Below are 57,671 nucleotides of genomic sequence, written 5' to 3' on the forward strand. Positions count from 1 at the left end.
GGAAGTAGGGCACGAACTGGTTCATCCCGGCGTTGGTGAACAGCAGGTTGGGCGCCGTCGGCATGAGCGACGAGGACGGCACGACGGCGTGCTGCTTCGAGGCAAAGAAATCGAGGAACGACTGGCGGATCTCAGCGGAGTTCATGGCAAAATTGTGAGGGTAAAAGACAGTGGGGCGGGGGCGGGTTGGCAAGAGGTGAATTTGTCCGGCAGCCGGTCGGCGCGGCCCAGAGCGGGAGCGCGGGTCCGGCGGCCCACCGCATCGTCCCATTGCTCCCCAGGGATAGTGGATGCGAGGAGAACCTGTTGATCGAGGATGACGCCACCGATGCCGAGCGGGCGTTCGTGGCCACGACTCGCTGGGACCTGGCGGATCGCATCGCATCGCGGAAGTCGAAGCCCTCGGAGTCCGGCACATCCTGCACAAACCCTGCACCAACGGGGAGTTGTTGTGGGCCGTGGGCCGCGCCTTGGAAGACGCCGCCCGCTGCCGGTGAATTGACGGTTGCCTGACCGTCCCCGGGTCGTAGCGTGGCCCCACCCCTCCGCTCGTTTCGCCCCGGTTGCCACGATTCCGGTCCCCGAGCTATGCAGCCCGTCATCGTCCAGATGATCATCATGCTGCATGCCGCCTTTGGCTGCATGTTCCTGTTCATGCACTGGCAGCATCCGACGCGGTTTGCGCGGCTGTTTGCGCAAAGCTGGCTGTTGGAGGCGGTGCGGGTGGGCATCATCTATTCGCAGCTCAACCATCCGGGTGGTTTCAGTCACTGGCACAGCCTGTCGGACTGCCTGAACCTGGTGGTCACCTGGTGGCTGCTGGCCGGGGCGGCGGATCTGGCGGGAGTCCGGCTCCCGCCGTGGTTGGGTCGATGGATCCTCGGGGGTGGCATCCCGGTGATCCTGGGCCTGCGCTACGTGGCGCCGGCGGCCTTGGAGTCGTTCGGGCTGGCCGGACCCCGGGCCGTCTTCTGGAGCGTGTTCGTGGAGCTGACTTTCATCCACCTCCTGATCACGCTGGCCCGGGCGGCGATGCTGTTTTGGTTCATCCGGATGTGGCGGGCAACCCGGCTGCCGGGAACGATCCTGGCGATCATCTTCATCGGGCCATACATCGTCTTCGCGCTGGCGGTCCCGGTGCAATATTACCTGACCTATTACCCGGAGTGGATCTACGGCGTGTGGGCGGCGCGGGTGTTGGGTTTCTCACTGGGGCTGGTGATGCTGCTGTTTGACCGGCAGCTGCGGGAGCAGCGCGAGCGCGAGCGGGCCTATCGCCGGATCGTGGAGACCACCCATGACCTGATCTGGACGGTCGATGCGGCCGGGTGCTGGAGCTCGGTGAACCCGGCGGCCCGGGGCATCTATGGGTGCGCCCCGGCGCAGCTGCTGGGCCGGCCCTTCCTGGACTGGGTGATCCCGGCGCAGCGGGCGGCGGATGCCCAGGTCTTTGAGCGGATCAAGGCGGGGCAGCCGGTCTTCGACCATGAGACCATCCACCGGCGTCAGGACGGCTCGCTGGTCAACCTGACCTTCGATGCCGCGGTGCTGCGGGATGAGCAAGGCAGGGTGATCGGGGCGACCGGTACGGCCCGGGACATCACCGAGCAGAAGCAGGCCGAGGCCCGAGTCCGGCGTCTCGCGAACTTCCCGGAGCTCAATCCCAACCCGGTGTTGGAATTCACGGCGGAGGGGATGCTGGCTTACCAGAATCCGGCGGCCCTGGCGATGGTCGCCAAGATGGGATTGGAGCGGCTGGACCAGTTGTGGCCGGCGGAAACGGCGGCGATTGTCGGGGAATGCCTGAAGAGCGGGCAGCCGCGGCTGCGGCTCGTGACCGAGCAGGGCCGGACCACGCTGTCATGGTCCTTCTATCCCATCGTGCCGGAGGGCGTGGTGCACTGTTACATCGGGGACATCACGGAGCGGACGCAGTTGGAGGGGCGGTTGCGGCAGGCGCAGAAGATGGAGGCAGTCGGTCAGCTGGCCGGCGGGGTGGCGCACGATTTCAACAACCTGCTGACCGCGATCATCGGGCATCTGGGGCTGCTGCAAACCGGTCGCACGCTGCCGCCGGACATGGCGGAGTCCCTAGCGGAAATTTCGCTCGCGGCGAACCGGGCCGCGAATCTCACCGGCCAGCTGCTGGCGTTCAGCCGCCTGCAGGTCGTCAGCATGCGTTCCCTCGACCTGAACGAGGCGGTGTCGCAGCTGGCCAAGCTGCTGCGGCGGCTGCTGGGCGAAGACATCGCGATGCAGCTGGATTTCGCGCCCGAACGGCTGGGGTTCCGCGGCGATGCCAGCATGATTGACCAGGTGGTGATCAACCTGGCCGTGAACGCGCGGGACGCGATGCCCGGGGGCGGGGTGTTGCGCATCACAACGGGGCACGAGACACGGACGGCGCGGACAGGGAACGAGCCGGCGCGCGGGCCGGCACCGGGCGAGTATGTCCGGCTGACGGTCAGTGACAGCGGACAGGGCATACCCCCGGAGGTGCTGCCGAAAATCTTTGAGCCCTTCTTCACCACCAAGGAGGTGGGGAAGGGAACGGGGCTGGGTCTGGCCACGGCCTTTGGCATCATCCAGCAGCATGACGGCTGGATCGAGGTGGACAGTGAACCGGGTCGGGGCACGACCTTCCGGGTGTACCTGCCCCGCCTGGCGGATCTACCCGCCGGGGCCCAGGCGAGCCGTCCCGCCGCGGCGAGGCGGGGGCAGGGGGAGTTGATCCTCCTCGTCGAGGACGAGCCGGCGGTGCGGGAAATCGGGGTGCGGGCCCTGACCGGCCAAGGGTATCGCGTGCTCTCGGCCGCCCACAGTCAGGCCGCGTTGGAATTGTGGCGGGAGCATCAGGCGGACATCACCCTGCTGCTGACGGACCTGATCATGCCCGGGGGCATGTCGGGGCTGCAGCTGTCGCGTCTGCTTCTGGCGGAGCGGCCGGACCTGCGCGTAATCTACAGCAGTGGTTACAGCCGGGAGATTGCGGGCAAGGAGCTGGCGATGGAGGACGGGGTCAACTACCTGGCCAAGCCGTATGAGCTGGAGGATCTTTACCGGATCGTGCGGGATGCGATCGACGGCGGACGCAGCCGACCGCCCTTTCCGGAGGCATGAGGCGTTGCGCGCCTTTGGCGTTGCGCGCAAACCGTCCGGTGCGCGACTCTGATCCCGTGAAAATCCATGTGCTGCCTTCGGGCCCGATCCAGACCATCGGTTACCTGCTGACCGAGCCCGCGCTCGGGGCGGCGGTGCTGGTGGACGCCCCCGGCGGCATCATGGCCAAGATCCGTCCCCTGTTGGAAAAGGAAAATTGCCGGCTGACGGAGCTGTGGCTCACGCACGGCCACTGGGACCACATGCAGGACGGGGCGGCCGTGAAGCGGGAGACCGGCTGTTTGGTGCGAGCGCACCGGGCCGACCAGCCGCTGATCGAGACCCCCGAGATCATGGAAGGATTCATGGGGCAGCGGCTGGGCCTGGAAGGCGTGAAGGTTGACGCGTGGGTGGAGGCGGGCGAGCGGATCGAGGCGCTGGGCCGCGCCTTTGAGGTGCGGCATGTGCCGGGGCACTGTCCGGGCAACGTCCTCTTTTATCAGGCCGAGGCGAAGGTCGCGCTGGTGGGGGATGCCCTGTTCAACAGCGGCGTGGGTCGCTGGGATCTGCCCGGGGGCAGTTTTGAGATTTTGGAGCAATCGATCCGTGGGCAGATCTACACGCTGCCGGACGAGACGGTCGTGCTGCCCGGTCACGGCGAACGGACCACGGTGGGCGCGGAGAAAGAAACCAACCCGTACGTCGCGGCGGTCGTACCATGAGCCAGGACGAGACATTCATGCGCCGGGCGATCGCCGGGGCGCGGCGGGGCTGGGGGGCCACCCATCCCAATCCGTTGGTGGGTGCCGTCATCGTGGAGGCCGGCGAGATCGTGGCCGAGGGATATCACGCGAAGGCGGGAGAACCGCATGCCGAGATCATGGCCTTGCGGGCCCTCGGGCGCAGACCGCAGGCCGGGGCGACCCTGTATGTGACGCTCGAGCCGTGCTGTACGCATGGGCGCACACCGCCCTGCACGGCGGCGATCATCGAGGCGGGGATCCGCCATGTGGTCGTCGGGGCCACCGACCCGAACCCGGAACATGCTGGCAAGGGTTACGGGTTGCTGCGGGCGGCCGGGGTCGAGGTGACCGAGGGGGTGCTGGCCCGGGAATGCGCGGATCTGAACCTGATTTTCAATCACTGGATCACGACCGGGCAGCCGCTGTTCGCGGCCAAGTCGGGGGTCACCCTGGATGGCAAGGTGGCGACGCGCACGGGTGATTCGAAGTGGATCACCGGAGCGGAGGCGCGGGCGGACGGGCATGCGTGGCGGCGTTATTTTCCCGCCATCGCGGTGGGCGCGGGCACGGTGCGGGCGGACAATCCCCGGCTGACGGCGCGGGTGGGCGGGGTCGAGTGGTGTCCGTGGCGGTTTGTTTTCGACGGGCTCCTGCGGACGGTGACGGACAAGGCGATGCCGGCGGTCTACACCGATGAGTTTCGGGAGCGCACCATCGTGGTGACGACGCCGCACGGCGGCCTCGGCTACGTGCGCAAACTGAACGCCATGGGCGTGAAGGCGTGGGTGCTGGGCGCGAACACGCCGAAGGTGAATTTCCAGGATTTCCGGACGCGGTGCGCGCAGGAGGGGATCACCGGCGTGTTCTTTGAGGGCGGAGCCCAGCTGCTGAGCGAGCTGCTGCAGGCGCGGGAGCTGGATTATCTTTTCACCTACCATGCCCCGGTGCTCTTTGCGGATGACAAGAGCAAGTCGATCCTACGCGGGCTGCGGACGGAGACGCTGGCGAATGCGATCCGGCTCGAGCAGGTGCGCCACGAGGTGCTGGGGGACGACGCGTTGATGCGGGGTTTTGTCCGCTATCCGGAGAAGATGTATGTCGATGAAGCCACCTTCGGGCGGAAAGACTATGGCTGAGGCGGCCGGGCAGGACGGGCCACTCCCGTCGTTGATCCACCTCGCCTCGGGGAACCGGCACAAGGCGGAGGAATTCCAGCGGCTGGCCGATGGCTCGGGGCTCGCGCTGCGGGTCGTCCCGGCGGCGCGGATGCCGGAGGTGGTGGAGGACACGGGCACCTTTGTGGGCAACGCGCGCAAGAAGGCGCAGGCGTTGCAGGCGATCCTGCCCGCGGGGAGCTGGGTGCTGGCGGATGACAGCGGGGTGTGCGTCGATGCGCTCGGCGGGGCGCCGGGGGTGGAGTCGGCTTACTTTGCCGGACCGGAGCACGATGCCGCGGCGAACCTGTGCAAGCTGGCCGAGGTGATGCGGACCGTGCCGCCCGGCGAGCGCGCGGCGCGGTTTGTGTGCGTGCTCCTGCTACGGGGCCCTGAAGGGAGCGAGGAGGTTTTCGAGGGCCGGTGCGAAGGGGTGCTGGCGGCGGAGCCGGCGGGGGGGCACGGCTTCGGCTACGACCCCCTGTTCATTCCCGCCGGGTTTGACCGGACCTACGCGCAGATATCAGACGCGGACAAAAACCGGATCAGCCACCGCGGACGAGCGTGGCAAGGGCTGGTGGCGTGGCTGAGGTCGCGCTGAGGGCAGGGGTGGCCGTCGGATCCTCGGCCTCCATGCTCATCAGCAGGCTGGCAAACGTTTGTTTGAACTGAAGGACGATGGCTGCCGGGCCCTCGTAGCCGGCGACGAGGACGCCGCGCGGGGTGACCATGAAGACCTGGAGGACACGGCGGACCGGCTCCGCGGGTTTTTCCGGGGCGATCTCGTATTCCAACACGCGGGTGCGTCCGCCGAGCAGGGGGCGGAGCATTTGCGGGTTGGTATCGGAGTCATCATTGCAGAACAGGCGGAGCCGCGTGCCGTACTGGGCGCGGAGGCTGCCGACGTAGGTGTTCCAAGCCGCGGCATCGAGGGGCACGGGGAAGTTGGTGGCGGGCAGCTCGCCGAATCCCAGCACCAGATCCGCGGACCAACGACCGGTCCATTCGAGGGCGTAGCGGGCGGGCTTCTCCACCTTGCGCCAGTCGTCGAGGCGTTCGTTGTCGATGACAAGGTTGACCGCGGGGAAGCGCAGCTGGGTGAAAGCGAGCTGGCCGCGGTCCTCGTCGTAGCGGGTGAAGGAGCGGCTGCCGAGGGGCGGCCGGGTGGTCGGCCAGGCCACGGCCCCGGGACGGGGGGTGGTGGCGACGGGGGCTTTCGCCGCGGGCTGGGCCGGCAGGGCGCCGATCGGCCGGGCATCGAGGATCTGGGCGGGAGCCAGGGCCGGCAGGAGCAGGCCGGCGGCAGCGACGAGACCGAGCAGCGGGTTACATTTCATCGAAGGCATAGGCGGTGTCGGCCAGTATGGCGGCGAACTGGGTGGCGGAGAGATCACGGTAATCGAGGCGGCGGAAGGAGCGGATCATGGGCGTGCCCGGGGGATAGCGGCCCTGGGTGCCGAACAGCTTGCTGAAGCCCCACTCGCGCGTCGGGGCGCCGTAGCTGGCATTGGCCCAGGGGCCGGTGGCGACCTCGCTGTTGAAGAGCGCGATCATGGAACCGCGATAGCGGAGCGTGCGGTTGCCACTGGCGGTCCAGTTTTCGTGCAGGCGGGGAAAATTTTCCACGCCACCGGAGTAGTTGGAATTGTTGTTGCCGCTGCCCGCGGTGGCGACATTGCCGGTGAGGAAAGCGGCGCAGATCTCCGTGTTGGCGGCCACGCGGGAGGAGACGGCGGCGCTGCTGTTGGCATCACCGGAGGGCACACCCGAGCCGGAATTCCACCACGCGGAGGAGAGAATGTTGACGGCATCCGCGATCACGGCGGCGGGCACTTCGCCGTCCTTGGGGTCACCGATGGTGGCGGTGGTCTCGGTGCCGACGGCGGTGCCGCTGCGCGTGCCGGCATTGAGACCGGGGGAATTATAATTGCCGACGACATAGACGGCGGCGTTGGTGGCGACGGTGAAGCCCTCGGGGGCGGCCGCGGTGACCGCCTTGCGGTTGGGCAGGGCGGTGCCGTTGACCAGACGGACGGCCGTGCGGGTGCCGGTGCCGGAGGCCGTCATGCCGCCGACGTCGGTGCTCGCGGTGTAGCCACTGGTGGGGTTTTCCACCTCGACGTAAACCTGCCCGTTCCAGCCGCCGGTGGCATCCAGATCCCAGTCACTGGAGTGGGTGCCGGTGCCACTGTTATAGACCTTGATGTTGTTGGCGGAGCCGGAGGTGGTGCTTTGGACAGAGGTGCGCAGTTTGCCCACATCGAGGTCCACGGTGTTGACGGTTCGACCCTCGCGGTGGTCATACATCCGGCGGTTGTTTTTCACGGTATCGGTGGGCAGGATGACGATTTTATCAGGGTTGGACGAGCGCCAGGTGGTCCGGTTGGCGGCCGCCTTGTAGGCGGCCGCGTCCGCGGAGGTTCTGAAGGCGACGGGGGCCGGGGGTGTGCCTGAGGCGGCGCCATCGGTGCCGGGCGCGCCCTGCACGATGTAGAGACCGGCCTTGTTGGCGAATTTCTGCGATTCCCGGCTTTGCACGGCGGCGGCGCTGGCGCCGCTCACGCTGGGGTCGCGGGGTTCGATCAGGTCGTGGGCCTCGGCCGGGGTATCGGCGGTGATGGCGGGGAGATTTTGGGTGATGATACCCATGGAGCTGTCCTGGACGTTGCCGCGCCAGGTCTGGGAGGCGACGGAGGAGAAGGTGTTGCCGGCGGAGCGGCTAGCGAGGGCGGAGTCCACGTAGGTGCCGAGGGCGGAGCCGTTGGCTCCGAGGATGGTATTCGAGTTAAGCGCCATGGTGTCGGGCACGCCGTCGAGGTTGAGGTCGAGGCCGGTGGCGAACTGGACGTTCTGGCCGGTGGGGCGTCCGGTGCCGGCGTTGGACTGCGGACCGGCCAGGATGGAGCCGGCCGCGGTCACGGCATTTTGGAAGCGGAGGGTGGAGCTGGCGCTGATGTAGCTGCTGACGTTGGAGTGCACGGGGCCGGCGATCGTCATGTCGGCGCCGGGGTGGAACTCCATGGTGATGTTGTAGAAAATCGCGTAGTTGAAGAGGAAGGCATCGCGAATCTCCATGGTCTCGGTGCCATAGCTGGTGGCGGTCACGTCGCCGGCGGCGGCGGTGGCCTGGGCCAGCAGCTTGATGATCTTGGTGGTGGCGTATTGGCCACGGAGGGGGTCGAAGTCGTTGCCCGGGTCACCCGGATCGATGAGGCGGCGCGTGCTGTCGCTCACCTGGCTGGCCCAGAAGCGCATGGTGCCGGGGGCGACATCGTTCTCGGCGGTGGCGCTCTGGGCGAAGAGGGTGGTCTTGCGGGCGGAGGGGACGGTCAGGGGATTGGTGGTGAGCTCACTGGTCGCGAAGTTCACGCTGGCTTGAATGCGGGCCATCAGTTCGGCGGAGCCGTATTCCAGCATGGCCTCGGTGGCATTCTTGGCCTGGAAACGCAGGTTGGTGCGCTGGTTCAGGCGGAACTCCGACATGGAGTACTTGAGCAGGACGACGGCGGTGAGGCCGATCACCGTGGTCAGGATGACGGTGGTGGCGAGGGCCGAGCCGCGGATGGAGAGGAGACGGTTTTTCATCGGGACAGGATCACCCGCGGGGGGTGATGGTGAAGTTGTAGGTGTTGGTCACCCGCTTGGCCTGGTTGCCGTGGAGGATCTTGGTGCGGACGATGACGCTGCGGTTCTGGAAGTTGAAGAAGGAGAAGCCGGTGGTGGTGGCCGTGCCGTTGACGGTGACGGGGGTCATGGCGAGACCGTTGAGGTCATTGATGACGATGCGGTGGGCGTTGTTCTGCGCCCAGGCGGAGGTCGCGGCGGGGAGCAGGGCCTCGACGGTGGTGGTACCGGAGGGCTGGGGAATGGTGCTGGAGAGCGTGGCGGGGAACGTCGCGCCCCACGGGGTGGTCCAAGTGGTGTCGGTCGGCCCGCGGGAAAGGTCGGTGTCGAAGGAATAGAGGGCATATTCGCCGGGAATCCGGCGGTTGGGGGCGATGTAGTAACCGACGAGGCGGGTCACCTGACCGTTCGTGAGGGTCGGGGAGTTGCCAGGGGTGCCGTCGAAAAAGCGGGAGTCGAAGTACGGGTCGCGGTAGTAGACGAGGACGAGGAAATCGCCCGCCTGCCCGTTGAGCAGACGATCGGCCCAGGTGACCGAGCCGTTGCCGTTCACGTCGCGGGTGACGGGGGCGCCGGTGTAGTTGTTGTGATTATAGAAGCTGCGGTAGAGGGTGAAGCTGTTGGCCTCGCGGGCGTTCTCGACCAGCTCGTTGGTGATGCGGCGAATATCATTGTTGATGAGCAGCTTTTGCTCACCGACGAACTGATATTTGATATTGGAGACGAAGAAGGGGAGGGCGCCGGCCATGACCAGGCCGAACACGGTCATGGTGACCATGACCTCGACGAGGGAGAAGCCGCGGGAAGCGGGTCGGACGGATGAGGTGGTCATGGGGATCAGTAAGTGGGGACGGAGGAACGGACGGTGCGGAGCGCGCCGTTGTAGGTGCGACGGACACCCCAGTCGTAGGTGGTTTCAAAAAACACGGTGATTTCCACGCCGATGGCGGTGCCGGTCATGTTGGTGAGTACAGGCCGGAAACGGAAGGTCAGCGGCTGGATGTTGGCACCTGCGGCGTTGATATCGAGGAAGACCCGCTCTCGGGCCCAGTCGCCGGCGTTCATGGCGTTGCCGGATTCGTCGCTCACGGCGTTGCCCGCGGCGTTGATGAGGGAGAGGGGATTGCTGGTGCTGGAGGCGGCGGCCGCGAGCGACGTGTAGTCCAAGCTGCGCAGTTGCTCGAGATAGCCTTGGGCAAGGGTGAGGGCGGTGTTCTGGTAAACCGCCTGTTCGGCGGTGGAGCGGATCATGAAGGTGACCGACAGCACGCTGACCGCGACGATCGTCAGGATGCCGAGGGAAACGACGACCTCGACCAGCGACACGGCCCGCTGGCAGGCCAGGGCGCGGAAAGAGCGGGGGCGGGCAGGCATACCGGGTGAAGCCGGGCTGGGCTGGTCCGATGCCGCAGAGGGCAGGGCAGGGAGAGAGGAGGGAGGCATGACCCTGCCACTATAGAACAGTCCGGACCGAGCCGCTACGGCCCTAAGGCCTTGGCAAAGGACTCCCTGGCAACCAGAGGCTAAAGCCTCTAGGCGTCCCGCTGAGGCGGTTGTCCCGCCTCCACGTAAAGGGCGGCGGCCTGGGTGCGCCGGGTGATGTTCAGCTTGTTGAAGATGGTGGCCAGGTAGTTTTTGACCGTCTTCTCCGTGAGGCTCAGCTGATCGCCGATTTCCTTGTTGGTCAGGCCGCTGGCGAGCAAGGCCACGACGCGGCGTTCCTGGGGGGAGAGGTCGGCCAGGCGGTCGGCCGCGGTGTGGGCGCCCTTGTTGCGGACCAGATTCAGGACCTGTCCGGCCATCGACGGATCAATCACGGACTGGCCGCGGGCGACGGTACGCAGGGCGGCGGCGAGGGCGGGGCCCTCGTTCTCCTTGAGCAGATAGCCACGGGCGCCGGCCTCGATGGCGTCGTGCATGTGGCGCTCATTGCTGCTCGAGGTGAGAATCAGGATGGCGGTCTGCGGGCGCGATTTCAGGTAATCCCGGCAGGCGAGCAGGCCGGATTTATCGGGCAGGTGGAGGTCGAGCATCACCACGTCGGGCTTGAGCCGGTTGACGAGATCGAGACCGACGGTGGCGCTGCCGGCCTCGCCGACGATCTTGAGGTCCGCGTAATCCTCCAAGGCGCTGCGGAGGCCGAGACGGATGATCGGGCTGTCGTCGACGAGCAGGACGCGGATGGCGGGGGCGGTGGTCATGCGGCGGGGGTGGTGGGCAGGGTGAGGATCACGCGGGTGCCCTGACCGGGGTCGGATTCGATGTGGAGGGCACCGCCAATGGTTCTGGCCCGGGCGCGCATGTTGTCGAGCCCATGGCCGCGATGGCCGTGGGGCGAGAAGCCCGCGCCGTCGTCCTGGACGGAGAGGGCGAGGGTGGTGCCGTCGCGGGCGGCGCGCAGGATGATGTGGGCCGGCCGGCCGTGGCGCAGGCTGTTGCTCACGGCCTCGCGGAGGATGTTCATGATCTCGGCCACCTGGCCGGAGGTGATCAGCTCGACGGCCTCCGGATCCAGCCGGCGCTCGATGCGGGCCTCATCCTCGGCGGGAAGGGAGCCGAGCATGCCGGCGAGCGCGGCGCCGAAGGACTGGCCGTTGACGCGGCCGGGCTCGAGGTCCTGCAGGTAGGCGCGCACTTCCTGGTTGAGGCGGCGCAGCTCGACGAGGCACTGGCCCGTGCGGTCGTGCATGGCGGGGGTGAGTGCGGATTTTTTCTGCACGCTCTCCAGCGTGAGGCAGACGGCGTAAAGAGTCTGGCAGATATTGTCGTGCAGTTCGCGGCCGAGGCGCACGCGTTCGGCCACGGAGCGGTCGAGCAGGTGGCGGTTGACCTGCAGGTCCTCCTCGGCGCGCTGGCGGGCGCCCTGTTCCTGGGCGAGCGCGGTGGAGCGTTCGTGGGAGAGCCGGGCAAGCTGTTCAAAGCCGGTGGCCTGCGCCCGGGTGGCCGCCCACGGGGTGCGGGTGGCGGTGTCGCCGGCGGCGGAGCGTCGCGTCGCCAGCACGGCCACGAGTACGGGCACGAGGGCGAGCAGCAGGGCCAGCAGGATGATGGTGGCGAGGATGCGCTGTTGCTGCACCTGCGCGCGGATGAGGGCCGGGACGGCAAAACCCACCCGGGCCTCCCACCCGGACGCGCGACCGACGGGTTCGGTGAACACCAGTTGACCGGGGGCCGCGGGCCCGGCGGGCGGCGGCGTGGCGGTCGGGTAGAGTGTCACGCGGCCGCCGACCATGGCGCCGAGCTCGTCCTGAAAATAGGCATCCCACTTTTCCGGCGGCAGACCGCTGAGGGCGATGATCCGGCCCAGGCGACCGCGGGTCTCCTCGATGGCCTGGCGATGGAGTTGCCTGGTCTCCCGGGACAACCACGCCTGCAGGCTCAGGGCGGCGCCCAGGAAGAGCAGCAGGAGCAGCACAGCGAGGCCCAAAGTGCGGGTGTTCAGGTTCATCAAGGCGGGTGGAACCTATGCTGAGTGCGGGGGGGACGTCAAAACCTTCGACAAACGCCCCGGCCCGGCTACATCTTTTGACCCTTTTATGCCGTCCTTCTACATCACGACCGCCATCGACTACGTGAACGGTTCGCCCCACCTGGGCCATGCCTACGAAAAGGTGCTGACCGACGTGATCGCCCGGTTCCGGCGCCAGCAGGGGGACCAGGTCCATTTTTTGACCGGCGTGGATGAGCACGGCCAGAAAGTCCAGGCCAGCGCCAAGAAGCGCGGCATCCCGCCCCAGCAGTTCTGCGACGAGGTCAGCGCGGAGTTCCGGGCCCTCCTGCCGCGGCTCAACATCTCGAACGACGATTTCATCCGCACCACCGAGCCGCGCCACAAGACGGTCGTCCAGGCCGTGCTCCAGCAGCTGTTCGACAAGGGGGAGATCTACAAAGCCGAGTACCAGGGGTTCTATTCGACGCGCCAGGAGCAGTTCCTGCAGGAGAAGGACCGCAACCCGGATGGCAGCTGGCCCGAGCTCTTCGGCGAGGTGACCGAGATCACGGAGTCGAACTACTTTTTCAAACTGAAGCACTATCAGGCCTGGTTGGTGGATTTCCTGACCCAGAAGCCGGATTTCATTTTCCCGGCTTACCGCCAGAAGCAGGTGCTGGAATTCCTCAAGGAGCCGTTGAACGACCTGTGCATCTCGCGGCCGAAAGAGCGGCTGGAGTGGGGCATCCCGATGCCCTTCGACGACGGGTATGTCACCTACGTGTGGTTTGACGCCCTGCTCAATTATTATTCGGCGGTGGCGGACAAACCCGGCACCTGGCCGGCGACGTACCATGTCATCGGCAAGGACATCCTGGTGCCGCCCCATGCGGTCTACTGGCCGATCATGCTGCAGGCCGCCGGGCTGCCGCTGCCGGGCGGCATCATCGCCCATGGCTGGTGGATGCAGCGCGGTGCCAAAATGTCCAAGAGCACCGGCAACGCGCTCAACCCGCTGGACCTGGTCACGGAGTTCGGGACCGATGCGTTCCGTTATTTCCTGATCCGCGAGATGAACGTCGGGCAGGACAGCGATTTCACCCGCGAGCAGTTCCTGGTGCGGTACAACAGCGAATTGGCCAACAACCTCGGGAATCTGGTCAACCGCACCCTGAACATGACCACCCGCTTCGCCGGGGGCGTGGTGCCGGCGGCCGAGACCACCGAGGAACTCGACCTGGCGCTGCGGGCGCTCTGGGACCGGACGCGCGATGAGTTCATCCCCCTGTGCGAGGGCTTTCAATTTCACACCGCGCTGGAGCGGGCCATGGTCTTTCTCACCGAGACCAACGCCTACATCGAGAAGCGCGCCCCGTGGAAGCTCGGCAAGTCCACCGACCCGAAGGACCAGGCGCTGCTGCGGACCTCGCTCGCCACGATGGCCGAGGCCCTGAGGCTGGCGGTTGCGCTCATCCAGCATGTCACGCCCACGACGACCGAGAAGATCAACGCCGTGCTGGGCCACCAGCCCGGGGCGGTCTGGGCGGACGAGCTCGTTTGGGGCAGCCGGCTGACCGGCGTCAAGGTCGCCGAGTCGCTCGTGCTGTTCCCGCGGCCCGCGCCGCCGGCGAAGCCCGCCACGGCATGAAGACCCCGCCCGTCAACCCGACGGGGAGTGCCACTCCGGAAGCGCTCCGGGGGTTTCTGGCGCAGTGCGCGGCCGAGGCCCGGTCCGTCGGCCGGCCGCAGCTGGTGAGCATCAGCATGGCGGTGGACAACCTCGACCCGCTGGCGGTGCTCGAGTCGATCTTTGAACCCGGGGAGCCCCATTTCTACGCCGAGCGCCCGGCGGCGGGCTTCGGGGTCGCGGGGGCGGAAGTCGCGGTCGAGTTCAACGCTGCGGGGGCGGATCGCTTCGCCGCCGCGCGCGCCTTCATCGACCGTACGCTGGCCGATACCATCGCCGTGGGGCCGCTGGCCGAGCCGTTTGCCGGGCCGCATTTTTTCTTTGCCGCCGGTTTTGCGGATGACGCGCCGGCGGGTGGGGCCTTCCCGGCCTTGCGGGTGCAGGTGCCGCGCTGGCAGGTGGCCCGACGCGGGGACGGCACTATCGCCGTCGCCAATGTGCTCTTGCCGGGCGACGCCCCCGTCGACCTGGTGACGGCGAAAATCTGGCGGGCGCATGGCAAGTTCGGCGCCTTTGATTACAGCCGGGCGAAGCAGAAAGCGCGTCCCTCCGCCCCGCAACGGGCCGAGGAAATCGGCGGCGCCGAGGCCTATCCCATGGCCGTGCGGCAGGCCCTCGCGGAGATCGCGCGCGGCGATTACCAAAAAGTCGTGTTGGCCCGCGCCCTGCGCTACACCACGGCGGAGGAATTCCACCCGATGGGCGTGCTCAACCACCTGCGGCAGCGCTACCCGGAATGTTACTCGTTCTCCATCGCCAACGGTCGCGGCCAGAGCTTCATCGGAGCCTCCCCCGAGCGGTTGGTGCGGGTGGCGGGCGGGCGGATGCACACCGCGGCGCTGGCAGGTTCGGCCCCGCGCGGGGAAACGGCCAGCGAAGATGCCGCCTGGGCACAGGCGCTGCTGCAAAGCGAGAAGGACCTCCGCGAGCACCGGCTCGTGCTGGATTCCATCGTGGGCCGGCTGGCCGGGCTGGATTTGAAACTGGAGCACGCGGCGCAGCCGCGGCTGCTTGGCCTGGCCAACGTGCACCATCTCCACACCCCGATCAGCGCCAGCCTGCCGGCGGGGGTGGACATCCTTGACCTGGTGGCGCGCCTGCATCCGACGCCGGCCGTGGGCGGGGCCCCGCAGGCGCCGGCGCTGGCCGCGCTGCAGCGGCTGGAGGCCTTTCCGCGCGGGCTCTACGCCGGGCCGCAGGGGTGGGTGGATCATCAGGGCGGCGGAGAATTTTTCGTCGGCATCCGCTCGGCGCTGATCGACGGTCGCACCGCCACCGCGTATGCGGGGGCCGGCATCGTGGCCGGGTCCGAGCCGGAGAAGGAATTTGCCGAGACCGACCTGAAGTTCAATGCTCTGATCGGGGCCCTCACCCAGTCATGAAATCCGCCGCCGATCCCCAACTCGACTACCGCAACACCAACACCCTCTGGTGCAGCGTGCTGGTCGGCACGCTGGTCCGGCTCGGGTTACGGCACGCGGTGATCTCACCGGGTTCGCGCTCCGCGCCCCTGACGATCGCGCTGGCCCGGCACCCGGAGATCGAGTCGCTGGCGGTGCTGGACGAGCGCTCGGCCGGTTTCTACGCCCTGGGTCTGGCCAAGCAGCATCGCCGGCCGGTGGCGCTGGTGTGCACGAGCGGCACGGCGGCGGCGAATTTCCTGCCCGCGGTGGTGGAGGCGCATGAGAGCGGCGTGCCGCTGCTCGTGCTCACGGCCGACCGGCCGCCCGAGATGCGCGACTGCCACTCCGGGCAAACGATCGACCAGGTGAAGCTCTACGGCGCCTACGTGAATTTTCAGCATGAATGCGCCGTGCCGGAGGCCACGGTGCCGCTCCTGCGCTACCTGCGGCAGACGGTGGCCCATGCCGTCGAGCGGACCCTGCGTCCCGCGGCGGGCCCGGTGCATCTGAATTGTCCGTTCCGGGATCCGCTGCCACCCTTGCCCGACAATGCGACGCTGCCGCGGCCCGCCGCGCTGCAGGGGCTGTGGGAGGGCCTGGCTCCGGCCGAGGCGCTGGAGGCGGGAGCCGGGGCCGCGCCGGCGGGGGCGGGGCGGCGCTGGGCCGAGCGGGGCGTGATCATCGTGGGGCCCAACGAGTCGGTGGACGGGGAAGCCTGGGCGGATGCCGTCGGGCGGATTTCCCGCGCGCTCGGCTGGCCGGTGCTCGCGGATGCGCTCGCGCCGGTGCGGGCCAACGCCACGCGGGCGGGCGCGGTGATTACCCGTTACGACACCCTGCTGCGCAACGACCGGCTGGCGGCCGAACTGCACCCCGTCCAGGTCATCTGCGTCGGCGGGTGGCCGACCAGCAAGGTCTTGCGCGGGTGGCTGCAAGCGGCGGATCCCGAGGTGGTGCTGGTGACGGACCGGACGGGCAACGAGGACGCCTTGCACCTGCGGACCCGCGTGGTGCGGGGCCCGCTGGCGGCCTGGAGCGAAGGTTTTGCCGGCCGGACGAGCGAGACTGCGTGGGTCAAAGCGTGGTTACGGGCGGACGCCCGGGCGGGGCGTGCGTTGGTGGCGGGCGTGCGGGCGGAGCGCGGGCTCATCGAACCCGTGTGGCCCGGCATCCTGGCGACGCACCTGCCGGCGCGCACGCCGTGTTTCATCGCCAGCTCGATGCCGGTGCGGGACGCGGAGTATTTCTGGCCGGCGGGAAACCGCGGGCAGCGTTTGTTCTTCAATCGCGGGGCGAACGGAATCGACGGCACGCTCTCAACCGCGCTGGGGGCGGTGCATGGCGGCCCGCCGGGGGTGCTGGTGACCGGGGATCTCTCCCTGTTGCACGACACGAACGGCTTTTTATCGGTCCCGAAATTCCGGGGCAGCCTGACGATCGTGCTGATCAACAACAATGGCGGCGGCATCTTCGAACACCTGCCGGTGGCGCAGTTTGAGCCGCCGTTCGAGGAGTTTTTCGGGACCCCGCAGAACATTGATTTCCGGAAGCTCTGCGCGACCTACGACGTCGCGCACACGGTGGTCCGGAGCGCGGCCCACCTTGGCCGGTTGGTGGCGAAACTGCCAAAGAGCGGGGTGCGCGTGCTGGAACTGCGCACGGAGCGCAAGCGGGACGCGGCGTGGCGGAAGCAGTTGTTCGCGCGCGTCGCCGGTTAGGCCATCGGGCGGGCGGTGGGTCAGCCCAGCGGGAGCTGGATGGTGAACGTGGTGCCGGTGCGGGCGCTCTTGAAATCGATCTCGCCGTGGTGGGCCCGGACAACGGAGCGGGCGATGGCGAGGCCCAGGCCGGTGCCGTTGGGCTTGCCGCGGCTGACGAAGGGCTCGAAGACCGCCTCGCGGATCTCGCGCGGGATGCCGGGGCCATTGTCGGCGACGGAGATCAGGCACTGCCGGCCCTCGCGCCGCGCGGAGAGAACGACGCGGGCGCCCTGGCGGCGGGCCAGCGCCTCGCGGGCGTTGGTCACGAGGTTTTGCAGCACGCGCTGGAAGCGGTCGGGGTCGAGGGGAAGCGTCAGCTTGGTGGGCTTGACGACGAGGCGGACGCCGGCGCGGGCGCAGGACTCGAGGTTGTCCTCCTGCAGGTGGAGCAGCAGTTCCTGCAGGGGCACAGACCGGATCTTGAGCCGGGTCTCGCCGCGGGCGAAATCGAGGACCTCCTCGACCATGCCGCCGAGGCGGTCCACCTGGCGGAGGATCATGGCGCAGAGGTCCTGGTTGCCGGCGGAGCGGTTGTGTTTCGCGATGAGTTCGGTGGCGAGCTTGATGGTGGAGAAAGGCCCGCGGAAGTCGTGGATCATGGCGTTGGCCATCTCCCCGATGAGGGTGATCTTTTCCTTGCGCACCACCTCGCCCACGTAGCGTTCGTTGGTGGCACGGAGGTTTTCGCTGACCTCGCTGAAGAGGCGGAGCACGGTGTGCCAGGAGGATTCCGAGAGGATGTTGAGAAACGGGGCGCGGGGCAGGCGGCCGAGCTGGACCGGGCCGTCGGCGATGGCCGCAGTGCTACGCACGGAGCCGTCCAGCACGCCCAGTTCGCCGAAGTAGTCATCCGGGCCTTTCCAGGCGATGGTCTGGGGGGCGCCGCCCGGGGATTTCTTGGTGAGGGCGACGCGGCCGGTGAGAACGAGGTAGATGCAGTCGGAGTCGGCGCCCTCCTCAAAGATCACGGCCTTGTGCGGGAAGCGCACGAGGCGGAGGTGCTTGACGAGCTTGGCGCCCTGCGCCGCCGGGAAGTGGCTGATGAAGCGGTGGGAGCGGATGTCGGCGCGCATGGCGGGAGGCTGGTCACCGACCGGGTGCGGGGCAAGCCGTGAGGCGGCGCCAAGGAAGAAGGAAGAATTAAGAATTAAGAATTATGAAAAGGGATCCCTGAGCGTGATTCGGAGACTGGTTTCATCCTTCTTCCTTCTTAATTCATCCCTCCGGCTACAGCTGGATGGGCAAGCCGACCTCGATGATCTGCATGGGCGGCAGGCGGTAGTAGTCGCGCACAGGGCGGGCGTTGCGGCTGAGGACGGAGTAGAGGTGTTTCTGCCACTCGAACATCCGGCTTTCGCCACCGGTGATCACCATCTCGCGGTTGAAGTAGTAGGTGGCCTCGTTGAGCTTGACGGGCACGCCGGCCGCACCGACGCGTTCCATGAGGGCCGCGACATCCGGTGTTTCCATGTAGCCGTAGCGCGCGATGACGCGCCAGACCCCGTAGCCGTGACCGATTTCGCGCACCTCCATGCGTTCGGCATCGCCTACGGACGGCACCTCTTCCGTGACCACGCTGAGGAGGACGACGGTCTCGTGCAGGACCTTGTTGGCCTTGACGTGGTGGAGGAGGACCAGCGGCGTGCCGGTGGGGTTGCCCGCCATGAACACGGCGGTGCCGCGGACGCGCACGATGTGGTGGGAGCCGGCGACGTTGCAGAGTTCGTCCTCGGTGATCTCGTTGGCGTAGATGCGGCGGAAGATCTCGTCCTTGCCGCGCTTCCAGGTGTGCATGACCGCGATGAGGCCGGCGGCGATGATGACGGGGAACCAGCCGCCGTCCGCAAATTTGTGCAGGTTGGAGGCAAACAACGGCACGTCGACCACGAGGAACAGCGCGCAGAGCAGGCCGGCCTGCCACGCCGCCCATTTCCATTGGCGGCGGAGCACGAAGAAAAAGGCCAGGCTCGTGACCACCATGGTGCCGGTGACCGCGATGCCGTAGGCGGCGACCAGCTTCTCGCTGGAGCCGAAGGAGAGCACCACGTAGATCGAGCCGAGGGCGAGCATGGTGTTGACCAGGGGCAGGTAGATCTGGCCCGATTGGTCGGGGTTGGTGTAGTTGATCTTCAGGCGGGGGAAGAAGCCGAGCTGGATGGCCTGGCGCGTGATCGAGAAGGTGCCGGTGATCATGGCCTGGCTGGCGATGATGGCGGCGCCGATCGAGACCAGGGTCAGGATCAGGCGGGGCGTGCCCTCCGGGACCATGGCGAAGAAGGTGTGGGAAGTGTCGCCGGGATTGGCCAGCACGCGGGCACCCTGGCCGAAGTAGTTCAGGATCAGACCGGGGAAGGCGAAGAAGTACCAGGCGCGCGCGATGTGTTTGCGACCAAAGTGGCCCATGTCGGCGTAAAGGGCCTCCGCGCCGGTGATGGCGAGGACGACGGAGCCGAGCAGCGCCGCAGCCTCGGAGGGATGATCGAAGAGGAGGCGGGTGCCGAGCAGGGGATTGAGGGCCGCGACGACCTGGGGGGCGCCGAGGATATGCCAAACGCCCAGGCCGCCGAGGAGGATGAACCAAACCAGCATGGCGGGTCCGAAGATGCCGCCGATCGCCTTGGTGCCCTTGAATTGGACGGCAAACAGGCCGGCGAGGATGAAGGCGGAGATGAACGGGACCTTGCCCGCCAGGCTGGGATCAAACGTGTTGAGGCCCTCGACGGCGCCGAGCACCGAGATGGCCGGGGTGATGACGCCGTCGCCATAAAGCAAAGCCGCCCCCACCAGAATGAGCAGGCTCAGCGCACCGGTGCCGCCGATGATCTTGCCCGTGCGGTCGCCATGGGCGAGGGAGAGCAAGGCGAAGATACCACCCTCGCCGCGGTTGTCGGCCCGGGTCACGAAGCACAGGTACTTGCCAATGACGACCAGAACCATGGCCCAGAAGACGAGCGACAGCGCCCCCAGCACGCCCGTGGCCCGCTCGACCGGCGGCAAGTAGTTGAGGCACTCGCGCAAAGCATAAAGCGGGCTGGTGCCAATATCGCCGAAGACCACGCCCAGCGCGCCCAACGTGAGACCGGCCTTGGCGGCGGTGCCGGTGGGGGAAGCGGGTGTACTCATCGAAGGGTTGATTGTTGGGCTAGAGGGCGCGAGTCCAAGCAGTTTTACCCACAGGGGCAAATGTTGCTTGACGGTGGTCGCGATCGTCAGGGTTTCCGGTGAAAACGATTGCGGCTCAAGGCATTCCTGACACTGTCCGTTCATGGCTACCTCTTGGAAGACCGTTAAAAAATACACCGACATCCAGTATCACAAGTCCGGGGGCATAGCCCGGATCACCATCAACCGGCCGGAGAAGCGCAACGCGTTCCGGCCGCAGACGGTGGTGGAAATGCATGAGGCCCTGCTCGACGCCCGGGAAGACCAGAAGATCGGGGTGGTCCTGCTGACCGGCGCCGGTCCGGCGAAGGACGGGAAATATGCCTTTTGTGCGGGCGGGGACCAGTCGGTCCGGGGGCATGGGGGCTATATCGACGGGGACGGCGTGCCGCGGCTCAACATTCTTGATGTCCAGAAGCTGATCCGGTCGATGCCGAAGATCGTGATCGCGCTCGTGGCCGGTTATGCAATCGGTGGCGGCCATGTGCTGCATGTGATTTGTGACCTGACGATCGCAGCCGACAACGGCGTCTTCGGGCAGGTCGGCCCGAAGATGGGAAGTTTTGACGGTGGTTTCGGCTCGAGCTACCTGGCGCGACTGGTCGGGCAGAAGAAGGCGCGCGAGATCTGGTACCTGTGCCGGCACTACAGCGCCGCCGAGGCGCTCGAAATGGGGCTGGTCAACAAGGTCGTGCCGGTGGCGCAACTCGAGGCCGAGGGCGTGGCGTGGGCGAACGACATCCTGCAGCGCAGCCCGCTCGCGATCCGTTGCCTCAAGTCGGCCTTCAATGCCGAGCTCGATGGTCAGAGCGGCATCCAGGAGCTCTCGGGCAACGCCACCATGCTTTACTACATGACGGAAGAGGCGAAGGAGTTCAGCTCGGCCCAACGCGAGAAGCGGAAGCCGAACGCGCAAAAATTTCCGTGGCTGCCCTGATTTCCGGGACGGCTAATCCGGCGCTGGCGCAGACCGGGCACCGCCCGTGGCCCATGCCGGAGGAGCCGTGGACCTGGCAGCAGGCCTGGCTGGATCTGCTCTTCATCCATTACGAGGTGGATGCCGGTGAGCTGAGAAAGTTGCTGCCCGCCGGGATCGAACTCGATCTCCATGCCGGCAAGGCCTGGCTGGGCGTCGTCCCTTTTCGGATGGCGGGGGTGACCAAACGCGGCTGGCCGGCGCCGCCGTGGTTGTGTGACTTCGCCGAAATCAATGTCCGCACCTACGTGCGCCACGGCGGGAAGGCTGGCGTCTGGTTTTTGAGCCTGGATGTGGTTAATCCGCTGGTGGCGGCCTTTGCGCGGACGTTCTTTCATCTCCCGTATTTCAGCGCGCAGATCAGGCTGAAGCGTGAGGGCGGGGCCGTGCACTATGCCGCCTGCCGCGGGGTCCGGCGATTTGCGGCCGTGTACGAGGGAGGGGCAAGTGCGCCCAGTGAGGCCGGATCATTCGCCCACTGGGCGACGGAGCGTTATTGTCTCTACAGTGCCGACCGGGCGGGGCGGTTGTATCGGGGGGAAGTGCAGCATCCCCAATGGCCGCTGCAGGTGGCCCGTTGGGAGCTGCGCGAGGATACCATGGCGCCGCTGCCGGTGGGGCCCAGGCATCCCGAGGTCTATTACTCGCCCGGGGTCGATGTCGTGGTCTGGCCGTTGCGGCCGATCAACTGATCAACCCTTGGTGGCGGTTTCGGGATCTGACGCCCAGACGACGAGCCAGCCGCTTTCCTTGTCGACATACACCAAGGTCGAGGCGTTCGGGTCGCCGGCTTCGACGAAGTCAGCCCCGGCGATGACGGAGGGATCGTGCAGCGGTGGCGGGGGCGGAACGTTCACGAACTCAGTCGAGGGTGACGATGAGTCGGGCGGCCGTTGATAGAAAACGGCCAGAGCCAGAGCGGCCGCGGCGGCGAGCGACACGCCAAACCAGATGACGGGGGCCAGCGGACGGGGCCGGCCGGGCCGGGCGAGGCGGGTTTGCAGGTCACGCCACGCCTCGTCGGCATCGGTAACAGGGGCGGTGGCGACTTCGGCACGATAGGCTTCGAGCGCGGCGCCGACCCTCTGGCGGAGTTCACGACAGGCCGGGCAGGCGGCGACATGGTCCGAGAGGGCGGCAAGCTGCGCTGGGCTCAGCGTGCCGTCCCGTTCGGCCAGAATCAGGGATTCGTTGTCGCGGCAGTTCATGGGACTTCTTCTTTGCCTGCTACTAGACACTAATCGGGCTTCGATGGAAATTCCAGATTTGTGATGGCGCAGGTTGGTCGGGCTGGGAAACCGCCATCAGCGGCGGTAGTCGCGGTCGCGACCGTAGCCCCGGTCATAGTCGCGGCGGTCGCGACGATCACGGCGATCGTAGGAGACCCAGATCCGGTCGGTGCGGATCTCGTAGTGGCCCTCGACGAAGTAGCGGTGCGTCCGGCCGTGGCGGCGTTCGGACACCCAATAGCCGGGGACCCAGCTGCGCACCTCGACGCGCTTCCAATAGCCTTCTTCACAATCCCGATCCCGGTCGCGGTGATAGCCACTGGTGAGCACCACATGACTGTTGGTGTCGTGGTCGCTGATGGCCGAGGCGATGATGAGCCCGCCGATCAGGCCGCCGACCACCGCCAGTTCCTTGTCACCGGCCACGGCGGGCTTGGCGGTGAAGGCGAACGCGGTGGCAGCGGCGAGAGTGAGGGCGATGAACTTGGTCTTCATGGGGATGTTCTCCATTGGTTGAATTGCGGTTCAGCCATGGGACGCGGCTCTGCCATCGGATATTCAAAAATAACCAATGACACACAAGACTTCCTGCCAGCCAATGAGTTAAGAATGCCTTAGGGTACCGGGATAACTCCGGCCGAGCCACGATCGTGTGGAGAGGGCAATGACGGTGGCAGCCATCCGGGTGGATGGGACCGGTGGCTCCGGATCAGACCTCGATCCGGGGGATCGCGCTGATGAGCTGGCGGGTGTAGGGGTGCTGCGGGCGCTCCATCACGTCAAGGGCGGGGCCGAGTTCGACGATTTTGCCCTGATACATGACGGCGATGCGGTCGGAGATATGTTTCACGACGGAAAGATCGTGGGCGATGAAGATCATCGTGAGGTTCATCTCGCGAACCAAGCGGGCGAGCAGGTTCAAAATCTGGGCCTGGATGGACACATCGAGGGCGGAGACGGGTTCGTCGGCGATGATGACCTTGGGCTCGAGGGCCAGGGCCCGGGCGATGGCGATGCGCTGGCGTTGGCCACCGGAAAATTCGTGCGGGTATTTGTTGAGGAAGCGCGGGGCGAGGCCGACCTGCTCCATCAGACGGGCGACGCGCGCCGCGATCTGGTCTTCGGGCACGATGCCGTGCACGCGCAGCGGTTCGGCGAGCGTGGCGAAAACGGAGAGGCGCGGGTTGAGGGAGGCAAAGGGATCCTGAAAAACCATCTGCAGGTCGCGGCGGGCGGCCTTGAGCTCAGCGGTGGATCCCTGGGTGAGGTTTTTGCCGCCGAGAATCACCGTGCCCGCGGTGGGCGGGATGAGCTGCATGATGGTGCGGGCGAGGGTGGATTTGCCGCTGCCCGACTCGCCCACGAGGCCCAGCACCTCGCCTTGGCTGACCTCGAAACTGACCTGATCGACCGCCTTGACGGTGCCGGTCTGCTTTTTGAAGAGGAAGCCGGTCTCGAGTGGAAAGTGGGTCGCGATGGCCTGCACCTGGATCATGGGCCGGCCGTGCGGGGCCTCGGCGGGGGCGGGGGGCGCGGGTTCCTCCGGCGGGAGGGCGAAGCGCGCGAGCAGTTCCGCCTCGGTGACCGGCTTGGAGAGGTCGGGCGGCATCCCGGGAATGGCGTAGAGGGCCCGACCCTTGGGCTGGAGGGAGGGAATGCAGCGTTGCAGCGCCTTGGTGTAGGGGTGCTGCGGATGCGCGAAAAGGGTGCGCGTGGGGGCGGTCTCGACGATCCGGCCGGCGTACATCACCTGGACGCGGTCGCAGAGGCCGGACACCACGGCGAGGTCGTGGGTGACGAAGATGACGGCCATCCCGAGTTCGCGCTGGAGGTGCTTGAGCAGTTCGAGGATTTGGGCCTGTACGGTGACATCGAGCGCGGTGGTCGGCTCGTCGGCGATGAGGAGGTCCGGCTTGGTGATGAGGGCCATGGCGATCATCACGCGCTGGCGCATGCCACCGGAGAACTCGTGCGGGTAGGCGTGCAGCCGGTCGGCGGCATGCTGGATGCCGACCGCCTCCAGCATGCTGAGGGCGCGGGCGAGCGCGGCCGGCCGCGAGATCTTCTCATGGATCAGGAGAGGTTCGATCAGTTGCTCGGAGATCCGGAGGTAGGGATTCAGCGAGGTCATCGGATCCTGGAAGATCATGGCGATGCGCCGTCCGCGGATGGTGCGCAACTGGGCCGCGGGACAGCGGAGCAGGTCGACGCCGTCGAACACGGCGGTGCCGCCCTCGATCCGGCCCGGAGGCTGCGGGATCAGGCCGAGCAGCGAGGAGCAAGTGACGGATTTGCCCGAACCGGATTCACCGACGATCCCGAGGCTTTCGCCCGGCTCCAGCGTGAAGCTGACGTCGTTGACGGCCCGATAGACTCCGGAGCGGGTGTGGAAGCTGACGCTGAGGTGGGAGACTTCGAGGAGCGGCACGGGATCAGGAAAGGGCTCGGGTAGATTTCCGCAACTCGCGAACGGAGGGGCGAAGGGTCCGTCGCTCAATACACCTCGGGGTAGCCTTCCCCGCGGGTCTTGAAGCGTTTGTGCACCCAGAAATACTGCTCCGGGGCGAGGCGGATGTTTTCCTCGATCAGGCGGTTGATGCGCAGGGCATCGGCCGAGAGATTGTCGGTGGGAAAATTTTCCAGGGCCGGGTGGATGGTGAGGGTGTAGGAGCCGTCGGATTCCCGGCGGGCGAAGTAGGGGACGACGGCGGCGCCGGTCATCTTGGCGATCTTGGCGGTGGCGGTGTTGGTGGTGGCAGGCACGCCGAAAAAGGGCAGGACCTCGGCGCCGGGCGTGCGTTTGCCCTGGTCGGGGGCGTACCAGATCACATAACCGCCGCGCAGGGCCCGGATGAGGCCCTTGAGATCGTCGTGGTGGATCGCGATCGAGGCGACGCGCTCGCGGTGGCGGCGCATGGGGCCGGCGGCGACGGGGTTCTTGGGTTCCCGGTAGAGGCAGCCGACGGGCAGGCGGGCGGTGAGATAGACCCCGCAGATCTCCAGGGTGGTGAAATGGGCGGTCAGCAGGACGGCCCCGCGGCCTGCGGCGATGGCGCGCTCGAGGTGCTCCGCGCCGATGATGCGATGGGGCGGGAGCTGATCCAGCGGTTCCCACCAGCCGGCCGTCGTCTCGAACAGGCCGAATACGAGGGCCTCAAAATGGGCCAGGCCGAGCGCCCGAATCTCGGCCGGTGACTTTTCCGGGAAGCAGAGGGCGAGGTTGACCAGCACGACGTGGCGGCGGAGGCGGATGCAATGGAAGTGAAACCAGGCGAGCAGGCGGGCGAGGCGCCGGCGCTCCGACCAGGTGAGCCAGCGCGCACAGAGCCAGAAGGCGGCGAGGCCGAGCCAGGTCGGCCAGTAGGACGGGAGCCAGAGGCGGGATTGCTCGCTGGCGCGGCTCATGCGCAAGAAGAGGGGAGGGGGCGCCCGTGGGCGGCGGGGTCGGAGGGTCGGTCCATGCGCCGTCAGGTTGGCGGGGGCCGCCCGGCGATGGCAAGCCGCGACGCAGCGCGACGAACGGGCGGACGGGGTGCGTAGAAATACGAATGAGAAACGGGTGCAAAAAAGCCAAACTGTGCCGGCGGCTGCCGGTTCGCGTTTGCCTTTGGGGCTAACGCGGCGATTTTAAGGAACGCCGCCCTGACCACGCGGTCCAGCCGACACCATGCCAGAAATGCTCATCATCATGACCTCGCCGCTGCGCGATATCGTGCACGGGTTGCAGGTGGCCGCATCGATCAAGGCCCAGAAGCCGGAGTGGCGTATTTCCTGGATTGTGCGGGATATCTTTGCCCCGCTGGTGCGGGCCTCCGCCGCGGTGGAGCAGGTCTACGTCTTTCAGCGGCACGAGGGTGCCCGCGGTTTCCTGCGGACGATGCGGGAAGTGCGCAAGCGGGAGTTCGACCTGGTGTGCGACTTCCAGGGTTTGTTGCGCACGGGGCTCATGACCAAGTGGGCTCGCGGCCGGCGGAAGATCGGCCGACCGGATGCGCGCGAGGCGTGGGGGGTATTCTATCACGAGAAGATCAAGCTGCCACCGGCGGCGCGGCAGGCGCACCTTCTGGAGTGCATGCTGCAGTTTTGTCCCGCGGCCGGGGCGGAGCCGCGGCTGACCGGTCCGCTGCGTTTCCGTGACCTGGAGCGACTGAACCTCGGTTTCATGGATCCGCGCAAGGGGCAGCGGCCCATCCTGATTTTTCCGGACAGCGGCCGGGACAACAAAAAATGGAACGGTTTCAGCCAGCTCACGGCCCTCCTGATCCGGGAAGGCGGGCGCAAGGTGGTGTGGGCCGGAAGCCACTACCTGCCGTGCCGGGAATCGTTTCCCGAGGGGGCCTTCATCAACCTAACCGGCAACACAAGCCTGACGTCGCTGCCGGCCCTGCTGGCCAAGGCGGATTGGGTGATCTCCAACGACAGCGGCCCGATGCATCTGGCGGCGGCGATGGGGTTGCGCACCGTGGGCTTGTTCGGTCCGACCGATCCGCAGCGCTTTGGTCCGTACCCGCCCAAGAGTCCCACCAATTACACGATTCAAGCGCCGGTCGGGGAACTCACTTTGCTGTCGGCCAAGGAGGTTTATTATCTCTTCACCCGGATCGAGCACAACCTGCAGAAGACCCCGGTGCGCGGCGTGCTCGCGCCGGCTTGAGGCTCTCCGTTCACGGCGTTTTCCGAAAGATCCTGACCAGCAGCGCGGGTTGAGCCGGGTAGAACGCCTGCAGGTCCGCCAGGGTTGTCAGGGTCCAAGGCACGCTGGGGGACTGGCCGTTCTTCGTGAAAACAATGTCGTCCGCGATATAGATGCAGGAATGGATCACCTGTCCGTCCGGCTGAGTCAGCAGCAGGAGGTCACCCATCACCGGCGCCGCTTCCACCCGGGCATAGTTGGTGATGAGGGATTCGCGGAGATAGGTGATATCCTGGAAACGCGGCTCCGGGGGATCGTTGAAAAAATTCATCGAGGTCCAGTGGCAGTCCGGGCTCTGGTCCAGCGGGACGTCGGGCGACGGGTACGTGTAGAGCAGGCCGCGGGCGAAGCGGGGCAGCAGGTGTACGACGTCGATGGTCATGCCCCCGGGTGGCGGGCGAGTGACAGCAGGAGGGGGCGGACATCCTTGCGCCGCCGCCCGCCGCCCCAATAGCGGGCGAGGCTCTCGAGATCGGAGTCAGGCTTGATTCTGACCTTCAGCAGCAGGGTGGATTTCCGGGCCAGGGTCTTGACCAGTTGCACACGCTCAGTGGCGGTGGCCAGCGCAGGCAGAACCAGGTGAGGGTCGGAAAAGAGGAGGGAGTTGCCCCGGCGGTAGAGTAGCTGGCGGATCCGGGTGACGATCTCGGTCCGGACTCCCGACCCTTCGAACCAGTCGTCGATCAGATCGGCGCGGAAGCGGAAGGGTTCCTGATGAAGCGGGTTGCCGGGCAGTCGTGCCAGGGTGTTGTAGAGGATGGCCCGGGATTCCGGGCTGAGGTGGAGCACCAGGTCGTCGGGGGGGCGCAGAATGAGGGACGTGGGGGTGGTGGTCCGGATGGCCGGATCGAGCAAACCCTGCAGCTGGGTGGCATCGAGCGCTGCGTTTCGGAGCAGGTCCTCCAGGCGGACCGGGTCGAAGCCCGTGAACTCCCAACGGGCCGCGCTCGCCGTGTAGTCGGGCGGCATGAATTCGTCGGGCGGCTCGATCATGATCCGGGAATACTCGAGTTCGCCCCAGGGGCCGGGCTTGCCTTGGTGGACCAAGGCGTCAGCGGGAGGGGCCGGATCGTGGGCCCGCGCCGGGGGCAGCGCCAGCACCGCCCCCAGCCATGCGGTCAGAAGCAGGAGGCCGGCATATAGCGCGGGAGGGGAGGAAGCGGGTTGACGGCGGCGGCCCGGTTTAGGCATGGCGAAGCGCGGACCATAGAAAGGCCGGTGGCCGGGGCAAGCGACCATTCGCCCGCATTCCCCGGAGAATTTTGTTTCTTCCCCCGGCCCGAAGCGTCAGTAAGGTTTTTCCATGCTCGATCCCAAAGTCCTCCGTGAATCGCCCGAGACCGTCCGTGCGGCCATTGCCAAGAAGCACCTCGAGGTCGACCTTGATGCCGTGCTGACGCTCGATGCGTCCTGGCGCGCCCAGTTGTCCGAGGTGGAAACACTGCGCGGCAAGCAGAAGGCGGCCAACAATGAGATGGCCGCGCTCAAGAAGGGGTCCCCCGAGTTCATCGCCAAGGTGCAGGAAATGAAGGCCGTGTCGGCCGAGGCCAAGGCGAAGGAGGAAGGGCTCAAGGTGCTCGAGGAAAAATGGCAGGCCGCGATGCTCAGCCTGCCCAACATCCCGCACGCCACGGTGCCGGAGGGGAAAACGCCGGAGCAGAATGTCGTCCACGCCACCAACGGGTCGGTGCACGCGGTCTCCGCGCACGCCATCCCGCACTGGGAGATCGGCGGGTTCAACAACCTCATCGACTTCGGGCGCGGGGCGAAGGTCACGGGCGCCGGCTTCCCCTTCTATATCGGCGACGGCGCGCGGCTGGTGCGGGCGCTGCTGCAGTTCTTTTTGGACGAGGACGGCAAGGCCGGTTACACGGAGGTGAGCCCGCCGATCTTCGTGAATGCCGCCAGCGCCACGGCCACCGGCCAGCTCCCCGACAAGGAAGGCCAGATGTACGAAACCGCCGACAAGCTTTACGCGGTGCCGACGGCCGAGGTGCCGCTGACCAATTTCTACCGGGACGAGATTGTCGAGGAATCCGCCCTGCCGATCTGCCGGTGCGCCTACACGCCCTGTTTCCGGCGCGAGGCCGGCAGCTACGGCAAGGATGTCCGCGGGCTCAACCGGCTGCACCAGTTCGACAAGGTCGAGCTGCTCAAGTGGGTGCATCCCTCCGCCAGTTACGATGAGCTGGAAAAACTCCGCGCCGACGCCGAGCGTCTGCTGCAGAAACTCGAGCTGCCATACCGCGTGTTGCTGATGTGCGGCGGGGACCTGGGCTTCTCCCAGTCGAAAAAGTACGACCTCGAGGTCTGGGCCGCCGGGCAGAAGCGCTGGCTGGAGGTCTCGAGCTGCTCGAACTTCGAAGCCTTCCAGGCGCGGCGGGCGCAGATCCGGTTCCGCAATGCCGAGACGGGCAAGCCGGAGCTGGTGCACACCCTGAACGGTTCAGGCCTGGCCGTGCCCCGCGTGCTGGCGGCGCTGCTGGAAAACAACCTGCAGGCTGACGGGCGGGTCAAGCTGCCGGCCGCCTTGGTGCCCTACTTCGGCAAGGAGTACGTGGGGTTCAAGTGAACCGGCGACAACAGGCGGAGCGGGTGGGAGCGGCGCTGCCGAAGTCCGGCCTGCATCCCGCCGTGTTGCGCTGGGTGGCGGCGAAAAAAAGCCGCGGACCCTGGGGTGTAGCCTTGTCGGGCGGCGCGGACTCGCTGGCCCTGCTGTATGTCCTGCGGGCGCACTGGCCGGAGCAGCCGCTCATCGCCCTGCATTTCAATCACCGCCTCCGCGGCCGGGCGAGCGAGGCGGATGCCAAATTCTGCCGGGAAGTCACGCGGGCGCTGGGAATCAAAGGCATGACGGGGGTCTGGCGGGCGGCGCCAAAGCACGCCAGCGAGGCGACGGCCCGGGCGGCGCGGCAGGCGTTCTTCGCCCGCGCCATGCAGCAGACCGGCGCACGCGTGCTCTGGCTCGCCCATCAGCAGGACGATATCGCCGAATCCCTGCTCATGCGCCTGGCCCGCGGCAGCGGGACCGGGGGCTTGGCGTCGCCCCGGCCGGTGCAGACCTTCGCCGATGGGCGCGTGTATTTGCGACCGCTGCTGGGCCTGAAAAAGGCGACCCTGCAGGCGGCGCTGAAAACGGTCGGGGTGAGATGGCGGGAGGACGTCACCAACCGGGGATCACAGTATTTCCGCAACCGGGTGCGGCGCGACGTGATCCCTCGCTGGCAGGAGGCCGCCGGACGCGACGCGGTGGCGGGGGCGGCGCGGACCCGCGAGCTGTTGGAGGAGGATGATGCCGCCCTGGAGGCCTGGCTGGAGCGGCTGGCCCCGCTCCGGCGGGGCGTCCTGGACATGTCCGCGCTGGACGGAGTGCCCCGGGCGGTGACGCGGCGGGCTTTGCACCGCTGGCTGCTGGCGGTGCAGCCTGACACTGATCTCTCCCGGCAGGGATTTGAGGTCTTGCTGGCGGCGGTGGAGCGAGGCACAGCCACGCGTTTCAGTCTGGGGCGGACCGGCTTTGCGGTGATCCGGCAGGGTAAACTGGGCTATCGCCGGGGCTAGGCGTTCCGATTAGGACCGAAGATTCAACCCCGCCCCGATTGACTTATCCGGGGGGAACCTCCACGTTGGCCGACACTCTAATCCCTCATGTCCGATAACGAAGACAACAAGAAGCGCCGACCCCTGAAGAGCATGCCCCCGGACGGTTTTCCGCTGAAAACGGGCCTCATCTGGGTCGCCATCATCCTCGCGATCGCGGCGATCTTCTGGTTGAATCCGCCCAAGACGCCGCAGCCGGCCGTGCTGAACATCCAGCGGGTGGTCGAGTTTGCGCAGGAGGGCAAGATTGCCAACGGGTACATCCGGAGCGACGCGACCGGCGGCCGGGACTGGTCGGTGCTGACGGGCGAGACCACGGAGCCCATCCTCCAGAACAGCGCGGGCACGGCGACCAAGGCTTTCACCGCCACGGGTCGCCTGACGGACAGCAACCTGGAGCAGCTCCAGAAATCCAAGGTTTTCATCGAGAAGCCGGCCACCACGGCGATGACGCAGCTGCTCTATAACGTGCTGCCTTTCATCGTGGTCATCGGTCTGCTTTATTTCCTTTTCGTCCGGCAGCTGAAGAGCGCCGGCAAGGGCGCGCTCAGCTTCGGCAAGAGCCGCGCGAAGATGCTCACCCGGGACAAGGACCGCATCACCTTCTCCGACGTCGCCGGTTGCGACGAAGCCAAGGAGGAAGTGAGCGAAGTGGTCGAGTTCCTCAAGGACCCGAAGAAGTTCCAGAAGATCGGCGGCCGGATTCCCAAGGGCATCCTGATGGTCGGACCTCCCGGCACGGGCAAGACCCTGCTGGCCAAGGCGATCGCCGGTGAGGCGGATGTGCCGTTCTTCTCGATCAGCGGTTCCGACTTCGTGGAGATGTTTGTCGGCGTGGGTGCCAGCCGCGTGCGCGACATGTTCGAGCAAGGCCGCAAGAACGCGCCCTGCCTCATCTTCATCGATGAAATCGACGCGGTCGGCCGCCAGCGCGGCGCCGGGCTCGGCGGCGGCAACGACGAACGGGAGCAGACCCTGAATTCGCTGCTGGTCGAGATGGACGGTTTCGACACCCAGGAGGGCGTCATCATCATCGCCGCGACCAACCGGCCCGACGTGCTCGACAGCGCGCTGCTCCGTCCGGGCCGCTTTGACCGCCAGGTCTCGATCGACCTGCCCGACATCATCGGCCGCGAGCAGATCCTGCGCGTCCATGCCCGCCGCATCACGCTTTCCGACAACGTCGACCTGGGCGTCATCGCCCGCGGCACGCCCGGACTTTCCGGTGCCGAGCTCGCCAACCTCCTCAACGAGGCGGCCCTGCTGGCCGCCCGGCGCAACAAGAAGAAGGTGGAGATGGCTGACGTCGACGAGGCCCGCGACAAGCTGCTGTGGGGCCTGTCCCGCCGCCGCGTCATGGACGATGCCGAGAAGCGCCTGGTGGCGTGGCATGAGGCCGGGCACGCCGTGGTCCAAGCCGTGTTGGATGACGGCACCATGCCGGTGCACAAGGTCACCATTATTCCGCGCGGGCAGAGCCTGGGCAGCACGACCTACCTCCCGACCAAGGACATTCTCACGCGGCCGAAGAAGCGCCTGCTGGACGAGATCACGATGGCCATGGGCGGACGCATCGCCGAGGAACTCGTGACCGGTGATTTCAGCAACGGGGCCTATGGCGACATCAAGCAGGCGACGCGCATCGCCCGGGCGATGGTTTGCGACTACGGCATGAGCGAACTCGGCCCCATTGCCATGGGGGAGAACCAGGACACGGTTTTCCTCGGCCGCGACATCACCCGTTCCCAGCACATCAGCGAGGACACCGCGCGCAAGGTGGACATCGCCGTGTCGGACATCCTCAACTCGCAGTACAAGCGGTGCGAGACGATCATCACCGAGCATCGCACGGCCCTGGACAAGGTGGCGGCCGCGCTGCTGGAGCATGAGACGATCGAAGGGCGCCACGTGCTGGAGATCCTCAAGCACGGCGAGATCAAGTCCCCCATTGTTTCCGTGCGCCCGCCGAAGCTGCCTCCGGCCGATGCCGCCAAACCGGCGGACAAGCCGGCGCCGGAGTCGGCCGCGGGTCATGCCGGTTCGCCTGAGCCGAGCCCGGCCTGAGCCAGAAATGAGTCTTGGATTTCCTCCCGGAGGCCGGCACGATGCCGGCCTCTTTTTTTACCTATGAATATTTGCTGCATCGGCGCCGGTTACGTTGGCGGGCCCACCATGGCCATGATCGCCCTGAAATGCCCAGATATCACCGTCACGGTGGTGGATATGAACGTGGCCCGGATCGCGGCGTGGAACAGCGGCCAGCTGCCGATCTTCGAGCCTGGCCTGGACGAGGTGGTGCAGCAGGCCCGGGGGCGCAACCTGTTCTTCTCCACGGATGTAGCCGGACAGATCAAGAAATCGGACATCATTTTCGTGGCGGTCAACACCCCCACCAAAACCTATGGCGTCGGTGCCGGACGGGCGGCTGACCTGCGCTACATCGAGTCGGTGGCCCGGACCATCGCGGAGCACGCCGACTCGGCCAAGATCATCGTCGAAAAGTCGACCATCCCGGTGAAGACCGCCGACGCTATCAAGACGATCCTCGCGTCCAACAGCCGCGGGGTGAAGTTCCAGGTGCTGTCGAACCCCGAGTTCCTGGCCGAAGGCACGGCGGTGAAGGACCTGACCAATCCCGACCGCGTGCTGATCGGCGGCGAGCGCACGCCCGAGGGCGAACAGGCCATGGCCACGCTGGTCGGGGTGTATGCGCGCTGGGTGCAGCGGGATCGCATCATCACGACCAATCTCTGGTCCTCTGAACTCTCGAAACTCGTCGCCAACGCCTTCCTCGCGCAGCGCATCTCCTCGATCAACTCGATCTCGGCCCTCTGCGAGGCGACCGGCGCGGATGTGGACGAGGTGGCCAACGCCATCGGCAAGGACAGCCGCATCGGGGCCAAATTCCTGAAATCCTCCGTGGGTTTCGGCGGTTCCTGTTTCCAGAAGGACATCCTGAATCTGACCTACCTGTGCGAGAGCTTCGGCCTCCCCGAGGTGGCGGCCTACTGGACCAGCGTGGTCGGCATCAACGACTGGCAGAAACGCCGGTTCGCCGGCCAGATCGTGAAGGCCCTCTTCAACACGGTCGCCGAAAAGAAAATCGCCGTGCTCGGCTTTGCCTTCAAGAAGGACACCAACGACACGCGGGAGTCCGCGGCGATCAATGTGTGTCGCGACCTGTTGTCCGAGCACGCCAAGGTCTGCGTGTATGACCCCAAGGTGCCGGCGGATGAGATCATCGCCGACACGCTGGGCAAGGGGGCGCAGAATCCGCGCCTGACGGTGGCCAAGGATGCCTACGAGGCCTGCGCCGGCGCCCATGCCATCGCCATCGTGACGGAGTGGGACGAGTTCAAGACCCTGGATTACGCGAAAATTTTCGCGGGGATGCCGAAGCCGGCGTTCCTCTTCGACGGGCGCAACATCGTGGATCTGGCGGCGCTGCGGCAGATCGGGTTTCAGGCCACCGGCATCGGCAAGGGCTGAGGCAGGGCGGGCGGGATAGAAGCGGAAAAACCTGTCCGCGGCACCGGCTTGGTATGGCGTGGGCAACCCGTCCGGTGGCCGGGTTTCACCTTCGAACCGGGGAGGCGCCGGGCGGCCGGGGCTACTTCCGGGCGGCGGGCCGGGCTTTGCGCCAGCGGCGGTAGCCGAGGAGGGCGCCCATCGCACCGACGAGCATGGCGCCGTAGGTGGAGGGCTCGGGGACCGGGGTGATCTGGTCGTCGTAGGACTGCCACTTGGTCTGGTTGCCGGTGAAGCCGGCGAAGACCACCTGGTTCATCGGGGTGGTGGCGGTGGTGTCGAAGACGGCCCCGGCCCAATTCTGGGCGAAGAAATAATCGGTGGCGTTGGTCCAGTTGATGACGTTCACCGTAATGCCGGCGGCAATCGTGAGGTTGGCCACGCTGAGGGTCGAGGTGCCGCTGAAGTCGAGCGTGATGCTACCGCTGCCGACGAGGTTGAGGTTGGAGATGCTCAGGTCGGCATCGCTGAGCTTGAGGGTCGTGCCGGCGAAGATGTTGACGGCGCCGCTGAAGGCGTTGTCCACGTTGAAGGCAAGGGTGCCGCCGGTGACATCCAGGCCGCCGTTATAACCCAGGTTGCTATCGATGGTCAGCGTGCCGCTGCCGGCCTTGGTGAAGAGGGCGGTGGAATCACCGACCAAGGTGCCGGAGAAGGAGGTGCTGGCGTTGTTGCCGCCGGCGATGAGCGAGTAGTAGCCGAGGTCGATGTTGCCGGAACCGGCGATGGCGCCGACCGTCTCGGTGAACATCGCGGTGCCGCTGGTGCGAGCCATGCGGAACTTGCCGTCGGAGTTCATCACCAGGGTGGCGCTGTTGGCGATCTGGTCGGAGGTCTGGTCGGCGAAGAGGCCGTCGCCGCTGACCTCGAGGATGGCGGTGTTGGCGCCGCGGAAGTTGTCACCAATGGTGACGGTGCTGTTGCTTACGCCCGTGGCGTTGCCCTTGACGCCGGCGACGGCGGTCTTGTCGAGGACGACCGTGCCGTCCGTGACTTGGAAGTTGCCGGTAAAGGTGTTGGCGTCGCCGGTGAGCCGGAGGGTGCCGAGATCGGTCTTGGTGAAGCTGCTGCCAGTGCCGGAGACCACCCCGTTGATGGTGAGGTCGGTGTCCACGGCGGAGGCATTGTTGCCGACCTGCACGATGCGGTTGCCGCCGAGGTCGACATTGGCGGTGATGGTGGCGGTGTTGGCGCCGATGCCGTTGAAGGTGAGGTTGCCGCCGAGGGTGAGGGTGCCGGCGCCGGTGGCGGTGACAGAGCCGCCGGCCATGGTGAGGGCGCCGATGGCGTCGCTGTTGCCCAGGAGGTCGAGCTTGCCGTCGGTGGCGATGGTGACGGCGGTCGTGTTGTTGATCTGGTTTGAGGCGTTGAGCTGGACAATGGCCGAGTTGGTCCCGCCGGTGGAATCGCCGATGTTGAGCGCGCCCGTCCCGGTGGCGTTGACGCCGGCGGTCTTGTTGAGGACGACCGTGCCGCTGTTGACGTTGAAGGCACCCTGGAAGGTATTGGCGCCGGTGCCGGCGAGGGTGAGGGAGCCGTCACCGGTCTTGGTGACGAAGTTGTTGTTGGAGGGGGTGACCGGGGTGATCGCCCCGGAGAGGGTGAGCGAGCTGCCGGTGTTGCTGTCGAGGATGACGCCGGTGTTGGCGCCGCCGGACAGGGTGATGGCGCCGGCCACGGTGTTGGTGTCGGCGTTGTTCTTGAGGCTGGCCGCGGTGGGGGCGGCGGTGGCGTTGAGCGTGATGGCCTCGTTGGCGCTGACGGCGACGTTGTTCTGGAAGGCGAGGGTGGCGCCGATCTGGACCGCGGTGTCATCGGTGCTGGCGACGGTGGCGGTGCCAAGGGCCGCGTTGTTGGCCACGACGAGGGTGCCGGCGGCGACATTGGTGCTGCCGCTGTAGGTGTTGGCGTTGCCCAGAACGAGGGTGCCGGTGCCGGTCTTGGCGAAGTCCTTGGAGCCGCCGCTTTCGCCGACCGCGCCGGTGATGGTCAGCTGGGAGCCGCCGGCGGCGTCATACTTCACGTCGTCGCCCGCGGCGCCGGACATGGTGACATTGCCGGCGTAGGTGTTGTTGCCGGAGTAGTTGGCGAGGCTGGCGATGTTGGGGGCAACGGAGCCGGCGAGGTCCAGGTCCTCGCCCGCGGCGATGGTGATGCCGCCGGTGAGGGCGAGGGTGGCATCGGTGGCAACCGTGGTGTTGCCCGAGGTGGCGCCGAGCGCGGTGTTCTTGGCGGCGATCAGGGTGCCGGCGTTGATGGTCACGTCGCCGTCAAAGGTGTTGGCGCCCGCGCCGGAGAGGGTGAGGGCGCCGGTGCCGTTCTTGACGAGGGCGAGGGTGCCGGCGTTGTCCTGGATCACTCCGGAGAACTCGGTCGTGCCGTTGTTGCCGCCGGTGGTGAGCGTCTGGGTGCCGCTGGCGAGGTTGACGGTGCCGGCCCCGGCGAGGGAGCCGATGGTCTCGCTGAAGGTGTTCAGGTCGAGGGTGGCGCCGGAGGCCACGGAGACCGCGGAGCCATCGGTGATGACGCCGGCGGCGCCGAGGCGCAGGGTGCCGGCGGTGATGGTGGTGGTGCCGTTGAAGTCGTTGCCGGTGTTCGAGAGGAGGACGGTGCCGTCACCGGATTTGGTGATGTTCTGGGTGCCGGTGTTGCCGTCGAGTGCGCCGGTGAAGGCGACGGTGCCGCCCGCGGCGGCGGTAAGGGTGACGCCCTTGTTGAGGGTGATGGTACCGGAGAAGGTGTTGGTCCCGGAGGTGTTGGTGCCGCCGAGGGTGGTGGTGGCACCCTGGCTGTTGACGGTGATGGCGCGGCCCATGGTGCTGCCGCCGTCGGCATCGGTCATGAGGAAGCTGGTGTTATTGGCCAGGGCGGTGTTGGTGTCGTTGATGACGACGGCGGAGGCGGCGTTGCCGAGGTTGCCGTTGGTGCTGTTGGTGGCGCTGCCGGCGATTTCGAGGGTGCCGTTGCGCAGGGTGGTGGTACCGGTGTAGCTGCTGGTGCCGGAGAGGGCGAGGGTGCCGCTGCCTGTCTTGAGGAGGGCGGCGCCGTCGGTGCTGTCGTTGATGGCGCCGGTGATCGCGGTGCGACCGGAGCCCGAGACGGTCAGGTCGCTGCTGGCCCCGTTGAAAAGATCGATCGCGCCGGAGATCGTGAGGGCCGTGGTATCGGTGCCGTCGTTGGTGAGCACCATGTCGTCATTGACGCGCACGGCGGACGAGATCGTGTGGGTGCCGTTGCCGGCGACGATCAGCTGGGTGGTGCCGGAGGCCACATCAAAGTCGAGGCGGTCGGAACCGCTGACCGTGTAATTGCGGTCGCCGGTGGTGTCGATAATGAGCTTGCCGATGGTCTGGGGATCGGCGCCGCCGCCATTGAAGGTGTTGACCGTCGCGGTGGTGCCGGCGGTGATGTTGTTGCCCAGCATGGCGATCTGGCCGGCGCCGTCCGGCTGGCCGCCGGCCCAGTTGCCGCCAGTGTCCCAATCGCCGTTGCCGGCAGCCTGCCATTCCCGGACGGTGACGATGGGGACGATTTCCCAATAGATGCCGTTGGCGATGACGGCGTTGTTGCCGACGGTGGTCCAGCCGTTGAACAGGACGTTGTTCTCCAGGGCGAGGGCCTGAGCCTGGGTGTTGAAGAGCAGGCCGTAGTTGGATGATCCGCCGGTGGTGGGGTCGCCGGCCCAGTTGTCGATGGTGAGCTGACTGGTGCCGCCGACCGAGGCGGTGCCGGTGAAGCGGAGGAGGGAGTTGTCGTTGAGGTAGTCGAAGACGGAGGTGGTGCTGGCGGTCAGGGCAATGTTGTTCAGCACATCCTGGTAGCCGTTGAGGCGGAGGGTGCCGCCCGAAAGGGTGAGGTTGGCCGAGTTGTTGATCTGGTCGCTGGCCCCGAGGGAGAGGATGGAACTGCCGGCGAGGGTGAGGCTGGTGGTGGAGCCCAGTGCGCCGCTGCCGGAGCCATTGAGCGTGACGAGGCCGGTGCCGGCGATGGCGGTGGCGCCGGTGAAGGTGTTGGTGCCGCTGAGCGTGATGTTGCCGGCGCCGGCGGTGCTGAGGCCGCCGGTGCCGCTGAGGGCGCCGGTGACCCCCAGGGTGGTGCCGGTGGCGGCGCTGAGGGTGCTGGTGCTGGCGAGCGTGACCGGGCCGGCGACGGTGTTGTCGCCGCTGGCGCTGTGGAGGGCGCCGGTGCCGGCAGCCACGCCGGTGCCGTTCAGGGTGAGGGCTTCGCCACTGGCGAGGGCAAGGCCGCCGGAGAGGGCGAGGGTGGCGCCGGAACTGACCGTGGTGCCGGCCGCGGTGGTGCCGAGGGCGGCGGCGTTGGTGAGGGTGAGCGTGCCGGAGGAGGCGGTGACGGCGCCGGTGAAGGTGTTGGCGCCGCTGAGGATGGTGTTGGACGTCGTGGTGCCCGTCGTGACCACCGGGCCGACGCCGGAGATCACCCCGGTGTACGCGACGGTGCCGGAACCGGCGGCGGCGAGGGTGGTGGAGCGGCCGAGGGCGATGTTGCCGGTGAAGGTGTTGGTGCCGGAGGTATTGGTGCCGCCGAGGGTGGCGGTGCTGCCCTGGTTGTTGACGGAGATCTGGCGGTCGATCTCGATGCCGCCGGAGGCGTTGCCCGCGAGCAAGGCCAGATTGGCGCCGCCGCCGGTGCTGCCGTCGCCGACCTGGACGACGGAGGCGGAGTTGCCGAGGGCGCCGTTGGCGGAGAGCGGGGCGTCCGCCGCCACGGTGAGCGTGCCGTCGCGGATCGTGGTGGTGCCGGAGTAGGTGGCGGCGGTGTTGGCCAGGGTGAGGCCGCCGGCGCCGGTCTTCACGAGGTTGAAGTCGCCGGCGAGGGAGCCGTCCGTGAGGGTGAGGGTGGTGCCGGTGGTGGCGCTGATGACCGTGTTGCCCGTCATGGTGATCACGCCGGTGAGGGAATTGTCGCCGCCGGTGTTCTGGATGGCGCCCGCGGCCGAGACGCCGCTGCCGGTGACCGTGATGTTCTCGTCGAGGGCGAGACCGGAGCCGTTGAGCCGGAGGGTGGCGTCATTGGCGATGGTGGTGGCGTTGACGTCGGCCAGGGAGGTGGAGCGGCGGACCTCGAGGGTGCCGGCGGCGATGGCGGTGGTGCCGTCGTAGGTATTGGCCGTGGCGCTGTCGAGAATGAGCGTGCCGGTGCCCTGCTTGGAGAGACCCGCGGTGCCGCCGATGGCCCCGGTGGCGGTGAGGGTGGTGCCGGCATCGACCCCGAGGTAGGTCTCGGAGCTGAGGGTGATGGTGCCGGAGAGGGTGTTGCTCCCGCCAGTGTTCCGGATGGCGCCGAGGGAACTCACGCCCTGGCCGAAGGTGGTGAGGTTCTCGGCGACGCTGATGCCGCCCGAGAGGGCGAGGGTGGCGCCGCCGTTCACGGTGGTGGTGCCGGTGGCGTCGCCCAGGGCGGCATTGTTGGCGATGGCGGTGGTGCCACCGTTGAGGGTGGTGTTGCCGGTGTAGAGGTTCGTGCCGGAAAGAGTGAGGGTGCCGGTGCCGTTTTTCGTGAGGGTGCTGATATTGGCCCCGATGGCATTGGTGGCGGATATATTCCCGGCACCGTCGATGGTGAGGGTGCGGGAGGCGGCGGAACCGTTGATGGCGCCGGTCAGCGTGAGCGAACCGGCATCGCTCTGGATCTCGGTATCGGCCGTGAGGGTGATGGCGCCGGCGAAGGAGTTGGTCCCGGAGACATTGCGGAGGGCACCGTTGGTGTCGACGCCGGTGCCGGCGAGGGAGAGGGCCTCGGTCCCGATCGTGAGCCCCGTGTTGTGCTGCAATTCGAGGGCGGCGCCGGTGCCGCCGACCGTGGTGCCGCCGGTAGTGGTGCCCAGGCCGGAATCTTTTTGAACATTCAGGGTGCCGGCGGAGATCGTGGTGACGCCGTCGTAGGTATTGGTCGAGGCGCCGCTGATGATGGTTCGACCGGTGCCCTGCTTGGTGAGGTTGAGGGTGCCGTCGGCATCGTCGCTGAGCGTGCCGGAGAAGGTGGTGTCGGTGTTCAGGCCGCCGAAGGTGATGGTGTCGCTGGCGGCTCCGGTGTTGGTGAGCGTGCCCGCGCCCGCGAGGGAACCAATGGTATCGGTGCGGTCCCGGATATCCAAGGTGGCCCCGAGGGCGATGGCGACGGCGACCGAGTTGTCGAGGCGGTCGTCACCGCCGTCGAAGACGACGAGGCCCTCGTTGATGTTGAAGGCGCCGGTGAAAGTGGTGGGATCGAGGAGGGTGAGGGTGCCGGTGCCGGTCTTGGTCAGGCTGCCGGTACCGGAGATGCCGTTGTCCCAGATGAGATTGCCGTCGGTGTCGAGGGTGCCGCCGCCGGTCCCGAGGACGAGGTTGCGCAGACTGGTGGCGACGGTGACGGTGCCGCTGCTGACGTTGAGGGTGCCGCCGTTGAGGGTGAGGTCGGCGGTCGAGGCGGTTGAGCCGAGGTTGAGCTCGTTGTCGATGGAGAGGACGCCGCCGTTGACGGTGATGGCCCCCGTGAACGTGCTGGTGATGCTGGAGAGGGTCAGGGCACCGGTGCCAGTCTTGGTCAGGGTGCCGGCGCCGGTGTTAATGGCGCCGCTGATCGTGGTGCCGCCACTGCCGCCCACCGTGATATTATTGGTGCCGGTGGCGTTGGTGATGGCCCCTGACACGGTGAGGGTGCCCGTGGAGTTTTGGTTGAAGGTAAGGTTGTCGGAGAGGGTGATGGCGGAGCTGAGGGTGGCGCTGCCCGTGTTGCTGAGGTTCACTTGGGCCGCCCCGGCGGTCACGTTGAAGTTGAGGGTGTTGTTTTGGAGAGTGACGTTGTTATTGTCGTTGAAAACCAGGTAGCCGAGGGTGCGGTTGGCGCCGAGGGAAAGGGTGAGGTTGCTGGTGAGCGCACTGCCGAAGATAGCGGTGTGGTTGGTGCCGCCGGGCGTGCCGTCGGGGGTGGAGTCCCAGTTGGCATTGTTGTTCCAGGTGGCGCCCGTGGCGTTCCACGTGTAGACGGTGCCGGTGAGCGGCACGATCTCGCCGGAGGCGAGGCGGGTGGCGCCGGCGCCGTAGCCGTCGAAGACGATCTGATCGAGGCTACCGGTGAAACCGGTGGGGCCGGAGCTGAAGATCAGCTGGCTGGCGCCGCCGCCGGAAATGTCGCCGGCCCAGCCGTAGATGGTGAGGATGCCGTTGGTCCGGACGGCGCTGCCGAAGGTGGCCACGCCGCCGAGCGAACCGAAGTCCATGCCGGAGCTGGCCAGCAGGGACAGGTCGTTGAAGGTGTCGCTGAAGCCGGTACCGCCGCTGTGGGTGGCGAAGGTGCCGCCGCTGAGGACGAGGCTGGTATCGTTGTCGAAGACGTTGTTGGCGCCGAGGGCGACGGTGCCCTGATTGACCTGGAGGTTGCCGTCAAAGGTGTTGGCGCCGGACATCGTGAGGGTGCCGCTACCGGTCTTGAGGAGGTTGGCGCTGGCACCGCCGGCGACCACGCCGGCGAAGGTGGTGGAGGCGTTGTTACCACCGACCGTAAGGGTGGTGGCGCCGGAGCCGAGGTTGACGGCGCTGCCGGCGACACCGGCGATGGAACCCACGGTCTCGCTGGAGCCGGAGACGTTCAGCGTGGCGCCGTTGGCGATGGTGACGGCGGAGGTGTCGCCGAGGGCGCTGCCCCCGCTGGCAGTGAGGGTGCCCTGGTTGAGGGCGACTGCCCCGGAATGGGTGTTGGTGCCGGAGAGGGTGAGGACGCCGGCCCCGGTCTTGGCGAGGGTGCCGGAACCGTCCACCACGTTGGCGATGGTCAGATCGCTCAGGGTCTCGAAGGTGCCGCCGGCCGCGCCGAGGGTGACGCCGCGATTGGTGTCATTGATCGTCACGGCGGAGGTCTGGGTGCGGAGGGTGCCGCCGTCGAGGTTGAGTTGGGCGGCGTTGAAACTGCCGGGATTCGCCCCGAGATTGTTTTCATTCGAGATGGCGAGGGTGCCGGCGGCGAGGGTAGTGCTGCCCGTGTAGGTGTTGGCGCCGGAGAGGACGAGGGTGCCGGCCCCGGTTTTGGTGAGGTCGTTGCCCGCCGCCCCGGAGACCACGCCGGCGACGGTGAGGGTCGTGGCCGCCGCGGTGCCGATGCTGGCGTCGCCGGCGAGGGCGACGGTGCCGGTCCAGGTGTTGGCGCCCGTGGCGTTGAAGAGGGCGCCCTGGGCGTTCGAACCGGTGCCGGTGAGGGTGAGGCCCTCGGCGACGGTGAGGCCGGTGCCGTTGAGGGCGAGGGTGCCCCCGGCATTCACCGTCGTACCGGCGGCGGTGCTGCCGAGCGCCGTGTTCTTCTCGATCTGCAGAATCCCTTCGTGGACGGTGGTGGCGCCGGTGTAGGTGTTAGCGCCCGCGCCACTGAGGATGGTGGTGCCGGTGCCCCATTTGCCGAGGGTGCCGTTGCCGGAGATCACGCCGGAGAGCACGGACTGGCCGACGCCCTTCATCGCGAGGGCATTGCCGTTGGTGTCGATGTTGCCGCTGATGGTGAAGGGGGTGACGGCGCTTAGGTTGTTGTTAACCTCCAGATTTTTGTTCATCTGGACATCCATCGCGATCTGGTGGCTGGCGTTGCCGTTCACGACATCGTTCGTGAGGTTGATGCTGGTCGGCACGCCGACGCTGTCGGAATCGAAGATGAGGCGACGTTGATCGGAGGTGGAAAGGGTGTACGCGTTGTCACCGCTGAAATACATGTTCTTGATCACCTTGTCGCTGCCGGTGACGTCGATGCTCTGCGCGGTGGTCACGTAGGTGCTGTTGAACAGCACATTCGACTTGAGGGTGGGGTTGGTATTGCCGGCCCAGTTGAGCGGGTCGTTGTCGCCCGTGCCCCAGATCTTGAAGCTGGCGCCCTCGCCGTTGTCCCAGACGAAATTGCCGCTGCCGGCGGTGGCGGTGACGGAGAGCAGGCCGCCGATCTCGTAGACCTGGGTGCCGGCACCGGTGCCGGCGGCGAAGCCCATCTTGAGCTGCTCGGGGCGGACGAACGAGCTGAGGTCGACATCGAGCACGTCGTACCACAGGCCGTCCTCGCCGAATTGCATGCTGACGGTGAGCTGGGAATTTTCGTCGAAGGTGATCGAGACGTTGCGGTATTGGGTGCTTTGGTTGGGCCGGGCGGTGGCGTCGGAGAACGCCATGGTGTACGGCAGATCGGGCACCGTGCCATCGCCGCCCTCGAGTACGGTGGCGCTGCCCGTGTCGGTGTAGTCGCGGTCGCCAGTGCCGGCGAGGTAGTTGTAGCCCGTGACCCCATCGCCGGGTCCGCGGGCCACGACGGTGTTGGGATTGAGCGCGCCGCCGCCGGCGGTGCCGCCCTGGCGACCCTCGGCGGCGCGGGAGTAGTTGCCGTAGGCATCGAGGGCGATGCCGACCCAGCCGCCATTCATGCCGTTCTGGTCGCCGGGGTTGAACGTGCCGATGGTGCCAAAATCCTTTTGCGCATAGCCGATCGAGCCACCATCGGCGCCGACCACGAAGGGTTTGCTCGCGTCGTACAGGAAGAAGGTGATGCCGTCGGCGCCGGTCTGATTGTAGTCATTCCCGCCCCACATGTTCATGCCGAAGGTGATGTTCACGCTGTTTCCGGCGGAGGGAATCGGGGTGTCGAAGTAGACGGCGTTGTGCGTGTTGGTCGTGTCGTTGGTCAGGCGCAGCCAGCCGGCGCCCAGCGGATCGATGGTCGCATCACCAAATTCCGGGTCGCCGGCGCGGGGCGCGGCACCGGAAGTCAAAATCGGGGCCGGCGTGGAGTTGCCCGCGGGGTTCAGCACCCAACCCGCCGCAGTGTCATTTTTGAAGTCTTCCGTGTACGTAAACTGCGCAAAAACATGCGAAGTCATCAGGGCAAACGCCGCGAGAACCGCGAACACTGCGGTGAGTTTTCGGCGTGGTACGGCAGGGATAAATGGATCTAGCCCAAACACCCCGGAACAGAATAGGTTATACACCCCACAGTCAATGACGTTGAAGCGCCGAAAAAAGGCGGGATAATCACTCCCTAATTATATTCGCTAATTGATTATAATCAGCAGGAAACGATGATTATAAAAATTCGTTCCAAGACCACGGCAAACGAGAGGCGGAAGCTTTTGCTCAGGTCTCCAGCGCGGTGCGATAATGACGGGGCACGCGCTTAGTGACGGAGCATAAGGTTTCCCACGCGATCGTGTCCGCCCACGCACTGAATTCGCTGATCGAAATTTCGGCCTGACCCTGGCGACCGACCAGGACGACGGCATCGCCGCAGGCGACCTCGCCGGGCACGTCGGTGACGTCGACCATGGTCTGATCCATGGTGATACGCCCCAGCACGGCACAGCGCCGGCCGCTGATCAAAACAGAGGCTTGGCCGCTGCTGGCGCGAGCGAGGCCGTCGCCGTAGCCGGCGGTGAGCACGGCGATGCGGGAATCGCGCGTCAGGTGTTGGGTGCGACCGTAGCTGATGCTCGTGCCGGAGGGCAGGGTTTTCACCAGGCCGACGCGGGTGTGGAAACTGAACACGGGTTCGGTGCGGGTGCGCGCGAGCAGCGAGTGCGGGTGGGGGAGGATGCCGAACTGGAGCAGGCCGACGCGCACGGCATTGAAGACGCTCTCGCCCGGGGTGGTCTCGAGGCCGGCGCTGTTGTCGGCGTGGATGAGAATGTTTCGGTCCGATAGGCCCGGCAGCGTGGCGAGGGTCGCGAGGAAGATCCGTCGCTGTTCGGCGGTAAAGGCGGGATCCTCGTCGGCGCTGGAGAAGTGGGTGAACACACCGGCCAAGTGCAGGCCGGGGGCGGCGATGATGGCGTCGTAGAGCGCGCGGGCGCCGGGATGCCACACGCCGAGGCGGCCCATGCCGGTGTCGATCTTCAGGTGTACGGCGATGGGTCGGCCGGCGGCGCGGCCGATGGCGTCGAAGCGACGCACCTCGTCCGGCGAGGAGACGGTGGCGGCGAGGTCGAACTCGGCGAGGTATCGGTCCTCGTCCGGCAGCACGGGACTGAGCAGCAGCACCGGCCAGTCGGTGCTGAGTTCGCGGATGGTCATGGCCTCGGCGATGTTGGCGACCCCGAACAGATCGGCGCCGGCATGCATGAGGCGCGCGGCGACCTGGGGCAGGCCGTGGCCGTAGGCGTCGGCCTTGACCACGGCGACGTATTTGATGCGCGGCGGCAGGCTGGCGCGGATGAGCTTGAGGTTGCGCTCCAGGGCCGCGAGGTCGATCTCGACCCAGCAACGGCGGGGCAGTTGGGCGGAAGAGCTCATCGGGTGGGGGCGGTCTCGGAGCTGTGGGGCTGGGCCGACCACTTCTTGTACTCGGGCGCCTCGGTTTGAAAAGCGTCGGGCAGATTCACCGGATCGAAATGCGCGTGATCGCCGCCGTCGCTGAGCAGGTCGGCCAGGGTATAGCGGCAGGTGGTGACCTGCGCCGGCGGTTTGGACCAGACCCGAAAACCGGCGGGGGTCAGTAACTCGCCCCCGGGCAGATCGGCGGTGGCGCGGCGTTCCAGCAGACCGAGGATGCCGTCGATGGAGACCGGTTGGACGTGCCAGGTTTCGCGCCGAGCATCAGCAATGATGGTGAACGGGCGGGGCTCACGCCGCCATTCGGCGAGGCCGGCGAGGGCCAGGCTTTGGTAGCGATAAACGGGGCGCGGTTGCAGCGCGAGCCACGTGCGCAGCGCCATGGCGACCGTACGGGTGCCGAGCATCGAGCCCGGACCCTCGCAGAAAATGAAGGCCTCCACGGTGGCGAGCTCGGCTCCGGCGCGCGCGAGGAGGTTTTCGGTGACCTGGAACACCCCGCGACCGGCCTCGGCGTCGCTCTCGGCCCAGAGCGGCAAGGTTCCTTGCTGCAACAGCCCAGCCTGGATCCGTTGCGAAACCGCGTCGAGCACGAGGATACGGCGGTGACTGGCAAGGAGTTGGGCGAGGGGGACCATGAAAACGAGAAGCTTGGGCGGGATCGGGACGGAATCCAAGTGGGATTGCGCGGCGTTTGGGTGGAAAGAGACCTTGACCGGGTCGGGCGGGAATACTTACCTCGGCCTCTTTTCCCCGAGAAAACCCATCCGAATTTACACCGTGAACGTTCAAATCACCGATATCAACGAGACCCGCAAAGCGCTGACCGTCACCCTGGACATGGGTGAGGTCCAAGGCGAATACACCAGCCTGATTGGCGAATACACCAAGCAGGTCAGCCTGCCGGGTTTCCGTCCGGGCAAGGCTCCCGCCGCCATGGTGGCCGCGCGCTTCGGCAAGGAGATCAAGGACGAGTTCAAGAACCGCGTGATCGGCAAGGCCTACCGTGACGGGCTGGAGCAGTCGAAGCTCGAGGTGCTGTCGCTGGTGGATGTCGAGGAAGGCACGATCGAGCCCAACCTGTCCGCCGCGATCAAGCTCACCGTCGACGTGCGCCCGACGATCAAGCTGCCGGAGTACACCGGCATCGAGACGAAGATCGAGGCCACCGAGCCGACCGAGGCCGAGATCGACGGCGTGATCGAGGGCCTGCGCGCCGAGCGTGCCGACTTCAAGGTCGCCGAGCGTCCCGCCGCCAAGGGTGACTACGTGCGTTTCGGTTACACCGGCACGCTGGACGGCAAGCCGCTCGACGAGGTCGTCGGCGACAAGAAGATTTACGCCGCCGCCCCGCAGACCTGGGAAGAGGTCGAGGGCGCCAACGAAGGGCTGCTGCCCGGTGTTTCGAGCCAGCTGAGCGGCCTCAAGACCGGCGACAAAAAGAATGTCGACGTTACGTTCCCGGCGGATTTCGCCGCGGTGCCCGCGCTGGCCGGCAAGACGGTTGCCTACGCCATCGAGGTGCAGGAAATCCGCGAGCGCATCCTGGCCCCCCTCGACGAGGCCTTCTACAAGTCCCACCAGGTCGACGACCTCGATGGCCTCAAGGCCCAGATCAAGGCCAACCTGACGGCCCGGAAGGACTATGCCAACCGCGCCGCGCAGCGCCGGCAGATCACCGAGACCCTGGCGACCCGCGCTGATTTCCCGGTGCCGGAGAGCCTTGTCAATTCCGAGCGCGACGGGATCCTGCGCCAGTTCATCGAGGAAAACCTCCGCAACGGCGTGCCCCAGGAGAAGCTCGAGGAAAACAAGAAGGAACTTTACGAGAACGCCGGCAAGGCCGCCGCCACCCGCGTGAAGGTCCAGCTCATCCTCGCCGAGATCGCCCAGGCCGAGAAACTCAAGGTCGACGAGAAGGATTTCAACAACTGGCTCATGCGCGAAGCCATGCGCAGCGGCCAGCAGCCGCAGAAGCTGGCGAAGGATCTGGGCAAGGATCGCGACCAGGTCCGCGCCATCCAGCAGCAGCTCCTGTTCGACAAGGCCCTTGATTTCCTCGTCACCAAGGCTACCGTCATCACGGTAACCAACAAAGCATGAGCTATTACGTCCCCATCGTCCTTGAGAACACCGGCCGCGGCGAGCGGTCGATGGACATCTACAGCCGCCTCCTCAAGGACCGCATCATCTTCATTGGCACGCCGATCGACGACAACGTGGCCAACGTGGTGATCGCGCAGATGCTGTTCCTCCAGATGGAGGACCCGAAGAAGGACATCCACGTTTACATCAATTCGCCAGGCGGCGTCGTGACCGGTGGCATGGCCATCTACGACACCATGAACTTCCTGCAGTGCGACATCGTCACCTACTGCATCGGCATGGCCGCGAGCATGAGCACCATCCTGCTGGCCGCCGGCACGAAGGGCAAACGCTTCGCCCTGCCGAACAGCCGGGTGATGATCCACCAGCCCTCGGGCGGCGCGGGCGGCCAGGCGGCCGACATCGCCATCCAGGCCAAGGAGATCATCCGCTGGCGCAAGACCCTTAACGAGACCATCGCCAAGCACACCGGCAAAACCCCGGAACAGGTGGAAACGGATTCCGACCGCGATTACTACATGAGCGCCGAGGAGGCCAAGACCTATGGCATCGTCGATCATGTCGTCGCCTCGACCCGTGACGCCCAGCAGATTGCGCAAAGCGCTGCCTGAGTTTTGCTTGAGCCGGTCGGTGCAGCCGGCAGGAATATCCCTCGACTAACCGCCAGTTCGGCCGATTATAACTTTCCATGGCTAAATCTTCGCGCATGACCCTCTGTTCGTTCTGCGGTAAATCGCAGGCGGAAGTTCGCAAAATCATTGCGGGGCCAGGGGTTTACATCTGCGACTCGTGCGTAAATGTCTGCAAGACGATCATTGACCGGGAGGTGAAGACCCCGGCCGCTGCCGCTGAGGGTACGGCTGCCAAACCGGCTTTTCGCTTGGTTAAGCCGGCCGAGATCAAGAAGGTCCTCGATGACCACGTCATCGGCCAGGACCACGCCAAGAAGGTCCTCTCGGTCGCCGTCTACAATCACTACAAGCGCCTGAATTTCGACCCGACTCACGGCAACGCCTCCGAAGCGGCTTCGCTGCCCGCCGAGTTCTCCGACGTCGAGGTCGAGAAGAGCAACATCATGCTCGTCGGTCCGACCGGCTCCGGCAAGACGCTGCTGGCCCGCAGCCTCGCCCGCATCCTTGACGTGCCGTTCGCCATTTCCGATGCCACGACGCTCACCGAGGCCGGTTACGTCGGCGAGGACGTCGAGAACGTCGTGCTCCGCCTCCTGCAATCCGCGAATTACGACGTGAAGAAGGCCGAGTGCGGCATCATCTACATCGACGAAATCGACAAGATCCGCCGCACGACCGAGAACGTCTCGATCACGCGCGACGTGTCCGGTGAAGGTGTGCAGCAGGCGCTGCTCAAGATCCTGGAGGGCACCACGTGCAACGTGCCCCCGCAGGGCGGCCGCAAGCACCCGAACCAGGAGTACATCCAGGTCAACACCTCGAACATCCTCTTCATCTGCGGCGGTGCGTTTGTCGGCCTGAACGACGTCATCAAGAAGCGCATGGGCCAGCGTTCGCTGGGCTTCCACATCAATTCCAAGGATCACGAGCTTTCGCCCGAGGAGATGATGCGCGGCGTCGCCCCCGAGGATCTCATCCGTTTCGGCATGATCCCGGAATTCATCGGCCGCCTGCCGGTCGTGTCCGTGCTCGACGAGCTGCGCGTGGAGGATCTCGAGAAGGTCCTGCTCCGCACCAAGAACGCGATGGTGAAGCAGTATTCCAAACTCTTCGCGATGGACGGCGTGCAACTCAAGTTCACCCGCGACGCCATCGTGGCCATCGCCAAGCGCGCGATCGAGCTCAAGACCGGCGCCCGCGCCCTGCGGGCCATCCTCGAGAAGATCATGCTGGAGGTCATGTACGACCTGCCGGGCCGCGACGACATTTCCGAGGTCATCATCGACCAGGCCGTGGTCGAGGGCCGCAAGAAGCCGCAGCTCAAGAAGCACGGGCGCACCGCGTCGAAGAACGCCGCCTGAGGCGGTCGACCTTATTTTGTAGGGCGGGGTCTCCGGACCCCGCCTTTTTCATGTCCGCCCGGGTGGCGGTGCCTGGCCAACAATTCGGGCGTTCTGCAGGCGGGGTTCGGAGACCCCGCCCTACAGTGGCTCACCAGTTGAAGCTTTCGTCCTTGCTGATGGACTGGGCGAAACCGGCGAAGAGTTTCACGCAATTCTCCACGTCCTCCAGGTCCACGACCTCGCTCGGGGTGTGCATGTAGCGGAGCGGGATGGAGACGAGGCCGCAGGCCACGCCGCCGCGGGCCATCTGGATGGCGCGGGCGTCGGTGCCGGTGGGGCGGGGGTCGGCTTCGACCTGGTAGGGAATCTTGAGCTTCTTCGCGACGGCGATGAGGCGGTCGTAGACCTTGGGATTGATGTTGGGCCCACGGCAGATGATGGGGCCGCCGCCGAGCTTGGTCTCGCCGAACTTGCGCTGGTCGCAGTCGGGGTGGTCGGTGGCGTGGCCGACATCAACGGTGAGGGCGACATGCGGGTCCACGGCGAAGGACGAGGTCTGGGCGCCGCGCGTGCCGATCTCCTCCTGGGTGGTGGCCACGGAGACAAGCTTGGCGTTCAGCTTGGCCTTCGCCTTAGCCAGGCGGATGAGGGTCTCGCCGACGATGTAGGCGCCGACCTTGTTGTCGAAGGCGCGGGCGGTGCCGACCGAGCCGTGGATGAGCTCGAATTCGTGGTCGTAGGTGGCCACGTCGCCGATGGCGATGCGGGCCAGGGCCTCGGCCTTGGTCTTGGCGCCGATATCGATCCAGATCTCGTGTTTCTTCGGGACCTTCTTGCGATCCTCGTCGTCCATCAGGTGGATGGCGCGCTTGCCGGTGACGCCCTTCACGGGGCCGGCGGCGGTCTGGATGATGACGCGTCGGCCCGAGATGATGCTCAGGTCGTGGCCGCCGATCGTGTCGAAATAGAGGAAGCCGTCCTTGCTGACGAAGATGATGATGAGACCGAGCTCGTCCATGTGGCCGGCGAGCATGAGCGTGGGCGCGCCCTTGAGGTTCAGCGAGGCGAGGCGGTTGCCGAGGGCGTCGTTGGCGTAGGCGGCGGCGTGCGGCTTGACGTGGGTGTCGTAGACCGCCTGGGCCTGGGCCTCGGCGCCGGAGGGCGATTTGGCCTTGAGCAGCTCGGTCAGGAAAACGGGGGCTTGGTAGTCGGGCATGGGAGAGAGTTTAGGTGCGGGGAAAACCGGCGCAAGCTTGGCGCTAGAGCACGGTGCGCAGCAGGCCGTAGATGCCGACGCTGAGGGCGGCGAGCGAGTCGCCGGCGATGAGGCCGCCGCCGACGAGGGACATGGTGCTCATGTCGCTGGGCAGGGCATCGGCCTGGGCGGCCGCGGCCGCCTTCCGTTTTTCGGCCCACTCCGTGTACAGCGAGCCGAAGATGCCGCCGCCGGCCCACCAGAGGACGGTGGGGATCTCGACGAAGCCACCGAAGGAGGAGGCGTAGGGGCTGGGCAGGAGGACAGCATCGACCACGAAGTCGGTGGCCCGGCCCCGGCCGGAGCGGGCGACGAAGGCCTGGTAGGCGGCGGTGCGCTTGATGAGTTTGCGGATGACCATGGTCACGAGGCCGACCGTGATGCCGAGCCAGAGGGCCTTGAGCACGTGGGGTTGCTCGAGGGTGATGCCCTTGATGGCGCCGACAAACTTGTAAGTCATGGCGGACTGCCACTGCTGGGCGCCCTCGAGGTGCGGGTTGCTGAACTGGTCGGCTTGCAGGATCGGGTAGGCACTCATGAAGACCTTGGCGAGGACGACGGTGAGGACGGCGCCGCAGGCGATGCCGATGACCTGGTAGCGGAACTGGTTCACGCGGTTGGTGCCGAGGCGCCAGCCGGTGGAGCGGTCCTGCTGCATGTCACCACCGACGCTGCAGGAGATGAGGAGGATGGCGGAGCACATCAGGCCGACACCCGGATCCTTGAGCCCGAGGGCGGCCATGATGAAGACGGACATGACGAACGCGCTGGAGATCGGGTTCCAGTCTGAGATGCCGAGGGAGATGCCGTTGACGAGGACGAAGACGAAGACGAGTGCCAGCGCCACCACGAGGAAGAACACGGGTTGCTGGAGCAGCTGGCTGCCGAGGATGACGATGCCGGCGCCCCAGCCGGCGATCCAGAGAAGGAGGCGGACCATGTTGACGCGTTTCCAGTCGGGATCAGCTGCGACGGGGGTCTGTTGCCTGAAGCGCTTGGCCGCCTCGATGAGGATGAGCACGATATCGAGGCCGGCGGCGCCGAGGATGGTCCCGAGCGAGATGATGAAGCCGATCTTGCGGTAGGGGTCGTTGGCGCCGAGCCAGCCGATCTCGATGAGGTGGGGCTTGGCGGCGAGACCGATGAGGGCGACGACCAGCGCCGGGATGGCGATGCGGGCGCCGACGATGAAGCCCGCGCCGACGGTCGAGGCGGAGACGCCGTAGGCCCCGATGGCCGCGACCTTGAACGAGGCGAAGCCGACCCCGTAGCCGCCGAGCATGCCGCCGCCGAGCTTGGCGATGGAGCGGCGGAGCAAGGCGGGATCGGTGAGGGCGCGCAGGATGTTGGCGACCGCGAAGCCGGACGGGTAAGTGAGCTGCATGCGGTCGACGAGGACCGGGGTGTAGAGCATGCCGACGCCGACGCCGAACATGCCGATGCAGGTGAGGAACAGGATCATCTTCCAGTCGGGGACCGGGGGCAAACCGAGCCAGACCATCGCCTGGATGAGTACCGCCATGGCGCACATGCCGGCGACCGAGGCGGCCATGGTCTGCATGTAATTGGCGCCGTGTTTACCCTCCGGGCCGTAGGGCAGCGTGACCACGCTGCCGAGGATGCCGGCCAGCACCTGTCCACCGACAAAGAAGCCGATGGAGAAATTCATGAACGCCGCGGAGATGCCGCCGAGCGGACCGAGGATCGTGATGGCCACCACGGAGAGCATCACGTGGTAGGCGGGTGAACCGATGGGGGGGAGGAAACGCTTCAGGCCGGTGGGTTCGGGCATGGGGGAAGAACGGGGATTACGTCAGACCTTGAAGGTTATGACACAGCCGCCAATCCCTAAATCCCGGCGGCCGCGGCGCCGGCACAGGCATTAGCGAATCACTTGAGCCCTAGCAGCAATGCGGCCGTCTCCGCCGGCTTGCGCCAGTTGGGGACGTGGTCGGCTTCCATGATGATGACCGGCCAGCCGCGGGCCCGGGCGCGTTCGGAGGAAGCATAGAAAGTGTCCGTCTCGGGCGATTTGCCCGGATCGACCGTCAGGATATAGGTCGCGGGGACTTGGGCGGCGGCGGGATTTTTCAAGCTGATCGCATCCGTGAAGGTCTTGAGCGGATGGGGCACGTCCCGGGGGAGCGGGCGGTCGGGCTGGACCCAGGTGGGGATGATGAATCCATCCTTGGTCATCTTCTCCAGATCCATGTCGCCCTGACGGGGGCGGAGACTCATGAGGCTTTCGCCATCGGTGGGCAGAAACGCGTCGAGGTAAACGAGGCGACGGATCCGCCCGGGGATGCGGTCGGCGACGCCGGTGATGACCATGCCGCCGTAGCTGTGGCCGAGCAGGATGATGTCATGCAGGTCCTCGAAGAGGATGAGGTTCACGATATCGTCGATGTGGTCGTTCAGGCCGATGTCGGGCGTGGCCCGGGGGTAGTGTTCGCCGAGTCCGGGCAGGGACGGGCGGTAGACCTTCCAGCCCTGGGCCTCGAGGATCGGCGCGACCTTCTTCATCTGCCAGCCGCCGGCCCAGGCGCCGTGGACGCTGACGAGGACGGTGGGGGCGGAAGCCGGTGTCGGCTCGGTGGCGATCAGGCCGGTGCAGCCGAACAGGCCGAGGCACAGGAGGGCAAGCGTTCGGAGCTTCATCTGGGGAGATTGGGCCGGCGGATCGCGCAAGGGAAGCGCGGTTTCCAGCCGGGGTTCGGGGGCGTTCAGGCCAACGCGGCCATGGCCCGGGCATATGCGGCCCGGTCGGGAGCCTTGAAGAACGAGGTGCCGGCGACGAAGGTGTCGGTGCCGGCGGCGCGACATTGGGCGGCGGTGGCGAGGTCGATGCCGCCGTCCACCTCGAGCCGGAATTTCAGGCCGCGACTTTGGCGCCAGCCGTCGATCTCGCGGATCTTGGGCAGCATGTCGGCGCGGAAGGGCTGGCCGCCGAAGCCGGGCTGCACGGTCATCACGAGGACGAGGTCGACGAGATCGACGAATGGCGCGATGGCCGAGGCGGGGGTGCCGGGATTGAGCACGATTCCGCACTGGCAACCGAGTTCGCGGATGCGGGCGAGGGTGGCGCGGTGATCGTAGGCGGGCTCGATGTGGATGCTGATCAGGTTGGCGCCGGCCTTCGCGAAGGCTTCAACGTATTTGTGCGGCTCGGCGAGCATCAGGTGAGTGTCGAAAAAGGTTTTCAGGCCGGCGCGGCGCAGGGCGGCCAGCACCTCGGGGCCGAAGGTCAGGTTGGGCACGAAATGCCCGTCCATGATGTCGAGGTGGAGCCAGGGGGCGCCGGCCTCGGCGGCGAGGTGGGCGCTGATCGAGAGATGCGCGTGGTCACCGGCGAGCAGGGAGGGGGCGAGAATGGGGGAGAAAGGCATCGGAGGACAGAGAACGGATGACAGAGGACGGGGATGGCTCAATCCCGGAATCTGTACGGCGGCCTGAGGTGACCGTCCTTCGAGGTTGATCGCGGGCGATGTCGCGCGACCGCGTTCCTCAACCTGCGCGGAGCGCAGGTTCCACCCATGAATCTCACCAGGTGTCCAGGACGGCGTGGACGGCTTCGTTGGCCAGCGAGTCTGCGAGGACGGGGATGATCTGAGATTCGGCGGGAACGAGGCCGTCGTCGGTGAAGACGCCGCGGGTGGCTTCCAGCACGCGATCCGCGAAGTATGGTTCCTCACTGCCGCGTTTCAGGAGCGAGGCGCGGGCCTGCAGGTTCAGGTCGAAGCGTCGGGCGAGGCCGGTGTCGGTGGGCTGCGAGACAGCCAGGGTGCGGCCGTAGCGGGCGATCGTGACCTGAAGGACGGCGTCAGCGGACTCGGCCGAGGCGGCGAGTTGCACGCGGCCGTCGCGGAGGAAGGCCTCGCGGAGGCGGGTGGTGAGTTCCACACGGGCCTGGGGGACGAGCGCCTCGCTGGTGACGGGGGCGACGAAGAGCGTGGTGAACTTCGGAGCCGTCCCGGTGCCCAGCTGGTAGCCGGCGCAACCGGTGAAGCCGAGGACCGTGGCCAGCAGGCAGAGGCCGGGGGTCAGAAGACGGAGGGCACGCATGACTCTGGATGCTTCTCCCGCAAGGGCGGGATCAGGGTGCGGGGGGTGAAGCCGGGGGCCGGCTTAGAAAATCCAGAAGCGCTTCGGCTTCTTGGGCGTGGCCGGCTTGGGGGTGTCGGACGGGGCCGGGGCGGCCGCGGCCATTTCCTCGAGCTTGGCATCGACCACGGTGAGTTTCTCGCGGGCCTGGGTGGCGACGGCGGAATCGGGATAGACGGTGATGGCCTCGTTGTAGAAGACCTTCGCCGCCTTGTAGTTCTTGCGGTGCTTGAAGTAGTAGTCGGCGATGACGAGTTTGCTCTGGGCAAGGACGGTCTTCATCTCGTCGAGGCCCTTCTCCGCGGCGGCCATGCCGGAGTGCCCGGGGAAGAGGATCATGTAGTCCTCGTAGTAGGTGATGGCATCGGTGGTGGAGGCCTGGTCGTAGGCGGGGCCGTCCACGAGGGAGGTGTGCGTCTCGGCGATGCGCAGGTAGGCGTCGGGCGTCAGGACGTTGCGCGGGTAGGTGTTGATCATGCGGTCCAGCGCATCGATGGCCGCGGGGGTCTCGTTCATCTTCTTGTAGCCCTTGGCCGCATTCATGAGGGCGAGCGGGGCGTAGTCGCTGTAAGGCGCGGTGAAAACGATGGTTTCGAAATAGGCGACCCCGCGCTCGCGGCTGCGGAAGCCGGGAAACCAGCTCCAAGTCTTGGCGCGTTTGCCGTCGGTGAGGTCAGAGGCGATGCGGTACTGTTCGCCGATGACCTGGTTGAACTTCTCCGAGTTGGGGTAGCCGCTGACCAGGGCCTGGTAGCTCTGGAAGGCCTTGTGGTACTTGCGCTGCTTCTGCTGGATCAGGCCGGTGCGGTAGAGGGCCTCGGCGGCGTAGACGGAATTGCGGTAGCGCTTCGTGACGCTGTTGTAGTGGCGGAGGGCGGTGCCGTCCTTGCCGGCTTCCTCAGCGAGGCGCGCCTTGTTCATCAGGTCCAGGGCGTTGCGACCGTCCTCGCCCATGAGGCTGGAGAGGGCACCCCCCTCGACCTTCCAGCCGCCGTCGGGTGTCCAGACCAGGTCGGCGGCGAGGCGGGCAGGGAGGAGCAGGAGCACCGCGAGCGCGGCAAGGGAAAACAGGGGGGAGGGGCGGTGCATGGGACGGAGGCTTACCATCGAACAAGAGTGGCACCGTAGGTCAAGCCAGCGCCAAAAGCCACCAGGAGGGTCAGGTCGCCCGGCTTGATGCGGCCGGCCCGGCGGGCCTCGTCGAGGGCGAGCGGGATGGTGGCGGAGGAGGTGTTGCCGTAGCGGTCGAGGTTCACGAAAAACTTTTCCAGGGGCATCTTCAGGTTGCCGGCGAGGGCCTCGATGATGCGGATGTTGGCCTGGTGGGGGATCACAAGGCTGATTTGGTCAGGCGTGAGGTGGTGTTGTTCCATCATTTCCCGGGCGACGGTCTCCATCACGCGGACGGCGCTCTTGAAGACCTCGCGGCCGTTCATGTGGATGCAATGGCCGTGGTTGGCGATGGTCTCGGGGGTGGCGGGGGTGCGGCTGCCGCCGGCGGGGATGTAGAGGTTGTCCACGAAGGCACCGTCGGCGCCGAGATCGGTGCCGAGGATGCCGATGCCGGGCTGGTTGACCTTGTTGAGGACGGCGGCGCCGGCGCCGTCGCCGAAGAGCACGCAGGTGGTGCGGTCGGTCCAGTCGGTGATGGTGGAGAGCTTCTCGGAGCCGATGATGAGGGCGCGTTTGTAGCGGTTCGTCTGGAGCTGCCCGTAGGCGATCTCGAGGGCGTAGAGGAAACCGGAGCAGGCGGCGGCGATGTCGAAGCAGGTGGCGTGGGCCGGGACGCCGAGCTTGTGCTGCACGATGCAGGCGGTGGAGGGCAGGGGCAGGTCGGGCGTGCAGGTGGCCACGATCAGCAGGTCGATGTCGGCGGCGGTGACCTTGGCGTCGGCCAGGGCGGCGGCGGCGGCCTTGACGGCGAGGTCGGAGCAGGCCTCGTCCGCGGCGGCGATGCGGCGCTCGCGGATGCCGGAGCGGGTGCGGATCCACTCGTCGGTGGTATCGACCTTCTGGGACAGCTCTTCGTTGGTGAGGACCTTGGCGGGGCTGTAGGAGCCGACGCCGGCGATGATGACGGAAGTCATGTAGGGATCAGGAAGCGGGGGTGGCGACGGGCGCCGGGGCGGCGAGGAGGGCGTTGGCGCGGGCCACGTCCGACTCAGTGTGCTGGTAAAGGTCCTGGTGGATGATCTTGGCGGCGGCGCGGATGGCGCTGGCCAAGGCGTGGCGGTTGCTGGAGCCGTGGGCCTTGAGGATGTTGCCGCGGACGCCGAGCAGGGGGGCGCCGCCGTAGCGGTCGGGATTCATGCGCGACTTGAGGGCGTCGAAGGCGCCCTTGGCGAGGACGGCACCGCCCATGCGCAGGGGGTTGGCCTTCAGTTCCTGCTTGAGCAGGCTGGTGATGAACTTGGCGAGGGATTCCCAGGTCTTGAGCAGGGTGTTGCCGACGAAACCGTCGCACACGATCACGTCGACGGTGTCCCGGAACACCTGGAAGCCCTCGACCGGGCCGACGTAGTTGATGATGCCGTTGATGCGCTTGAGGCGATCGTTGGTCTCGGTGGTGAGGGTGTTGCCCTTGCCCTCCTCGGTGCCGATGGAGATGAGGCCGACGCGGGGATTGGCCACGCCGAGGATGACCTTGGCGTAGTTGGCGCCGAGGATGGCGTTGTGGACGAGGTGCTCGGGGCGCGGCTCGGGATTGGCGCCGGCGTCGATGAGAATGAAATGGCCCCCTTCGCGCGGGATGACGGCGGCGAGGGCGGGGCGCTCGACGCCTTCCATCATGCGCAGGCGCAGCGTGCTGCCGGCCATGAGGGCGCCGGTGTTGCCGCAGCTGATCGTGACGCGGG

At 66.7% G+C, this 57,671-nt stretch carries 43 protein-coding genes (2 of these 43 running past the window's edge); 17 read left to right on the forward strand and 26 right to left on the reverse strand.

All coding sequences use genetic code 11. The features are described from left to right. A protein-coding gene (gene alaS, locus Verru16B_RS12130) for an alanine--tRNA ligase (RefSeq protein WP_069962524.1) crosses the window boundary here: on the reverse strand, positions 1-145 show its beginning. Its footprint begins 2,573 nt before the window's first position; 145 of the gene's 2,718 nt are visible here — the first part of the coding sequence; the start codon lies at positions 143-145; its stop codon lies beyond the left edge, outside the window. A 443-nt stretch (positions 146-588) separates the two neighbouring features. Between alaS and Verru16B_RS12135 the strand changes: the two genes are divergently transcribed. Genes Verru16B_RS12135 through rdgB form a run of 4 tightly spaced genes read left to right on the forward strand, consistent with a single transcriptional unit; the run spans position 589 to position 5,597 of the window. After that, positions 589-3,120, forward strand: a complete 2,532-nt coding sequence (locus Verru16B_RS12135) for an ATP-binding protein (protein WP_069962525.1) — start codon at positions 589-591, stop codon at positions 3,118-3,120. Positions 3,121-3,176: 56 nt separating this feature from the next. Further along, on the forward strand, positions 3,177-3,821 hold the full coding sequence (locus Verru16B_RS12140; RefSeq protein WP_069962526.1) for an MBL fold metallo-hydrolase: 645 nt from the start codon (positions 3,177-3,179) through the stop codon (positions 3,819-3,821). Continuing rightward, on the forward strand, positions 3,818-4,978 hold the full coding sequence (gene ribD / locus Verru16B_RS12145; RefSeq protein WP_069962527.1) for a bifunctional diaminohydroxyphosphoribosylaminopyrimidine deaminase/5-amino-6-(5-phosphoribosylamino)uracil reductase RibD: 1,161 nt from the start codon (positions 3,818-3,820) through the stop codon (positions 4,976-4,978). The genes Verru16B_RS12140 and ribD overlap by 4 nt, the downstream gene beginning before the upstream one ends. Next, positions 4,944-5,597: an RdgB/HAM1 family non-canonical purine NTP pyrophosphatase gene (gene rdgB / locus Verru16B_RS12150; protein ID WP_237023410.1), complete on the forward strand. Its 654-nt coding sequence runs from the start codon at positions 4,944-4,946 to the stop codon at positions 5,595-5,597. Before ribD ends, rdgB begins: the two co-directional genes overlap by 35 nt. Here rdgB and Verru16B_RS12155 read toward each other — a convergent pair. From Verru16B_RS12155 to Verru16B_RS12180, 6 genes are all read right to left on the reverse strand, one after another. After that, complete coding sequence (locus Verru16B_RS12155; RefSeq protein ID WP_069962529.1) at positions 5,542-6,333, reverse strand: hypothetical protein; 792 nt, start codon at positions 6,331-6,333, stop codon at positions 5,542-5,544. The genes rdgB and Verru16B_RS12155 overlap by 56 nt on opposite strands. Continuing rightward, the gene (locus tag Verru16B_RS12160) at positions 6,323-8,581 is read right to left on the reverse strand and encodes a hypothetical protein (RefSeq protein ID WP_069962530.1); all 2,259 of its coding nucleotides are present in this window, start codon (positions 8,579-8,581) and stop codon (positions 6,323-6,325) included. Before Verru16B_RS12160 ends, Verru16B_RS12155 begins: the two co-directional genes overlap by 11 nt. Before the next feature lie 10 nt (positions 8,582-8,591). Beyond that, a complete protein-coding gene (locus Verru16B_RS12165; RefSeq protein ID WP_069962531.1) occupies positions 8,592-9,452 on the reverse strand; it encodes a prepilin-type N-terminal cleavage/methylation domain-containing protein in 861 nt (286 codons plus the stop codon). A 5-nt stretch (positions 9,453-9,457) separates the two neighbouring features. Further along, the gene (locus Verru16B_RS12170) at positions 9,458-9,994 is read right to left on the reverse strand and encodes a hypothetical protein (protein ID WP_069962532.1); all 537 of its coding nucleotides are present in this window, start codon (positions 9,992-9,994) and stop codon (positions 9,458-9,460) included. A gap of 158 nt (positions 9,995-10,152) precedes the next feature. Beyond that, positions 10,153-10,821 carry a response regulator gene (locus Verru16B_RS12175; RefSeq protein WP_069962533.1) on the reverse strand — a complete coding sequence of 223 codons (669 nt, stop codon included), beginning with the start codon at positions 10,819-10,821 and terminating at the stop codon, positions 10,153-10,155. Beyond that, positions 10,818-12,068 carry a sensor histidine kinase gene (locus tag Verru16B_RS12180; RefSeq protein ID WP_069962534.1) on the reverse strand — a complete coding sequence of 417 codons (1,251 nt, stop codon included), beginning with the start codon at positions 12,066-12,068 and terminating at the stop codon, positions 10,818-10,820. The genes Verru16B_RS12175 and Verru16B_RS12180 overlap by 4 nt, the downstream gene beginning before the upstream one ends. Before the next feature lie 88 nt (positions 12,069-12,156). Here Verru16B_RS12180 and metG point away from each other — a divergent pair, with 88 nt between their 5' ends. The 3 genes from metG to menD are packed head-to-tail and all read left to right on the forward strand — an operon-like array spanning position 12,157 to position 16,858. Beyond that, positions 12,157-13,698, forward strand: coding sequence for a methionine--tRNA ligase (gene metG, locus Verru16B_RS12185; RefSeq protein WP_069962535.1), 1,542 nt, complete (start codon positions 12,157-12,159; stop codon positions 13,696-13,698). Then, complete coding sequence (locus Verru16B_RS12190; RefSeq protein ID WP_069962536.1) at positions 13,695-15,119, forward strand: isochorismate synthase; 1,425 nt, start codon at positions 13,695-13,697, stop codon at positions 15,117-15,119. Before metG ends, Verru16B_RS12190 begins: the two co-directional genes overlap by 4 nt. Next, positions 15,116-16,858, forward strand: a complete 1,743-nt coding sequence (gene menD / locus Verru16B_RS12195) for a 2-succinyl-5-enolpyruvyl-6-hydroxy-3-cyclohexene-1-carboxylic-acid synthase (RefSeq protein WP_069962537.1) — start codon at positions 15,116-15,118, stop codon at positions 16,856-16,858. The genes Verru16B_RS12190 and menD overlap by 4 nt, the downstream gene beginning before the upstream one ends. A 20-nt stretch (positions 16,859-16,878) precedes the next feature. Here menD and Verru16B_RS12200 read toward each other — a convergent pair whose 3' ends face one another. Both Verru16B_RS12200 and Verru16B_RS12205 read right to left on the reverse strand, forming a co-directional pair. Further along, on the reverse strand, positions 16,879-17,973 hold the full coding sequence (locus tag Verru16B_RS12200; RefSeq protein ID WP_069962538.1) for an ATP-binding protein: 1,095 nt from the start codon (positions 17,971-17,973) through the stop codon (positions 16,879-16,881). Between the two features lie 154 nt (positions 17,974-18,127). Then, entirely contained in the window at positions 18,128-20,023 is a 1,896-nt protein-coding gene (locus Verru16B_RS12205) for a potassium transporter Kup (protein WP_069962539.1), read from the reverse strand. A gap of 142 nt (positions 20,024-20,165) precedes the next feature. On the opposite strand from Verru16B_RS12205, the gene menB reads away from it, so the two are divergent. Together menB and Verru16B_RS12215 are read left to right on the forward strand one after the other, a co-directional pair. After that, a complete protein-coding gene (gene menB / locus Verru16B_RS12210) occupies positions 20,166-20,999 on the forward strand; it encodes a 1,4-dihydroxy-2-naphthoyl-CoA synthase (protein ID WP_069962540.1) in 834 nt (277 codons plus the stop codon). After that, positions 20,987-21,730 carry a YqjF family protein gene (locus Verru16B_RS12215; protein WP_083270317.1) on the forward strand — a complete coding sequence of 248 codons (744 nt, stop codon included), beginning with the start codon at positions 20,987-20,989 and terminating at the stop codon, positions 21,728-21,730. Before menB ends, Verru16B_RS12215 begins: the two co-directional genes overlap by 13 nt. On the opposite strand, the gene Verru16B_RS12220 is transcribed toward Verru16B_RS12215, so the two are convergent. The 4 genes from Verru16B_RS12220 to Verru16B_RS12235 all read right to left on the reverse strand — a co-directional run bounded on the left by Verru16B_RS12220 (position 21,731) and on the right by Verru16B_RS12235 (position 25,672). Beyond that, on the reverse strand, positions 21,731-22,246 hold the full coding sequence (locus Verru16B_RS12220) for an anti-sigma factor family protein (RefSeq protein ID WP_069962541.1): 516 nt from the start codon (positions 22,244-22,246) through the stop codon (positions 21,731-21,733). A 96-nt stretch (positions 22,247-22,342) separates the two neighbouring features. Next, positions 22,343-22,762 carry a hypothetical protein gene (locus tag Verru16B_RS12225; RefSeq protein WP_157772394.1) on the reverse strand — a complete coding sequence of 140 codons (420 nt, stop codon included), beginning with the start codon at positions 22,760-22,762 and terminating at the stop codon, positions 22,343-22,345. 214 nt (positions 22,763-22,976) lie between these two features. Further along, positions 22,977-24,695 carry an ABC transporter ATP-binding protein gene (locus Verru16B_RS18890; protein ID WP_069962543.1) on the reverse strand — a complete coding sequence of 573 codons (1,719 nt, stop codon included), beginning with the start codon at positions 24,693-24,695 and terminating at the stop codon, positions 22,977-22,979. Between the two features lie 65 nt (positions 24,696-24,760). Next, the gene (locus Verru16B_RS12235) at positions 24,761-25,672 is read right to left on the reverse strand and encodes an LpxL/LpxP family acyltransferase (protein WP_069962544.1); all 912 of its coding nucleotides are present in this window, start codon (positions 25,670-25,672) and stop codon (positions 24,761-24,763) included. Positions 25,673-25,934: 262 nt separating this feature from the next. Here Verru16B_RS12235 and Verru16B_RS12240 point away from each other — a divergent pair, with 262 nt between their 5' ends. Beyond that, a complete protein-coding gene (locus Verru16B_RS12240; protein ID WP_083270318.1) occupies positions 25,935-26,921 on the forward strand; it encodes a glycosyltransferase family 9 protein in 987 nt (328 codons plus the stop codon). Between the two features lie 10 nt (positions 26,922-26,931). Here Verru16B_RS12240 and Verru16B_RS12245 read toward each other — a convergent pair whose 3' ends face one another. Then, the gene (locus Verru16B_RS12245) at positions 26,932-27,342 is read right to left on the reverse strand and encodes a hypothetical protein (RefSeq protein WP_069962546.1); all 411 of its coding nucleotides are present in this window, start codon (positions 27,340-27,342) and stop codon (positions 26,932-26,934) included. Then, positions 27,339-28,151, reverse strand: a complete 813-nt coding sequence (locus tag Verru16B_RS12250; protein WP_157772395.1) for a hypothetical protein — start codon at positions 28,149-28,151, stop codon at positions 27,339-27,341. The genes Verru16B_RS12245 and Verru16B_RS12250 overlap by 4 nt, the downstream gene beginning before the upstream one ends. Positions 28,152-28,263: 112 nt before the next feature. On the opposite strand from Verru16B_RS12250, the gene serS reads away from it, so the two are divergent. From serS to Verru16B_RS12270, 4 genes are all read left to right on the forward strand, one after another. Further along, positions 28,264-29,532 (forward strand): serine--tRNA ligase, encoded by a 1,269-nt coding sequence (serS, locus tag Verru16B_RS12255; protein ID WP_069962548.1) that lies wholly within the window; start codon positions 28,264-28,266, stop codon positions 29,530-29,532. Next, positions 29,529-30,521, forward strand: a complete 993-nt coding sequence (gene tilS, locus Verru16B_RS12260) for a tRNA lysidine(34) synthetase TilS (protein WP_069962549.1) — start codon at positions 29,529-29,531, stop codon at positions 30,519-30,521. The genes serS and tilS overlap by 4 nt, the downstream gene beginning before the upstream one ends. A gap of 87 nt (positions 30,522-30,608) precedes the next feature. After that, positions 30,609-32,624: an ATP-dependent zinc metalloprotease FtsH gene (gene ftsH, locus Verru16B_RS12265; protein WP_069962550.1), complete on the forward strand. Its 2,016-nt coding sequence runs from the start codon at positions 30,609-30,611 to the stop codon at positions 32,622-32,624. A 63-nt stretch (positions 32,625-32,687) separates the two neighbouring features. Continuing rightward, positions 32,688-34,049: a UDP-glucose 6-dehydrogenase gene (locus Verru16B_RS12270; RefSeq protein ID WP_069962551.1), complete on the forward strand. Its 1,362-nt coding sequence runs from the start codon at positions 32,688-32,690 to the stop codon at positions 34,047-34,049. 121 nt (positions 34,050-34,170) lie between these two features. On the opposite strand, the gene Verru16B_RS19140 is transcribed toward Verru16B_RS12270, so the two are convergent. From Verru16B_RS19140 to Verru16B_RS12285, 3 genes are all read right to left on the reverse strand, one after another. Continuing rightward, positions 34,171-43,935, reverse strand: a complete 9,765-nt coding sequence (locus Verru16B_RS19140) for an autotransporter-associated beta strand repeat-containing protein (RefSeq protein WP_157772396.1) — start codon at positions 43,933-43,935, stop codon at positions 34,171-34,173. Positions 43,936-44,188: 253 nt separating this feature from the next. After that, positions 44,189-45,340 (reverse strand): alanine racemase, encoded by a 1,152-nt coding sequence (gene alr, locus Verru16B_RS12280; RefSeq protein WP_069962553.1) that lies wholly within the window; start codon positions 45,338-45,340, stop codon positions 44,189-44,191. Beyond that, positions 45,337-46,017, reverse strand: a complete 681-nt coding sequence (locus Verru16B_RS12285) for a hypothetical protein (RefSeq protein ID WP_157772397.1) — start codon at positions 46,015-46,017, stop codon at positions 45,337-45,339. The genes alr and Verru16B_RS12285 overlap by 4 nt, the downstream gene beginning before the upstream one ends. Before the next feature lie 142 nt (positions 46,018-46,159). On the opposite strand from Verru16B_RS12285, the gene tig reads away from it, so the two are divergent. The 3 genes from tig to clpX all read left to right on the forward strand — a co-directional run bounded on the left by tig (position 46,160) and on the right by clpX (position 49,478). Beyond that, positions 46,160-47,482, forward strand: a complete 1,323-nt coding sequence (tig, locus tag Verru16B_RS12290; protein ID WP_069962555.1) for a trigger factor — start codon at positions 46,160-46,162, stop codon at positions 47,480-47,482. Continuing rightward, positions 47,479-48,096: an ATP-dependent Clp protease proteolytic subunit gene (locus Verru16B_RS12295; RefSeq protein ID WP_069962556.1), complete on the forward strand. Its 618-nt coding sequence runs from the start codon at positions 47,479-47,481 to the stop codon at positions 48,094-48,096. The genes tig and Verru16B_RS12295 overlap by 4 nt, the downstream gene beginning before the upstream one ends. Before the next feature lie 77 nt (positions 48,097-48,173). Beyond that, positions 48,174-49,478 (forward strand): ATP-dependent Clp protease ATP-binding subunit ClpX, encoded by a 1,305-nt coding sequence (gene clpX, locus Verru16B_RS12300; protein WP_069962557.1) that lies wholly within the window; start codon positions 48,174-48,176, stop codon positions 49,476-49,478. Between the two features lie 130 nt (positions 49,479-49,608). Here clpX and Verru16B_RS12305 read toward each other — a convergent pair whose 3' ends face one another. From Verru16B_RS12305 to plsX, 8 genes are all read right to left on the reverse strand, one after another. After that, complete coding sequence (locus Verru16B_RS12305) at positions 49,609-50,676, reverse strand: M20/M25/M40 family metallo-hydrolase (RefSeq protein WP_069962558.1); 1,068 nt, start codon at positions 50,674-50,676, stop codon at positions 49,609-49,611. 43 nt (positions 50,677-50,719) lie between these two features. After that, a complete protein-coding gene (locus Verru16B_RS12310; protein WP_069962559.1) occupies positions 50,720-52,507 on the reverse strand; it encodes an OPT/YSL family transporter in 1,788 nt (595 codons plus the stop codon). A 98-nt stretch (positions 52,508-52,605) separates the two neighbouring features. Further along, entirely contained in the window at positions 52,606-53,373 is a 768-nt protein-coding gene (locus tag Verru16B_RS12315) for an alpha/beta fold hydrolase (protein ID WP_069962560.1), read from the reverse strand. A gap of 65 nt (positions 53,374-53,438) precedes the next feature. Continuing rightward, the gene (gene rpe, locus Verru16B_RS12320; protein ID WP_069962561.1) at positions 53,439-54,101 is read right to left on the reverse strand and encodes a ribulose-phosphate 3-epimerase; all 663 of its coding nucleotides are present in this window, start codon (positions 54,099-54,101) and stop codon (positions 53,439-53,441) included. A 154-nt stretch (positions 54,102-54,255) separates the two neighbouring features. After that, a complete protein-coding gene (gene lptE / locus Verru16B_RS12325; RefSeq protein ID WP_069962562.1) occupies positions 54,256-54,777 on the reverse strand; it encodes an LPS assembly lipoprotein LptE in 522 nt (173 codons plus the stop codon). A gap of 63 nt (positions 54,778-54,840) precedes the next feature. Continuing rightward, positions 54,841-55,905, reverse strand: coding sequence for a tetratricopeptide repeat protein (locus Verru16B_RS12330; RefSeq protein WP_169829291.1), 1,065 nt, complete (start codon positions 55,903-55,905; stop codon positions 54,841-54,843). Between the two features lie 11 nt (positions 55,906-55,916). Further along, positions 55,917-56,903, reverse strand: coding sequence for a beta-ketoacyl-ACP synthase III (locus Verru16B_RS12335; protein WP_069962564.1), 987 nt, complete (start codon positions 56,901-56,903; stop codon positions 55,917-55,919). A 7-nt stretch (positions 56,904-56,910) separates the two neighbouring features. Further along, positions 56,911-57,671: the 3' portion of a phosphate acyltransferase PlsX gene (gene plsX / locus Verru16B_RS12340; protein ID WP_257785134.1), read on the reverse strand. The gene runs 274 nt beyond the window's last position; the window shows 761 of its 1,035 coding nt (coding positions 275-1,035); the start codon falls outside the window, past its right edge; the stop codon is at positions 56,911-56,913.

It is taken from the genome of Lacunisphaera limnophila, assembly GCF_001746835.1.
Taxonomy (GTDB): domain Bacteria; phylum Verrucomicrobiota; class Verrucomicrobiia; order Opitutales; family Opitutaceae; genus Lacunisphaera; species Lacunisphaera limnophila.

Bases quoted from the DNA above. Each gene is read 5' to 3' on its own strand.
- Verru16B_RS12135 (WP_069962525.1), top strand. From the start codon at position 589: ATGCAGCCCGTCATCGTCCAGATGATCATCATGCTGCATGCCGCCTTT.
- ribD (WP_069962527.1), top strand. From the start codon at position 3,818: ATGAGCCAGGACGAGACATTCATGCGCCGGGCGATCGCCGGGGCGCGG.
- rdgB (WP_237023410.1), top strand. From the start codon at position 4,944: ATGAAGCCACCTTCGGGCGGAAAGACTATGGCTGAGGCGGCCGGGCAG.
- Verru16B_RS12155 (WP_069962529.1), bottom strand. From the start codon at position 6,333: ATGAAATGTAACCCGCTGCTCGGTCTCGTCGCTGCCGCCGGCCTGCTC.
- Verru16B_RS12160 (WP_069962530.1), bottom strand. From the start codon at position 8,581: ATGAAAAACCGTCTCCTCTCCATCCGCGGCTCGGCCCTCGCCACCACC.
- Verru16B_RS12165 (WP_069962531.1), bottom strand. From the start codon at position 9,452: ATGACCACCTCATCCGTCCGACCCGCTTCCCGCGGCTTCTCCCTCGTC.
- Verru16B_RS12170 (WP_069962532.1), bottom strand. From the start codon at position 9,994: ATGCCTGCCCGCCCCCGCTCTTTCCGCGCCCTGGCCTGCCAGCGGGCC.
- Verru16B_RS12175 (WP_069962533.1), bottom strand. From the start codon at position 10,821: ATGACCACCGCCCCCGCCATCCGCGTCCTGCTCGTCGACGACAGCCCG.
- Verru16B_RS12180 (WP_069962534.1), bottom strand. From the start codon at position 12,068: ATGAACCTGAACACCCGCACTTTGGGCCTCGCTGTGCTGCTCCTGCTG.
- metG (WP_069962535.1), top strand. From the start codon at position 12,157: ATGCCGTCCTTCTACATCACGACCGCCATCGACTACGTGAACGGTTCG.
- Verru16B_RS12190 (WP_069962536.1), top strand. From the start codon at position 13,695: ATGAAGACCCCGCCCGTCAACCCGACGGGGAGTGCCACTCCGGAAGCG.
- menD (WP_069962537.1), top strand. From the start codon at position 15,116: ATGAAATCCGCCGCCGATCCCCAACTCGACTACCGCAACACCAACACC.
- Verru16B_RS12200 (WP_069962538.1), bottom strand. From the start codon at position 17,973: ATGCGCGCCGACATCCGCTCCCACCGCTTCATCAGCCACTTCCCGGCG.
- Verru16B_RS12205 (WP_069962539.1), bottom strand. From the start codon at position 20,023: ATGAGTACACCCGCTTCCCCCACCGGCACCGCCGCCAAGGCCGGTCTC.
- menB (WP_069962540.1), top strand. From the start codon at position 20,166: ATGGCTACCTCTTGGAAGACCGTTAAAAAATACACCGACATCCAGTAT.
- Verru16B_RS12220 (WP_069962541.1), bottom strand. From the start codon at position 22,246: ATGAACTGCCGCGACAACGAATCCCTGATTCTGGCCGAACGGGACGGC.
- Verru16B_RS12225 (WP_157772394.1), bottom strand. From the start codon at position 22,762: ATGAAGACCAAGTTCATCGCCCTCACTCTCGCCGCTGCCACCGCGTTC.
- Verru16B_RS12235 (WP_069962544.1), bottom strand. From the start codon at position 25,672: ATGAGCCGCGCCAGCGAGCAATCCCGCCTCTGGCTCCCGTCCTACTGG.
- Verru16B_RS12240 (WP_083270318.1), top strand. From the start codon at position 25,935: ATGCCAGAAATGCTCATCATCATGACCTCGCCGCTGCGCGATATCGTG.
- Verru16B_RS12245 (WP_069962546.1), bottom strand. From the start codon at position 27,342: ATGACCATCGACGTCGTACACCTGCTGCCCCGCTTCGCCCGCGGCCTG.
- Verru16B_RS12250 (WP_157772395.1), bottom strand. From the start codon at position 28,151: ATGCCTAAACCGGGCCGCCGCCGTCAACCCGCTTCCTCCCCTCCCGCG.
- serS (WP_069962548.1), top strand. From the start codon at position 28,264: ATGCTCGATCCCAAAGTCCTCCGTGAATCGCCCGAGACCGTCCGTGCG.
- ftsH (WP_069962550.1), top strand. From the start codon at position 30,609: ATGTCCGATAACGAAGACAACAAGAAGCGCCGACCCCTGAAGAGCATG.
- Verru16B_RS12270 (WP_069962551.1), top strand. From the start codon at position 32,688: ATGAATATTTGCTGCATCGGCGCCGGTTACGTTGGCGGGCCCACCATG.
- Verru16B_RS19140 (WP_157772396.1), bottom strand. From the start codon at position 43,935: ATGACTTCGCATGTTTTTGCGCAGTTTACGTACACGGAAGACTTCAAA.
- alr (WP_069962553.1), bottom strand. From the start codon at position 45,340: ATGAGCTCTTCCGCCCAACTGCCCCGCCGTTGCTGGGTCGAGATCGAC.
- Verru16B_RS12285 (WP_157772397.1), bottom strand. From the start codon at position 46,017: ATGGTCCCCCTCGCCCAACTCCTTGCCAGTCACCGCCGTATCCTCGTG.
- Verru16B_RS12295 (WP_069962556.1), top strand. From the start codon at position 47,479: ATGAGCTATTACGTCCCCATCGTCCTTGAGAACACCGGCCGCGGCGAG.
- clpX (WP_069962557.1), top strand. From the start codon at position 48,174: ATGGCTAAATCTTCGCGCATGACCCTCTGTTCGTTCTGCGGTAAATCG.
- Verru16B_RS12305 (WP_069962558.1), bottom strand. From the start codon at position 50,676: ATGCCCGACTACCAAGCCCCCGTTTTCCTGACCGAGCTGCTCAAGGCC.
- Verru16B_RS12310 (WP_069962559.1), bottom strand. From the start codon at position 52,507: ATGCCCGAACCCACCGGCCTGAAGCGTTTCCTCCCCCCCATCGGTTCA.
- Verru16B_RS12315 (WP_069962560.1), bottom strand. From the start codon at position 53,373: ATGAAGCTCCGAACGCTTGCCCTCCTGTGCCTCGGCCTGTTCGGCTGC.
- rpe (WP_069962561.1), bottom strand. From the start codon at position 54,101: ATGCCTTTCTCCCCCATTCTCGCCCCCTCCCTGCTCGCCGGTGACCAC.
- lptE (WP_069962562.1), bottom strand. From the start codon at position 54,777: ATGCGTGCCCTCCGTCTTCTGACCCCCGGCCTCTGCCTGCTGGCCACG.
- Verru16B_RS12330 (WP_169829291.1), bottom strand. From the start codon at position 55,905: ATGCACCGCCCCTCCCCCCTGTTTTCCCTTGCCGCGCTCGCGGTGCTC.
- Verru16B_RS12335 (WP_069962564.1), bottom strand. From the start codon at position 56,903: ATGACTTCCGTCATCATCGCCGGCGTCGGCTCCTACAGCCCCGCCAAG.